Origin of the sequence: Kitasatospora sp. NPDC002551, from assembly GCF_040296005.1 — a bacterium.
Lineage (GTDB): Bacteria > Actinomycetota > Actinomycetes > Streptomycetales > Streptomycetaceae > Kitasatospora.
In genome coordinates this window covers 1-56,412 of sequence record NZ_JBEOWI010000028.1, presented here as the reverse complement: position 1 = coordinate 56,412, position 56,412 = coordinate 1, and the positions used below count along the sequence as shown (strand labels likewise).

The 56,412-nt window shown below is 73.9% G+C and carries 52 protein-coding genes and 2 tRNA genes (1 of these 54 only partly in view); 31 read left to right on the top strand and 23 right to left on the bottom strand.

Going from position 1 to position 56,412, the window contains the following annotated elements:
• The 3 genes from ABT093_RS23170 to ABT093_RS23160 all read left to right on the top strand — a co-directional run.
• Positions 1-611, top strand: the 3' portion of a protein-coding gene (locus ABT093_RS23170; RefSeq protein ID WP_350567302.1) for an endonuclease/exonuclease/phosphatase family protein. 3,166 nt of this gene lie to the left of the window's left edge; the window shows 611 of its 3,777 coding nt (coding positions 3,167-3,777); its start codon lies beyond the left edge, outside the window; the stop codon is at positions 609-611.
• Between the two features lie 91 nt (positions 612-702).
• Positions 703-1,782, top strand: coding sequence for a hypothetical protein (locus ABT093_RS23165; RefSeq protein WP_350567300.1), 1,080 nt, complete (start codon positions 703-705; stop codon positions 1,780-1,782).
• 36 nt (positions 1,783-1,818) lie between these two features.
• Positions 1,819-2,688 carry a DUF3592 domain-containing protein gene (locus ABT093_RS23160; RefSeq protein ID WP_350567298.1) on the top strand — a complete coding sequence of 290 codons (870 nt, stop codon included), beginning with the start codon at positions 1,819-1,821 and terminating at the stop codon, positions 2,686-2,688.
• Positions 2,689-2,736: 48 nt separating this feature from the next.
• On the opposite strand, the gene ABT093_RS23155 is transcribed toward ABT093_RS23160, so the two are convergent.
• From ABT093_RS23155 to ABT093_RS23145, 3 genes are all read right to left on the bottom strand, one after another.
• Positions 2,737-2,820, bottom strand: a tRNA-Leu gene (locus ABT093_RS23155).
• 43 nt (positions 2,821-2,863) lie between these two features.
• Positions 2,864-3,004 (bottom strand): DUF397 domain-containing protein, encoded by a 141-nt coding sequence (locus ABT093_RS23150; protein WP_350567295.1) that lies wholly within the window; start codon positions 3,002-3,004, stop codon positions 2,864-2,866.
• The gene (locus tag ABT093_RS23145) at positions 2,961-3,917 is read right to left on the bottom strand and encodes a helix-turn-helix domain-containing protein (RefSeq protein WP_350567292.1); all 957 of its coding nucleotides are present in this window, start codon (positions 3,915-3,917) and stop codon (positions 2,961-2,963) included. Before ABT093_RS23145 ends, ABT093_RS23150 begins: the two co-directional genes overlap by 44 nt.
• A gap of 166 nt (positions 3,918-4,083) precedes the next feature.
• On the opposite strand from ABT093_RS23145, the gene ABT093_RS23140 reads away from it, so the two are divergent.
• From ABT093_RS23140 to ABT093_RS23125, 4 genes are all read left to right on the top strand, one after another.
• On the top strand, positions 4,084-4,545 hold the full coding sequence (locus ABT093_RS23140; protein WP_350567290.1) for an ATP-binding protein: 462 nt from the start codon (positions 4,084-4,086) through the stop codon (positions 4,543-4,545).
• Between the two features lie 137 nt (positions 4,546-4,682).
• On the top strand, positions 4,683-4,844 hold the full coding sequence (locus tag ABT093_RS23135) for a hypothetical protein (protein WP_350567287.1): 162 nt from the start codon (positions 4,683-4,685) through the stop codon (positions 4,842-4,844).
• Positions 4,841-5,062, top strand: coding sequence for a hypothetical protein (locus ABT093_RS23130; RefSeq protein ID WP_350567284.1), 222 nt, complete (start codon positions 4,841-4,843; stop codon positions 5,060-5,062). Before ABT093_RS23135 ends, ABT093_RS23130 begins: the two co-directional genes overlap by 4 nt.
• Before the next feature lie 93 nt (positions 5,063-5,155).
• Positions 5,156-5,638 (top strand): NUDIX domain-containing protein, encoded by a 483-nt coding sequence (locus ABT093_RS23125; protein ID WP_350567282.1) that lies wholly within the window; start codon positions 5,156-5,158, stop codon positions 5,636-5,638.
• A 79-nt stretch (positions 5,639-5,717) separates the two neighbouring features.
• Here the strand turns inward: ABT093_RS23125 and ABT093_RS23120 are convergent, their stop codons facing one another.
• The 3 genes from ABT093_RS23120 to ABT093_RS23110 form a co-directional block, all read right to left on the bottom strand.
• Complete coding sequence (locus tag ABT093_RS23120) at positions 5,718-6,224, bottom strand: cupin domain-containing protein (protein ID WP_350567279.1); 507 nt, start codon at positions 6,222-6,224, stop codon at positions 5,718-5,720.
• A 191-nt stretch (positions 6,225-6,415) separates the two neighbouring features.
• Positions 6,416-7,789, bottom strand: a complete 1,374-nt coding sequence (gene gltX / locus ABT093_RS23115; protein WP_350567417.1) for a glutamate--tRNA ligase — start codon at positions 7,787-7,789, stop codon at positions 6,416-6,418.
• A gap of 125 nt (positions 7,790-7,914) precedes the next feature.
• On the bottom strand, positions 7,915-9,033 hold the full coding sequence (locus tag ABT093_RS23110) for an FAD-dependent monooxygenase (protein ID WP_350567277.1): 1,119 nt from the start codon (positions 9,031-9,033) through the stop codon (positions 7,915-7,917).
• Positions 9,034-9,232: 199 nt separating this feature from the next.
• On the opposite strand from ABT093_RS23110, the gene ABT093_RS23105 reads away from it, so the two are divergent.
• Positions 9,233-10,162, top strand: a complete 930-nt coding sequence (locus ABT093_RS23105) for a GntR family transcriptional regulator (protein WP_350567274.1) — start codon at positions 9,233-9,235, stop codon at positions 10,160-10,162.
• Here ABT093_RS23105 and ABT093_RS23100 read toward each other — a convergent pair.
• The 3 genes from ABT093_RS23100 to ABT093_RS23090 all read right to left on the bottom strand — a co-directional run bounded on the left by ABT093_RS23100 (position 10,159) and on the right by ABT093_RS23090 (position 14,872).
• Positions 10,159-10,725 carry an SLATT domain-containing protein gene (locus ABT093_RS23100; protein WP_350567271.1) on the bottom strand — a complete coding sequence of 189 codons (567 nt, stop codon included), beginning with the start codon at positions 10,723-10,725 and terminating at the stop codon, positions 10,159-10,161. The genes ABT093_RS23105 and ABT093_RS23100 overlap by 4 nt on opposite strands.
• A 71-nt stretch (positions 10,726-10,796) precedes the next feature.
• On the bottom strand, positions 10,797-13,823 hold the full coding sequence (locus ABT093_RS23095; RefSeq protein WP_350567269.1) for an HD domain-containing protein: 3,027 nt from the start codon (positions 13,821-13,823) through the stop codon (positions 10,797-10,799).
• 86 nt (positions 13,824-13,909) lie between these two features.
• Positions 13,910-14,872: a GlxA family transcriptional regulator gene (locus tag ABT093_RS23090; RefSeq protein WP_350567266.1), complete on the bottom strand. Its 963-nt coding sequence runs from the start codon at positions 14,870-14,872 to the stop codon at positions 13,910-13,912.
• A 71-nt stretch (positions 14,873-14,943) separates the two neighbouring features.
• Here ABT093_RS23090 and ABT093_RS23085 point away from each other — a divergent pair, with 71 nt between their 5' ends.
• A complete protein-coding gene (locus ABT093_RS23085) occupies positions 14,944-15,567 on the top strand; it encodes a cysteine hydrolase family protein (protein WP_350567264.1) in 624 nt (207 codons plus the stop codon).
• Here ABT093_RS23085 and ABT093_RS23080 read toward each other — a convergent pair.
• Entirely contained in the window at positions 15,554-16,387 is an 834-nt protein-coding gene (locus ABT093_RS23080) for an SDR family oxidoreductase (RefSeq protein WP_350567262.1), read from the bottom strand. The genes ABT093_RS23085 and ABT093_RS23080 overlap by 14 nt on opposite strands.
• Positions 16,388-16,489: 102 nt before the next feature.
• Here ABT093_RS23080 and ABT093_RS23075 point away from each other — a divergent pair, with 102 nt between their 5' ends.
• Positions 16,490-17,431 (top strand): sigma-70 family RNA polymerase sigma factor, encoded by a 942-nt coding sequence (locus ABT093_RS23075; protein WP_350567259.1) that lies wholly within the window; start codon positions 16,490-16,492, stop codon positions 17,429-17,431.
• A 75-nt stretch (positions 17,432-17,506) separates the two neighbouring features.
• Here ABT093_RS23075 and ABT093_RS23070 read toward each other — a convergent pair whose 3' ends face one another.
• The 3 genes from ABT093_RS23070 to ABT093_RS23060 all read right to left on the bottom strand — a co-directional run bounded on the left by ABT093_RS23070 (position 17,507) and on the right by ABT093_RS23060 (position 20,062).
• Complete coding sequence (locus tag ABT093_RS23070) at positions 17,507-18,940, bottom strand: trypsin-like serine peptidase (protein ID WP_350567257.1); 1,434 nt, start codon at positions 18,938-18,940, stop codon at positions 17,507-17,509.
• Positions 18,941-19,090: 150 nt separating this feature from the next.
• Complete coding sequence (locus ABT093_RS23065; RefSeq protein ID WP_350567255.1) at positions 19,091-19,444, bottom strand: mycothiol transferase; 354 nt, start codon at positions 19,442-19,444, stop codon at positions 19,091-19,093.
• A gap of 42 nt (positions 19,445-19,486) precedes the next feature.
• Positions 19,487-20,062 (bottom strand): nucleosidase, encoded by a 576-nt coding sequence (locus ABT093_RS23060; RefSeq protein ID WP_350567254.1) that lies wholly within the window; start codon positions 20,060-20,062, stop codon positions 19,487-19,489.
• Between the two features lie 329 nt (positions 20,063-20,391).
• Here ABT093_RS23060 and ABT093_RS23055 point away from each other — a divergent pair, with 329 nt between their 5' ends.
• From ABT093_RS23055 to ABT093_RS23010, 10 genes are all read left to right on the top strand, one after another.
• Positions 20,392-21,771: a GlnX family signal transduction membrane protein gene (locus tag ABT093_RS23055; protein ID WP_350567252.1), complete on the top strand. Its 1,380-nt coding sequence runs from the start codon at positions 20,392-20,394 to the stop codon at positions 21,769-21,771.
• 16 nt (positions 21,772-21,787) lie between these two features.
• Entirely contained in the window at positions 21,788-22,792 is a 1,005-nt protein-coding gene (locus tag ABT093_RS23050) for a glutamate ABC transporter substrate-binding protein (RefSeq protein WP_350567250.1), read from the top strand.
• 115 nt (positions 22,793-22,907) lie between these two features.
• Positions 22,908-24,323 carry a hypothetical protein gene (locus tag ABT093_RS23045; RefSeq protein WP_350567247.1) on the top strand — a complete coding sequence of 472 codons (1,416 nt, stop codon included), beginning with the start codon at positions 22,908-22,910 and terminating at the stop codon, positions 24,321-24,323.
• Positions 24,323-26,947 carry a serine/threonine-protein kinase gene (locus tag ABT093_RS23040; RefSeq protein ID WP_350567244.1) on the top strand — a complete coding sequence of 875 codons (2,625 nt, stop codon included), beginning with the start codon at positions 24,323-24,325 and terminating at the stop codon, positions 26,945-26,947. The genes ABT093_RS23045 and ABT093_RS23040 overlap by 1 nt, the downstream gene beginning before the upstream one ends.
• A 3-nt stretch (positions 26,948-26,950) precedes the next feature.
• Complete coding sequence (locus ABT093_RS23035; protein WP_350567241.1) at positions 26,951-28,297, top strand: PP2C family protein-serine/threonine phosphatase; 1,347 nt, start codon at positions 26,951-26,953, stop codon at positions 28,295-28,297.
• Between the two features lie 151 nt (positions 28,298-28,448).
• Positions 28,449-29,804: a vWA domain-containing protein gene (locus ABT093_RS23030; RefSeq protein ID WP_350567238.1), complete on the top strand. Its 1,356-nt coding sequence runs from the start codon at positions 28,449-28,451 to the stop codon at positions 29,802-29,804.
• Positions 29,805-29,943: 139 nt separating this feature from the next.
• Complete coding sequence (locus tag ABT093_RS23025) at positions 29,944-31,089, top strand: FHA domain-containing protein (protein ID WP_350567235.1); 1,146 nt, start codon at positions 29,944-29,946, stop codon at positions 31,087-31,089.
• 109 nt (positions 31,090-31,198) lie between these two features.
• The gene (locus ABT093_RS23020) at positions 31,199-32,116 is read left to right on the top strand and encodes an ABC transporter ATP-binding protein (RefSeq protein WP_350567232.1); all 918 of its coding nucleotides are present in this window, start codon (positions 31,199-31,201) and stop codon (positions 32,114-32,116) included.
• Complete coding sequence (locus ABT093_RS23015) at positions 32,113-33,261, top strand: ABC transporter permease (protein WP_350567229.1); 1,149 nt, start codon at positions 32,113-32,115, stop codon at positions 33,259-33,261. Before ABT093_RS23020 ends, ABT093_RS23015 begins: the two co-directional genes overlap by 4 nt.
• 101 nt (positions 33,262-33,362) lie before the next feature.
• Positions 33,363-33,767, top strand: coding sequence for a globin (locus tag ABT093_RS23010; protein ID WP_350567226.1), 405 nt, complete (start codon positions 33,363-33,365; stop codon positions 33,765-33,767).
• Positions 33,768-33,823: 56 nt separating this feature from the next.
• On the opposite strand, the gene ABT093_RS23005 is transcribed toward ABT093_RS23010, so the two are convergent.
• The 5 genes from ABT093_RS23005 to ABT093_RS22985 all read right to left on the bottom strand — a co-directional run bounded on the left by ABT093_RS23005 (position 33,824) and on the right by ABT093_RS22985 (position 39,433).
• The gene (locus ABT093_RS23005; RefSeq protein ID WP_350567224.1) at positions 33,824-34,513 is read right to left on the bottom strand and encodes a DUF8185 domain-containing protein; all 690 of its coding nucleotides are present in this window, start codon (positions 34,511-34,513) and stop codon (positions 33,824-33,826) included.
• Between the two features lie 55 nt (positions 34,514-34,568).
• Complete coding sequence (locus ABT093_RS23000; protein WP_350567221.1) at positions 34,569-35,009, bottom strand: acyl-CoA thioesterase; 441 nt, start codon at positions 35,007-35,009, stop codon at positions 34,569-34,571.
• A gap of 113 nt (positions 35,010-35,122) precedes the next feature.
• Positions 35,123-36,787 carry an energy-dependent translational throttle protein EttA gene (ettA, locus tag ABT093_RS22995; RefSeq protein WP_350567219.1) on the bottom strand — a complete coding sequence of 555 codons (1,665 nt, stop codon included), beginning with the start codon at positions 36,785-36,787 and terminating at the stop codon, positions 35,123-35,125.
• 200 nt (positions 36,788-36,987) lie between these two features.
• Positions 36,988-38,478, bottom strand: a complete 1,491-nt coding sequence (locus tag ABT093_RS22990) for a Cys-Gln thioester bond-forming surface protein (protein ID WP_350567216.1) — start codon at positions 38,476-38,478, stop codon at positions 36,988-36,990.
• A 361-nt stretch (positions 38,479-38,839) separates the two neighbouring features.
• Positions 38,840-39,433: a single-stranded DNA-binding protein gene (locus ABT093_RS22985; RefSeq protein ID WP_350567214.1), complete on the bottom strand. Its 594-nt coding sequence runs from the start codon at positions 39,431-39,433 to the stop codon at positions 38,840-38,842.
• Between the two features lie 644 nt (positions 39,434-40,077).
• Here ABT093_RS22985 and ABT093_RS22980 point away from each other — a divergent pair.
• Positions 40,078-40,153, top strand: a tRNA-Arg gene (locus ABT093_RS22980).
• Positions 40,154-40,319: 166 nt separating this feature from the next.
• On the opposite strand, the gene ABT093_RS22975 is transcribed toward ABT093_RS22980, so the two are convergent.
• Positions 40,320-40,958, bottom strand: a complete 639-nt coding sequence (locus ABT093_RS22975; protein ID WP_350567211.1) for a TetR/AcrR family transcriptional regulator — start codon at positions 40,956-40,958, stop codon at positions 40,320-40,322.
• A 124-nt stretch (positions 40,959-41,082) separates the two neighbouring features.
• Between ABT093_RS22975 and ABT093_RS22970 the strand changes: the two genes are divergently transcribed.
• From ABT093_RS22970 to ABT093_RS22960, 3 genes are all read left to right on the top strand, one after another.
• Positions 41,083-41,643, top strand: a complete 561-nt coding sequence (locus ABT093_RS22970) for a GNAT family N-acetyltransferase (protein WP_350567209.1) — start codon at positions 41,083-41,085, stop codon at positions 41,641-41,643.
• Positions 41,644-41,762: 119 nt separating this feature from the next.
• Entirely contained in the window at positions 41,763-42,572 is an 810-nt protein-coding gene (locus ABT093_RS22965) for an enoyl-CoA hydratase/isomerase family protein (RefSeq protein WP_350567206.1), read from the top strand.
• Positions 42,573-42,667: 95 nt separating this feature from the next.
• Positions 42,668-43,255 (top strand): phosphatase PAP2 family protein, encoded by a 588-nt coding sequence (locus ABT093_RS22960; protein WP_350567203.1) that lies wholly within the window; start codon positions 42,668-42,670, stop codon positions 43,253-43,255.
• A 30-nt stretch (positions 43,256-43,285) separates the two neighbouring features.
• On the opposite strand, the gene ABT093_RS22955 is transcribed toward ABT093_RS22960, so the two are convergent.
• Positions 43,286-44,503, bottom strand: a complete 1,218-nt coding sequence (locus ABT093_RS22955; RefSeq protein WP_350567200.1) for an acyl-CoA dehydrogenase family protein — start codon at positions 44,501-44,503, stop codon at positions 43,286-43,288.
• 125 nt (positions 44,504-44,628) lie between these two features.
• Between ABT093_RS22955 and ABT093_RS22950 the strand changes: the two genes are divergently transcribed.
• Together ABT093_RS22950 and ABT093_RS22945 are read left to right on the top strand one after the other, a co-directional pair.
• Entirely contained in the window at positions 44,629-45,255 is a 627-nt protein-coding gene (locus tag ABT093_RS22950) for a TetR family transcriptional regulator (protein ID WP_350567197.1), read from the top strand.
• Positions 45,256-45,357: 102 nt separating this feature from the next.
• On the top strand, positions 45,358-46,812 hold the full coding sequence (locus ABT093_RS22945) for a cellulase family glycosylhydrolase (RefSeq protein ID WP_350567194.1): 1,455 nt from the start codon (positions 45,358-45,360) through the stop codon (positions 46,810-46,812).
• Between the two features lie 48 nt (positions 46,813-46,860).
• Here the strand turns inward: ABT093_RS22945 and ABT093_RS22940 are convergent, their stop codons facing one another.
• Positions 46,861-48,885, bottom strand: a complete 2,025-nt coding sequence (locus ABT093_RS22940) for a M3 family metallopeptidase (protein ID WP_350567192.1) — start codon at positions 48,883-48,885, stop codon at positions 46,861-46,863.
• 237 nt (positions 48,886-49,122) lie between these two features.
• Between ABT093_RS22940 and ABT093_RS22935 the strand changes: the two genes are divergently transcribed.
• Entirely contained in the window at positions 49,123-50,838 is a 1,716-nt protein-coding gene (locus ABT093_RS22935) for a bifunctional 3'-5' exonuclease/DNA polymerase (RefSeq protein ID WP_350567189.1), read from the top strand.
• Positions 50,839-50,842: 4 nt separating this feature from the next.
• Here the strand turns inward: ABT093_RS22935 and dhaM are convergent, their stop codons facing one another.
• On the bottom strand, positions 50,843-51,235 hold the full coding sequence (gene dhaM / locus ABT093_RS22930) for a dihydroxyacetone kinase phosphoryl donor subunit DhaM (RefSeq protein ID WP_350567186.1): 393 nt from the start codon (positions 51,233-51,235) through the stop codon (positions 50,843-50,845).
• Positions 51,236-51,361: 126 nt separating this feature from the next.
• Between dhaM and dhaK the strand changes: the two genes are divergently transcribed.
• Positions 51,362-52,357, top strand: a complete 996-nt coding sequence (dhaK, locus tag ABT093_RS22925) for a dihydroxyacetone kinase subunit DhaK (protein ID WP_350567184.1) — start codon at positions 51,362-51,364, stop codon at positions 52,355-52,357.
• A 31-nt stretch (positions 52,358-52,388) separates the two neighbouring features.
• Positions 52,389-53,033 (top strand): dihydroxyacetone kinase subunit DhaL, encoded by a 645-nt coding sequence (gene dhaL, locus ABT093_RS22920; protein ID WP_350567182.1) that lies wholly within the window; start codon positions 52,389-52,391, stop codon positions 53,031-53,033.
• Between the two features lie 6 nt (positions 53,034-53,039).
• Here the strand turns inward: dhaL and ABT093_RS22915 are convergent, their stop codons facing one another.
• Positions 53,040-54,215, bottom strand: coding sequence for a PP2C family protein-serine/threonine phosphatase (locus ABT093_RS22915; RefSeq protein WP_350567180.1), 1,176 nt, complete (start codon positions 54,213-54,215; stop codon positions 53,040-53,042).
• A gap of 306 nt (positions 54,216-54,521) precedes the next feature.
• Here ABT093_RS22915 and ABT093_RS22910 point away from each other — a divergent pair, with 306 nt between their 5' ends.
• Together ABT093_RS22910 and ABT093_RS22905 are read left to right on the top strand one after the other, a co-directional pair.
• Positions 54,522-54,740 (top strand): heavy-metal-associated domain-containing protein, encoded by a 219-nt coding sequence (locus ABT093_RS22910; protein WP_350567178.1) that lies wholly within the window; start codon positions 54,522-54,524, stop codon positions 54,738-54,740.
• Positions 54,741-54,814: 74 nt separating this feature from the next.
• Positions 54,815-56,412 (top strand): heavy metal translocating P-type ATPase (locus ABT093_RS22905; RefSeq protein ID WP_350567175.1); only part of this gene is annotated, 1,598 nt, incomplete at its 3' end.

The following is a 56,412-nucleotide window of genomic DNA, read 5'->3' as shown; positions in this document are numbered from 1 at the left end:
TCTGGCAGCCGGTCCCGCAGGGCGACGGCACCTGGATCCTGCAGAACTACGTCACCCGTCAGTTCCTCACGGACCTCGGCCCCGGCCTCGGCGTCGTGGGCCTCGACCGGAACGGCTCGGCCGCGCAGCGCTGGTTCCTCCAGGACCCCCAGGAGAGCACCGGGCTCACCGAGATCGTCGCGACGGACGCGGGCGGCTCGGCCCCGGCGCTCTCGGTCGACGATCTGGAGACCGCGCCCTACCCGGTCTACCTGGCCTCGGACTCGCACGGGGACCACCAGCGGTTCAGCACCATCTCCGCGGGACCGGACGGCGACGACAACTGCTTCTACCTCGTCTACGGCCGCCAGTACGTCAACTCCACGGCGGCCCACCCCGGGACTCCGCGGAACGGCGACTTCGTCACGATGGGCGACTACCGCTCCAACGACAACGGCTACCTGTGGTGCAAGACCGACGACGGCCCGAACGGGACGCTGCTGTCCAACTTCTCCAGCCCCTACGAACACCTCGACCTGACCCGCAGCACGCTGGTCAACACGGTCACCATCACCCTCCCCGGAGCCGCCACCGCCCGGCTCCACTGGCTCTTCCGCACGGTCACCCAGTGACCGGCGGCCGGTAGCCGCCGACGGCCCCCTGCGCCCGCGCGGGGGGCCGTTCCCCTGTCGGCCGTCACCCCGGCCGTGCACAATCAGCCGTATGACGATCGCCGCGGGCGCGCCACCCACGCACACCACGCCCGGCGGCCTCGCCCTGGGGTTCCTGACGGGCGGCGTGATCGGGGTGTCGCTGACCGCCTTCATCAGCGGGTGCGCCGTCGGGAAGGCGCCGCTGATCGTCACGGGGCTGGTTCTGCCCGCGGCCTACGGCCTGCTCCGCCACCTCTGCACGCTGCCGCGCCGCGCCCGTGAGAAGGCCGTCGTGCCGCGCACGGCGCTCGCGATGATCGAGAGCCTGGAGGCCCTCGGGGGCGACGCCAGTGACGTGCCGGTGCGGTTCGAACTGACCGTCGCTCCGGACGACGGGCCCGCGTACCGCGTCGAGTTCCGGCAGGGCATCAACCTCGTCGAGCTTCCCGACTACCGGCCGCGCGGGATCGTGGTGGTCGAGTACCAGCCGGAACGGCCGTGGAAGGTGCGGATCGTGAAACGGCCGACGCCGGCGTGGGAGGAACGGGCGGCCGGCGCGTACCTGGACTCGGCGCCCGGTCCGGCCATGACGGACGACGCCCCGCAGGGCTGCGCCGGCGGGGTCCTCACCCTGCTCGGCCTGCTGCTCGGCGCGGCCGCCGTGCTCCTGCTGTTCCGCGCCGACCTGTTCGGCCCCGACGCCGGCGGCGCCGCCCCGGAGCCGTCCGTCACCTCCTCGTCGTCGACGACCACCGTGACGTCGGCAACCGGTACGGTCGCCCTCGGTCCGGGCCGGTCCATGCTCGATCAGGGCGAACTGCGCAAGGCCGTCGAGTCGTTGACGCAGGACGGGGAGCAGCGCCAGGCACTCACCGTCGTCGTGCAGGAGCGCCTGCTGACGGTCGTCTTCTCCCCCACCGGCGTGCGGACCGCCGGGTTCGACCCGCTCGCGCTGCCCTTCGATCGCGTCGCCGCGCTGGTCGAGGAGGCCGGGGCCACCCTCGGCGCCGGCTCCCCGCGGAGCTGGCAGCTGACCGCCGACGGCGTCACCGGCCCGCTCACGCTCAGGGTCATGGTGACCGGCGACCGGGGCACGGGGGTCCTGGAGGCGGACGGCCAGGGCAACGTACTGCGGCGCAACGGCAGTTGACCAGTTGACCGGATCGGATCGGCCGGAGGAGAGCGGATGGGGTGGCACGGGTCGCTGCTGCTGTGGTGTGCGGTGTGGGGCGCGGCGGCCCTGCTCGGGTTCGGCATGTCGCTGGCCGGCCTGACCAAGGCGCAGCGGACGGTCCGGCTCACGGGGCGGATCGAGCGGGTGCGGACACCACGGCACGGCGGGTCGCGGCAGGGCGGGATATCGGTGGTGGTCTCCTACCGCGACCCGGCCTCCGGGCAGGAGGTCACCGTGACGAACGACGGCGAGCGCGGCGAGATGATCACCGCGGCGTGGGAGGGCCGGGAGATCGGGATCAGCCATCCGCGGGGCCGACCGCACGCCTACCGGTTCTCCAACGCCCCCGAGGAGCCCTCGCGCGGGCTGGGCCGGCCGAGCTGCGCGCTCTTCCTGGTCTACGTCGGGCTGGTGGTCCTCGCCGCGGTCGACCGGGGGTGGCCGTGGGCACTGATCGGTTCCGGCGGGCCGCTGGCGGTCCTCGGCGCCGTCCAGCTGCCCGGGGCGGTGCGCGCCAGGAACGACCGCCTCGGCCGGCTGGCCGCGATGGAGACCGTGCCGGGCCGGGTCATCGCGGTCCTCAAGGACGTCAGCGTCGACCAGGACGACGGCCACACCACGACCACGATCACCCCGGTCGTGTCGTTCACCACCCGCGAGGGCACCGCCGTCACGGCCCACTGCACGTCGCACCTCCCGGACCCCGCCGGCGCGTACGGCCGTGACGTCACGGTCCACTGCACGGCTGCCGACCCGGCCGACTTCACGCTGGACCGGGCGGCCGAGCAGCGCTCGGAGAAGTGGGCCGTGACCGTCCACGTCCTGGCGGTCGCCGTGCTCGCGGCGGTAGCCGTGGCGGGCGTGGTGTTCCTCCGGGCCTGAAGAACAGAACGGCCGGTCGATCCGAGGATCGACCGGCCGTTCTCTGTGTGCGCGAGGGGGGAGTTGAACCCCCACGCCCTTTCGGGCACTGGAACCTGAATCCAGCGCGTCTGCCTATTCCGCCACCCGCGCAACTGGGTGATGGGTAAATAGTAGCCCACCCTCGGGGGTGCTCCTAACCAACGGGGAGGGAGCCGTCCCGGAGGGAGGTGAGGAAGGACTGCCAGGAGGCGGAGGGGAAGAGGAGGACCGGCCCGGAGGGGTCCTTGGAGTCACGCACCGGAACGACGCCGGGGGTAGGGGACACGATGGCCACCTCTACGCACTCGCCCCCGTGATCTGCGCTGTAGCTGCTCGTCCGCCACACCGCCGCGCTGAGATCGACGCTCCTCATACCGGTACTCCTCCATCGCATCGGCGATCAGCGCCCGAGAGTCGCTCACCGAGAGTACGTGTCCGCGCAGCAGATCATAGTCACCCCGATGCTCGGCGACGACCGACGGCGAATCGCTGAAGTGCCCGCGATAGAGGCTCTCCGAGTAGAGCCACTCGCTGCCATCCGGCATCTCCATCAGGAACATTGACGTGGCGGGACGCCTGCACGGAACGCTACTGAAGGGCGCCACCTGAATGCTGATGTTGGGGCGCCGGCCAACCTCCAGCAGGTGTTCCATCTGGCGTCGCATCACATCCGGACCGCCGAAGGCACTACGGATCGCGCTCTCATCCAAAACGGCGATGTGCAACGGACCGTCGGGCCCGAGCAGCCGCTTCTGCCGACTCATGCGCGCGGTCACGCGCTCCTGGAGCAACGTCGGATTACCCCTGTCCATCCCGGCCCGGAACAGTGCGTGCGCGTAGTCCGCGCACTGCAACAAACCATTGACTCGAGCGTACTGGTACACCCGGATCGCCAGCGCCTCGCCCTCCAAGTCCACGTACTTCTGGAACCAGTCCGGGTGCTCCACGTCCGCCTGCCAGTCGACCCGCTTCCAGAGCAGGTGGAGCATGCCACCCGTCTGAAGGATCTCGTCGCAGGCCACGACGGTGTCGAGAGGCATGGGCCGGTGGCCGCCCTCGTACCGCGTCACCACGGTGCGGTCGCAGTGCAGGAGTTTCCCCAACGCCTCCTGGGTGAGGCCCGCCCGCTCCCGGGCGAACCGCAACGCCTCGCCGAACAGCTTCGCCGGGCTTGCCGTCGGTCCCGCGTCCGCCTTCCGATGTGACACGTCCGCCACCCCTCTTGTGCGCTGGGCTGCTGCACTACGAATTTGGTCGCCACCGTACCCGGGATCCCCGATCATTGATGTCGGAACGGAGTTATTCGCTTGCACAGCGTGATTCCCGCGCCCATTCGCGCGCCCGTTCCATCCCCCCTCACCCCCGGAGGTCCCCATGCCCTGTCGCCGGCCGCGCGAGTTCGCCACCCGACTCACTCCCCGGACCGAATCCACCCCCCTCGCCCGCGCCATCCTCCGCGCCTATCTCGCCGGGATGCCGCAGGGCCAACGGTACGCCGACATCGGCGAGTTGCTGCTCGGCGAGCTCTTCGCCAATGCCGTCCGGCACAGCGCCGCGCCACCGGACCGGCTCATCGAGATCCGCTTCGCCGTCATCGCCGACCGTCTCCGCCTCGAAGTCCACGACGCCGGCACCGGCCGCCCCACCCTCCAGCCCACCGTCTCCCCCGAAGCCGAACACGGCCGGGGCCTCCTCCTCGTCGAAGAACTCGCCGAACGCTGGGGCTGCTGCCCCCGCGCCGCCGGCATCGGCAAGTTCGTCTGGGCCCTGATCGCCCCCGCCCCCGGCTTCACCGACCTCACCTTCGGCCGGGCCCCGAAGCTCGTCACCGTCTGACACTCCCCCGGCGCACCCCCCTGGAGACCCTCATGCCGTCACAGCCCGGAAAGCCCATCCACCGCCCTCAAGTCGGAGAAGTCGTAGCCGACTTGGCCCGTGAGGGGCCGACCGGGAGGCCGACGGAGGGCATCTACATGGACATCATCAAAAGGAAGGTCTACCTCCGTTGCGAGGTGACTCACCTTGAGTGGACCACCAGGCCCGAGGACGTCCAGCCGCTGGACACGCCGCGCTTCGTCGCGGTCCAGCACCCGAGCCGGCCGCGCACCTCGGGAACGATCGGAGCGGTCACGTGAAGCACCGGAAGCCGCCGCGACTCGGCGTCATCGGACCGGCGGTGCATCTGGCCGTGGTCGTGGCCGGCGCGCTTGTCGCGCTGGCGGTCGGCTGGCCCATCGGGAACGGCCCTCTCGGACCGTGGCTCCTCGTCGTCTTCTTCGTCTTCGCGGCCGGCGCGGTCAGTGCTCTGCCGGTGTCGGACAAGTGGCTGCGCAGACGGGGAGCGGAGCCGTGACAGCCGGCTGCCGAGCGGTCGCCCCCATCCAATCCCCTGCCGTGCTACCGGCTGCCCCGGTAGCACGGCAGGACCAGCACCCGAAAGCGAGCCATGACGGACGAGATTCTTGCCAACCCGCCCGGCCGGCGGATCGGCCACCAGGCCCTCATCCTCAACCCCGCCGGCGCCGTCCTGCTGGTGGCCACCACGTACAAGCGCGGTCTGCTGCTTCCGGGCGGCAGCGCCGAACGGGGCGAGCTGCCGCACCTCGCCGCGCGGCGACACGTCGAGGTGGAGACCGGGCTCATCCTGCCGCTCCGGGATGTCCTCGCCGTCGACTACGTCGAGGCCTCGCGGTACCCCGAGGGACTGAACTTCGTCTACCACGGCGGGACCGTGACGGACGAGCAGGAGACGCGCGTCGGGCACCACCTCCCGCCGCCGGACCAGATCACCGACCTGTGCTGGATCGGCCGGTCCGAGCTGGGATCCGTGATGGCGCCGGACCAGCACCGGCGGGTCGAGCAGGCCTTGACGGCGCGTGACAGCGGTGCGTCCCTGCCCATGCTCCTGAGCGGCATCCGGGCCGCCTGACCGGGGCGCAGGGCCCCCCACCCCGTTCGGGTCCCGGGACCGGTCAGTCGACGGTCACCCCGCCGCGCCGCCGTCCGCGTCACGCACCGGCGGTGGCGGCCGCCTCCAGGGTGGCGCGCCAGAGGGGGCTGTCCACGTAGTGGTTGTCGTACAGCTCGGAGGAGTCCTTGATCTCCTGCGGGCTCGCCTCGCCGCGCATCACCCGGCCGAGCAGGCGCAGGTAGTCGAAGCGCGGCATGCCCGGGGTGAAGACGAACAGGACGTCGGCCCGCGAGCCGGGGGCCGCGGCGAAGGCGTGCGGGGTGTGCGGCGGGACGAGCAGGAGGTCGCCGGCGCCGAGCAACTCCACCTTGTCGTCCAGCAGGACCTGGAGCGAGCCGCCGATCACGAAGAACAGCTCGGAGGCCCGGGTGTGGAAGTGGGCCGGGGCACCGACCGCGCCCTCGGCGAAGGTGGAGCGGTAACTGGTGACCGGGCTGCCGTCGGTGCCGCAGTCGGCGAGCAGGGTCATCACGCTGCTCGGGTCGCTGGTGGTCTCGGCGGTGGCGGCGCGGGTCAGCAGCGGCTTGGCCTGGTTGGTGTTCACGATCGGTCTCCCCGTCTCGGGCGGTCCCGGCTCCCCTGCCGTGACCTTGTGATGATCACTCTAGGCAAGCCAGAGACCCGGGGAGAGGGGCATTTCCGGAGCGGAATCATGGGTCAATTCCCGCCCCGGAAACGCCCGAGGGCCGCACCCCGCAACGGCTGCGGGGTACGGCCCTCGGAGAAGCGCTGCCGTCAGGCGGCCAGCCGCTCCGCCGCCGCGTCCAGGCGGGCCAGGGTCCGCTCGCGGCCCAGCACCTCCAGCGACTCGAACAGCGGCAGGCCCACCGTGCGGCCGGTGACCGCGACCCGGATCGGCGCCTGCGCCTTGCCCAGCTTCAGCCCGTGCTCGGCGGCCACGGCCTCCAGCTCGGCCTTCAGCGCGGCGGCCTCGAAGGACTCCAGCGCGGCGAGCTTCTCGCGGGCGGTGCGCAGCAGGGCCAGCGCGACGTCGGCGTTCTTCATCGCCTTCGCCCAGGACTGCTCGTCCCGGACCGGCTCGGCCAGGAACAGGAAGTCGACCTGCTCGACGATCTCGCCCAGCACCGCGATCCGGGACTGCGCGAGCGGGGCCAGCTCGGCGAAGGCCGCGGCGTCGAAGGCTTCGGCCGGCCACGGGGCGCGGTCGGCGGCCAGGTACGGCGCGCAGGCGGCGGTGAAGGCGTCCACCGACAGGGCGCGGATGTACTCGCCGTTGAACGAGCGCAGCTTCTGCACGTCGAAGAAGGCGGAGGCGGCGTTCACGTCCGACACCCGGAACAGCTGCTCCAGCTCGGCGTACGGACGGATCTCGACGTCGTCCTTCGGGCCCCAGCCCAGCAGCATCAGGTAGTTCACCATCGCCTCGGGCAGGTAGCCCTCGGCGAGGTAGTCCTCCAGCGCGACCTTGTCGCGGCGCTTGGACAGCTTCTGCCGCTTCTCGTTGACGATCACCGGCAGGTGGGCCCAGACCGGCGGGGTGGCGCCGAGCGCCTCCCACAGCAGCTGCTGCTTCGGGGTGTTCGACAGGTGCTCCTCGCCGCGGATGACCTCCGTGACGCCCTGCTCCAGGTCGTCGACCACGTTGGCCAGCAGGAACACCGGGCTGCCGTCGCCGCGGGCGATCACGAAGTCCTCGATCGCGGAGTTCGGGAAGGCCGGCTCGCCGCGGATGAGGTCCACCACGACGGTGGTGCCCTCGTCCGGGGTGCGGAAGCGCAGCGCGCGGCCCTCCGCGTAGTCCAGGCCGCGGTCACGGCAGAAGCCGTCGTAGCCGGTCTGCGCGGAGCCGGAGCGCTCGGCGGCCTGCTCGCGGGTGCAGTCGCAGTAGTAGGCGCGGCCGGCCGCGTACAGCTTCTCGGCGGCGGCACGGTGGCTGTCGGCGTTGGCGGACTGGAAGTACGGGCCCTCGAAGCCCGGGTCGCCCTCGTGGATGCCGATCGCGGCGAGGGCGCTGATGATGCCCTCGGTCCACTCGGGCTTGTTGCGTGCGGCGTCGGTGTCCTCGATCCGCAGGACGAAGACACCGCCCTGCTGTCGTGCCGTCGCCCAGTTGTACAGCGCCGAGCGGGCACCTCCGACGTGGAACATGCCGGTGGGGCTCGGAGCGAAACGGACGCGGACGGGACGGGATACCTCGGTCATGAAACCCAAGGGTATCGGGCCGGGGCGGGGTGCCCGGCACGCGCACCCCGCCCCGCCCCCGGCGCGGGGGCCTACGCGGCGTCCAGGGCGATCGCGTTCTTCGCCCGCTCCACGGACTCCTCGGCCGCCGGGCCGCCCGGGTTCTCGGTGGCGAGGGCCTGGTTGAGGGTGACGAACGGGCGCAGCCGGTGCTCGTAGCGCGCGAAGGCGGCGCCGGGCTCCTCGTCGCCGGCGGCGCGGGCCCGGGCGAGTTCGTCGGCGAGGACGTAGGCGCCGACCAGGGCGAGGCTGGTGCCCTGGCCGGAGAGCGGGGAGGCGCAGTAGCCGGCGTCGCCGAGCAGGACGGTGCGGCCGGCGGACCAGGTGTCGAGGTGGACCTGGGCCATCACGTCGGCGTAGAAGTCGGTCGAGCGGTGCAGCGCCTCCAGCAGGCGGGGCGTCTCCCAGCGCAGCGCGCCCATCCGTTCGGCGACCAGCCTGCGCGCCGCCTCCTGGTCGCGCTCGGCGGGCGCGTCGTGCGCCCAGCCGAAGCAGACCCGCAACTCGCGGTTGCCGCGCACCGGGTAGACGCCGTAGCCGGCGTCGCCGTCGCGCTGCCAGACCTGCCAGTCCTCCAGACCGAGGAAGTTGTCGGCGCCGAAGATCGCCAGGTGGGTGCCGAGCGGGCGCAGGAAGTCCTCCTCGGGGCCGAAGACCAGCCGGCGGACGCGCGAGTGGAGGCCGTCGGCGCCGACCACCACGTCGAAGGTGCGCGGCCGCCCGTGCGCGAAGGAGGCGTGCACGCCGCGCTCGTCCTCGCGCAGCGCGGTGACGCTGTCGCCGTGGACGAACTCGACGCCGTCCGGGGCGTGCCGGTGCAGGATCCCGATGAGGTCGCTGCGCAGCAGTTCGACGTCCTCGCCGTCGAGCCGGCCGCTGCTGAAGGTCGTCTCGGTCGAGCGGTGCACCTCGGCGCCGTCGGCGCCGAGGACGGACATGCCGCGCATCCGGGTGCGGACGGCGTGGACCTGCTCGGTGAGGCCCATCCGGGCGATCACGTCGAGGGCGGTGCCGCGGATGTCGATCGCCTGGCCGCCGGAGCGCGGGGCGGGGGCCAGTTCGACGACGGTCGGGGCGAAGCCGCGGCGGGCCAGCCAGTGGGCGAGGACGGTGCCGGCGATGCCGCCGCCGGAGACGAGGACGTTCTGCACGAGGGCTCCCCCTGGGTGTTCGCACGGCGTGTCCGTACGCCGCGAGCGAGCTGAATGTACGACGTACATACAGCTCCGCGCAAGCCATGAAACCGCAGGTCAGAGCCGTTTCTGAGCTAGTACAGCAGGCCCTGCGCGGTGATCGTCCCTGGTAGCGTCTGCGCTAGTACAGCCACCGCGACGGCGCGAAGGACCGCACATGGCCCCCGAGACGGAACCGCCCTTCCGGCGCATCGCCGCCGACCTCCGGCGCCGGATCGCCGACGGCGAACTCGCCCCCGGTGAGCGCGTCCCCTCGAACCGGCGGCTCGCCCAGGACTGGGGCGTCGCCCTCGCCACCGCCACCAAGGCGCTCACCGTGCTGCGCCTGGAGGGCCTGGTGGAGGCCCGCCCCCGGGTCGGCACCGTGGTCGCCGCGGCTCCGGCCCCGGAGCCCCGGCCCGCGCCCCCGCCGGCCGAGTTCAGCCGCGACCGGCTGATCCGCGCGGCCCTGGAGATCGCCGACGCCGAAGGGCTCGCCGCCCTCTCGATGCGCGCCGTCGCCGCCCGGCTCGGCGTCTCCGCGATGTCCGCGTACCGGTACGTCACCAGCAAGGACGAACTCGTCCTGCTCGTCGCCGACGCCGCCTTCGGCGAGGCCGCCTACCCCGCCGACCCGCCCGCCGGCTGGCGCCCCCGCCTGGAGCTCGGCGCCCGCACCCTGTGGACGCTGTTCCGCCGCCACCCCTGGCTCGCCCACCTCAGCCCCGTCACCCGCCCGTTGATACTCCCCAACCTGCTCACCCACGCCGAGTGGGCACTCGCCGCCCTCGACGGCCACGGCCTCTCCCCCACGGCCGCGCTCGACATCCACGTGCTGCTCTACAGCTACATCGAGGGCATCGCCGTCAACCTCGAACGCGAGACCCAGGCCCAGGCCACCACCGGCCTCACCGGCGACCAGTGGACCGACACCCGCCTCGCAGCCCTCGACGCCCCGGCCGCCGCCACCCGCCTCCCCGTCTTCACCCGCCTGATGGCCGACCTCGGCGACGGCTACGACCTCGACCTCGACGCCCTCTTCGACCTCGGCCTCACCACCCTCCTCGACGGCCTCACCCCCCGCATCGAGGCCGGCGGGACCCGTTAGCGCGAAGGCTGGGAGGGCAGCGCCGGCACCGACCCGGACTCCAGTTGCACGAGGTGGCTCTGGAACTCGGCCACCCACATCATCGTCTCGTTCTCCACCAGGAGCGCGAACTCGTCCACGAACCGCGACAGTTCCTGGGCCGCGACGGCGAACTCCTCATCGGTGGGATTCGCCGCGAACCGCGCCTCGATCCTCGGCCAGAACGCCTGGAACCGCACCAGCTGCCGGTTCAGCGACATCGCCGTCGACACGTACCGCATCCACGCGGACGAGTACCCGCACACCCGGTCCATCGCCACGAAGCAGGCGCCGAGCCCGATCAGCCCGTACCCCCAGATCGACTCCCCCGCCCACCCCATCCCGACCGCCACCACCGGCGTCACCGTCCCGCCGGCGATGCTGACCACGGCCGCCAGCCGCAGGAACTTCGACCAGCGCGCCTTGGCCACCTTCTCCTTGGTGTACCAGTTGATCGACTCGACCGCGTACGCCTCCACCCACAGGTACAACTCCCGCAGCCCGACCCGCAGATCCGCCGCCCCCGACAGATCGGGCAACCGCACGGCCCGCAGATCCCCCGCCACCGTGACCCGCGGATCGACCCGCGCGACGTCCCCGTCCCCCGCAGTTGCCACTACCGCCCCCCGTGTCGTTGCCATTTTCTGATGTCGAAGAACTCCACCGCACTCTCCTCGGACCGAGAGATCGCAGCGAACTTCTTCCAGTCAACCAATCGAGCAAGACCCTCCCGCCGCACGTATTCTTCCAGCTCGGCGACAGACATGGGCCTCCGCGGACCGGGTCGAGCTTCAGCACTGTGGATCCGATGGGAGATCAGCCAGCAGAGCAGCGAAAGCCGATCATTCGAATCCTCCGTCTGCGCGGCCAGGATGTCATCCACCATCTCCTGCCAGGGATGACCGCACAAGAGGTATTTCTTGTTGCCTACAATGAATCCCCTCATGCTCCTGGAAAATCCGTCTTCCACTACACTTTGCGACGGAATCAAAACGACCTCCGAGGGGTTGCTGTACCCTTCGCTCCCCCTGTCGAAGACTTCCAGGAGATTTCGCACAAGGCGCGTGTCCACCCAACGGGGCTCTTCCCCTCTTCTCACCCACCTGACACTGCACATTCTATTCTCGATATCACCGTGCGCCCGACCGACCTCCCAGTCCTCCAGGAACATCTCGTCGATCTCCGCAAATTTTCCTAGGCGTGTGCAAAGAAACGTGATTCCCTCTTTCGGCTGCACACCGCTCAACCTGAAGACCGACTCCGACGTCACTCCGGGCAGCTCCCGGAGAAGGGACTCCACATTGTCGGTCACCGCGCTCTCCAGGGTCTCGATCTCCGGCAGTGCGCGCAGATCATCCATCGAGACACTTCTTCTCGCGCCACCCTCCTCAATGAGGAACAGTGGAACACGCCGAAGCTCCTCCCGAAGCATCGAGAGCGAAACCGCCTGCCCGCGACGCATCAGCGGACCGGCGATGAAAGCCGCTTCCTGCGTCGCCCAGGTGATCGAATGGCCACGCTCCGACTGAAGCAGTTCGATCTCCTCGGAAACATGGTCACAATAGGCCACATAGCAGGCCCGAATGAATCCGTCCCGCTCCGGGGTGGGCTCCAGCGCCGACCGTGCGACATTGGTACGCGGAGAACCGTCTCCGAAGGTGTTGGCCAGCGCGACGAAAGGGCCTACGCCTCGGAATCCTGGCGTCTCGGACTCCACTCGAATTCCAGCAACACAGACGCCCGCCGCAGAGCTTTCCGCAGCCCTTTGGAACATCCACTCCCGGAAATGCTCGTTCCACTGAAGGGCATACGCGATGGACATGTTCTCGATACTGCGCTCGACGATCCTGAGCTTTCCCTGTTCAATGTCCCGAGCACTGGCAGGGTTCGACCGCGCGATCGAGCCGCGCAGCGCCTCTCCGACGGACGAATACCCGACTTCCTGCTCGGCTCCGTCGTTCTCCTGGATCGTGACCTTGCACGCAGGCAGGACCACGAAGTATCGAGCGGTATCGGTCACGCTCTTGAGCTCGGCGCTCGGCCGGAGGGTCAGCCGCACGATGGTGCCGTGCGGGCGGATCTGCTCGGGGACGTCCTGGTTCTTGTCCAGCGTGCGCACCAGGTACTGGCCGTGGACCGAGCGCAGGGACAGCTGCCGGGCCTTCTCCTCCTCGGGGTGGCAGGTGATGATCTCCACCTGGTCGGCCACCATGAAGGTCGAGAGCACACCGATGCCGAAGCGGCTGATGGGGTTGAAGTCGGGGTTCTGCTTGCGGAACTCCGGGTCCTGGTAGCGGCTGGAGCCGGCCCGCAGGAGGTTGTTCTCGATAACGCTCTGGGTCATGCCCGTGCCGTTGTCGCGGATCTCCAGCGTCCGCCCGGCGCTGTCCCAGTGGACCTCGACCCTCCCCAGCTCCGGCGAGCGGGCGCCGTGCTGGAGCCGCACGGCGTCGATCGAGTTCTGGAGGAGTTCCCGCAGCACCACGTTGGTGTCGTTGTAGAGCGTGTGGCCGGTGAGGAGGTCCAGGACCTTCTGGTGGTCGATGGTGAACTGGAAGGGCTCGGTGAGGAAGCCCTCCGCCTCCACGTTGCTCGTGTCGACGGCGCGCCAGGGGAAGAAGTACTTCGAGCCCTCCTTCGCGTTGGAGCGCTGCGCCCAGGTGTGGCTCAGCCGCAGCTGCTCCTCCGCGTACTTCAGGTAGGACGTGAGGCCGAAGAACCCGTTCTCGACGGTGAACCTCGCGTGGACGGCGACGGTGTCCTGCGGCGCGTCCTCGCAGGGCGCGCCGTCCTTGTCCAACCCCTTCATCGCGACGACGGCCCGGACCGCGCCCTGCTTGGCCCACTCGTTCTGGCTGATCGGGTCCATCGGGTTGAAGACCCGGAAGGCCACCGACGGGGTCCGGTCCCGCGTGATGTGCAGGAGGTCGGCCGAGCGGAGCAGGATCGCCGCGAACTGGACGTTGGCCCGCTCGCGCTGCGACGAGCCGTAGTAGCGCTCGATCGGGTACTTCTTCACGTCGTAGAGGTCGTCCAGGTGGTGGCTCTCGCACACCTTGGCGAGGTCCGCCCGGAAGACCGGCTCGACCTGCCGGAGGAGGTCCTGGATCTCCGTGACGACCGTCTCCGTCGCCCCCAGGTTCGGCGAGCAGTCCCCCGTGATCCACTTCCGCACCCGGGCGGCGTGGTGGTGGCGGACGAACTCCTGGTAGAGGAACTTCTCCCGCTCCTCCGGGCTCAGCACGTCCAGCCGGGCCAGGTAGTCCCGGCCGTCGGAGTCCGAGGCCGTGAGGGCCTCCTGACGGAACTGCGGGAAGTCCGACTCCTCCCGCCGCTCGTACTCGCTCTTGGTGACCAGCATGCCCAGGTCGTGGAAGTAGACCGCGAGCACGGCGAGCAGCCAGTCCGCCGGGGTCATCGCCTCCCGAGTCTTCGGGGTGACCAGCCAGTCCAGCTTGCCGAGCATCGCGTCGATGTGCGTGATGTCGTGCTTGGTGTACTCGTCGAAGAAACCGAAGCCGCCGATCTTCCCGAGGAGTTCCCCCAGGTCCCTCCTGGTCTGCGCCAGGCTGAGGCCGCCGAAGGCCGGCAGTTCGCAGGCCTCGCTCGCGCGCCGTTCGGCTTCTGAAGGAAAGGCGTTCAATCCGACTCCCAGGACTTCGATCGCTGCATGGTAGCGCCAAGTCGTCGCGGCATGAGGGAGTTTGACTGATCAACAGTTACCGCCGGTCAGCCGCCGTCCCGCCCCCGGAACGTCCGCCGGTACTCCCTCGGCGGCACCCCCAGGCGGGCCGTGAAGGGCGGGCGCAGGGAGACGGCGGAGGAGAAGCCGCAGCGGGTGGCGACCACGTCGACGGGGAGGTCGGTGTCCTCCAGGAGACGCTGGGCGGTGAGGATGCGCTGGTCGAGCAGCCAGCGCAGCGGGGTGGTGCCGGTGGCGGCGGCGAAGCGGCGGGCGAAGGTGCGTTCGGACATCACGGCCAGGGCGGCCATCCGGCGCACCGTCCAGGCGGTGTCGAGGGCGAGCAGGACCTCGGTGCGCACCCGGGCGAGCGGGTCGTCGGCCGCCGTCGGCCGCGGGACCGGGGAGGGGATGAACTGGGCCTGGCCGCCCGAACGGAACGGCGCCGTGACCATGGCACGGGCGATCGCCGCCGCCGCCCGTTCGCCGTGGGCGGCGCGGACCAGGTGCAGGCAGAGGTCGATGCCGGCCGCCACCCCGGCCGAGGTCCACAGCCCGCCCTCGCCGGTGAACAGCACCTCCGGGTGGACGTCGACCGCCGGGAAGCGCTGGGCGAGCCGGTCGGTGAAGGCCCAGTGGGTGGTGGCGGGGCGGCCGTCGAGGAGGCCGGCCTCGGCGAGCAGGAAGGCGCCCGCGCAGAGCGAGGCGAGGGTGACGCCCCGCGCGTGAGCGGCGCGCAGGGCGGCGACGACGGCGGGGTCGGACGGCTCCTCGGGCCGTTGCATGCCGGGCACGACGACCAGGTCGCAGTCGGCGAGCGCGTCCAGCCCGAAGTCCGGGACGCGCTCCAGCCCCCCGTCGAAGCGCACCCGGGCGCCCTCCGGCCCGCAGATCCGCAGGTCGAACGCCGGCACGCCGGGGCGGCCGGCCCGGTTGGCCCAGACCTCGCCGATCACCGCGTAGTCGAAAGGCCGGACACCGTCGAAGATCACACACCCCACCACCCGCATGGCAGGATCGTATCGATGGGTGGCTCCACTGCCGCTCACGCGGCCGTCCGGTCCCGCCGCAGGATGGACGCATGACGAACACCAGCGCCTTCGACGCCCCGCTCACCATCGACTCCGACGCCGTCCTGGTCGTCATCGACGTCCAGAAGGGCTTCGAGGACACCGCGTTCTGGGGCGAGCGCGACAACCCCGGGGCCGAGCAGCGGATCGGCGAGCTGATCGACGTGTGGCAGGCCACCGGACGCCCGGTGGTGACCGTCCAGCACGCCTCGGCGGCCGGGCCGCTCGCGAAGGGCACGCCGGGCTACGAGCTGAAGGACTTCGTGGCGGCGGTCACGCCCGACCTGCACATCACCAAGACGGTGAACAGCGCGTTCTACGGCACCCCCGACCTGCACGCCTGGCTCCAGGAGCGGGGCGCCCGGCAGGTCGTCATCACCGGGATCATCACCAACGTGTGCAACGAGACCACGGCCCGGATGGCGGGCAACCTCGGCTACGACACGGTCTTCCCGGTCGACGCCATGCACGCCTTCGACCAGACCGGCCCGGACGGCGTGACCGTCCCCGCCGCCGAACTCGCCCGCGCCACGCGGACGGTGCTGCACGCGATGCGCTTCGCCAAGGTGGTCACCACCGAGGCCGTGGTGACGGCGGCGAAGACCGGCGAGCCGGCCACCGTCAGCTGGTCCTGACCCGGCCGGTGGCGCCCGCCCGCGCGCCCGCCGGGAAGGTCTCGGCGAGGAACGCCTCCCAGGTGCGGGCGCCCCGGTCGGCCCCGGGCCCGGCCAGGTTGACGCCCTCGCGGTAGCAGCGGCCGACCTTGCCGGGGGCGCGCAGCGGCAGCATCGGGCGGCGCTTGCCGGCCGCCGCCAGGTAGTCGCGGGTCAGGTCGCCGAGCGAGCGCACGGCGGGGCCGGCGAGGTCCGTGACCGGCCCGGCGGGCGCGTCCAGGGCCAGCTCGACCAGGCGCTCGGCGACGTCCCGGGCGTCCACCGGCTCCCAGCGGATGCCGTTGACCGCCGGGACGACGGGCAGCTTGGCCATCGCGGCGGCCGTCCTGAGCGTCAGGTCGTGGAACTGGGCGGCGCGCAGCGTGGTGAACGGGACGCCCGATTCGGCGACGGCCCGCTCGGCGGCGTGCTTGGCCCGGAAGTAGCCGAGCGGCACCAGGTCGGCGGCGACCACCGAGATGTAGACGAGGTGCCGCACCCCGGCCCGGCGGGCGGCGGCGACCAGGGTGCGGGTGGTGGCCTCGTCGTGCTTGGCGTCGCCGGCCAGGTGCAGCACCACCTCGGCGCCGGCCACGGCCGCGTCCACGCCCTCGCCGGTCATCAGGTCGCCGGGCAGGTACGTGACGCCGTCGGCGGCCGGGCGGGCGTTGCGGGTGAGCACCCGGACCTCCCGGCCCGTCGCGCGCAGCAGCGGCACCACGTGCCGGCCGAGGGTGCCGGTGCCGCCGGTCACCAGGACGGGGGCACCGGTCGGGTTCGCGGGGCTGGTCGGGTTCGTCATGATCGTCTCTCCTTCGCCGGCCGGACGCCGGGCCTCCGGTGGAGCCGCTAGGTTGCGTGCTTCCGGAGCTTTGACTGTCGGCGACGAAGGAATGTGACACGGGTGGACGAGAAAGATCTGGCCGCCGGATCCGCACGGCTTTTCGAGGCGCACCGGCCGCACCTGCGGGCCGTCGCCTACCGGATGCTCGGCTCGCTCGCCGAGGCGGAGGACGCCGTCCAGGACACCTGGCTGCGCTACGACCGCACGGACACCTCCGGGGTGGAGAACCTCGGCGGCTGGCTGACCACGGTGATCGGGCGGCTCTGCCTCACCCGGCTGCGCTCGCGGGCGCAGCGCGCCGAGGAGTCGTTCGAGGCGCGCACCGAGGCGCTGTCCGGGGCGGGCGGCGCCGAGCCTCCCCCGCGGATACCGGACCCGCTGATCGGGCGGGCGGACGCGCCGGACCCGGAGCAGGAGGTGCTGCTCGCCGATTCGGTCGGCCTGGCGCTGATGGTGGTCCTGGAGTCGCTCTCCCCCGCCGAGCGGGTCTCCTTCGTGCTGCACGACCTGTTCGCCGTGCCGTTCGAGGAGATCGCCCCGCTGATCGAGAAGACGACGGCCACCACCCGCCAGCTGGCCAGCCGGGCCCGCCGCAAGGTGCAGGGCCGGGCGCCCGCGCCGGACCGGGACCTCCACCGGCAGCGGGTGGCCGTCGACGCCTTCTTCGCCGCCACCCGCACCGGGGACCTCGACGCGCTGCTCGCCGTCCTCGACCCGGAGGTGGTGCTGCGGGCGGACGGCACCGCCGGCCGGGAGCGGAGGCCGGTGGTGCTCCTGGGCGCCCGGACGGTCGCGGGGCAGGCGGTCATGTTCCGCGGCCTGTCGCCGTACGCGCGCCCGGCGCTGGTCAACGGCGCGGCGGGCGTGGTGGTGATCGGCGCCAACGGCCGGGCGGTCTCCGTCATGGCGTTCACCGTGGTGGACGGCGTGATCGTGGCGATCGACGTGCTCAGCGACCCGGACCGGCTGGCCGCGCTCGACCTGGCCGCGTTCGCGGACTGAGCCGGGAAGGGGCCGGGGCGCCGCCGCCGCCGCGCACCACGAGGGGTGCGCGGGGGCGGCGGCGCCGGAGGGCGGTCAGCCCTTCCTGGAGATGAAGTCGTACGCGCCGGCCGCGACGTCGTCCAGGTACGGTCCGGCCTGGAACTTCGGGTCACCGGTGTGCTTGCCGACCGAGACGTTGCTGACCAGCGCCGGCTTGCCGTCCTTCACCGCCAGCCAGCCGCCGCCGCTGGAACCGCCGGTCATGGTGCAGCCGATGGTGAGCATCGGCGGGCGGGCGGGGTCGTACGACAGCCGGGTCGGCCTGCCGCTCTCGCAGCGGTTCAGCTCCATGCCGTCGAACGGCGGGGCGGCCGGGTAGCCGTACTCGGTGACGCTCAGCTGGTCGCGCGGGGCGTTGAACCAGACCGGCAGCGCGCCGCCGACCGTCTCCTCCAGCGACTTGGCGCCGTCGGCGGGCTGCACCCGGATGACCGCGAAGTCGTAGTGGGTGGCCGGGGAGCCGCCGTCGCCGCCCTCGGCCTTCCACTGCGGGGAGGTGACCGCCTGGGTGGCGCTCCAGACGCCGAACGGCGCGTACTGGGCCTCCTCGGCCCGCTTGCCGCCGCTCAGCGCGCCGGTGCTGTTGAAGGCCGGGATGAAGGAGATGTTGCTGTAGTACTTTCCGCCCTTGCCCTGGTGGACGCAGTGGCCGGCGGTCCACACCAGGTTGCTCCTACCGGGGTGGGCCGGGTCGGCGACGACGGTGGCGGAGCACTGGTAGTGGTTCAGGCCCGCGGCGGCGTCGGCACCGCTGCCCGGCTCGTCGGCGAACAGCTTCCCGTGCACACCGGGCTTGGTGTACGGGTGCGGGAGGGGCTGGGCGTTGACGGTCCTGGGCAGCGGGTCGTTGCCGCTGTCGGCGGGCTGCGCGGGCTGGGCCGGGGCCTGCGACGGCTGGGACGGCTGCGCGGGCTGGGCGGGCGGCTGGGCCGGGGCCTGCGACGGCTGCGCGGGCTGGGCGGGCGGCTGGGCCGGGGCCTGCGAGGCCGGCTGCTGCGTGCCGGACGGCTTCGGCGCCGCGGGCGGCGGCGTCGGGTGGCCCGGCTGGGTCGGCTGGCCCGTCGGCGGCTTGCCGGTCGGGGCGGTCGTCGGCGCGGACGGCGCACCGGGCTGGGTCGGCCCGCCGGGCTGCGCCGGCGGCTGGGTGGGCTGCCCGGGCGCGGCCGTGGGCGGCGCGGGCGGCGCGATCGGCTCCCTGGGCTTGGCCTTGAGCAGCTTGTCCAGCGTCCAGAAACCCTTGGCGGCGGCCGGGAGGGCGTAGTCCTTCGCCCACTTCTCCCAGTCCTCGAACTTCCACTTCTTCAGATCGTCGAGGTTGGCCGGCAATCCGAGGTTCGACCCGGCGGCGGCGCCCGCCGCCGCGGTCACCGCGGAGTCGGCCGAGCTGTTGTCGGGCCCGCAGGCCGCGGTGCCGAGCAGGGTCAGCGCGAGCGCCGAGGCCCCGAGGGCCGTCCTGGCGGTGCGCACGGTGCGACGGCGGCCAACATTTCTGTCAGACGATGACATGAACTTCTGTTCCCCCTGTATGAAAAACACCCGGTGCCGCCGGAGCGGCACCGGGTACTGCGCGGGGGAGTATTCCACCGATCGTCGGCGGGCCGTCAAACCCGCCTCCCGTCAGCGGCCGACCGAACCGTCCAGCTGCTCCCGGAGGATGTCGGCGTGGCCGGCGTGCCGGCCGGTCTCCTCGATCAGGTGCACCAGCAGCCAACGCATCGACGGCGCTTCGGCGTTGGGACGCAGCGAGCGCACGCCGGGGCGGTCGAGCCGGCCGGCCGCCGAGGCGATCACCTCGTCGGCGCGGGCGGTCGCCGCCCGGTACGCGGCGCCCGACTCCGCCACCGTCTCCTCGCCCGGTGAGGGCGCGTCGTCGCCCCACGGCCCGGCGCCGTCCCCCCGGTAGGCCCAGAGGAACCAGTTGAGCTCGACGGCGGTGAGGGGCCCGCTCGCGGCGGTGGCGTCATCGGCCACACCGCCGCCCTCATCAGCCCCGCCGGGCGGTCTGACGCCCCGTCACCAGCCCTGTGCGTGCAGCCAGTCGGCGAGGTGGCGGGCGCAGTCGTCGACGGTCTCCCGCCAGGTGTGGCCGGCGCCGTCGCCCGCCTCGTCGCTGACGTGCTTGACCAGCCGCACCGGCAGGCCGGCCCGGTGGGCGACGGTGGCGACCGCGTAGCCCTCCATGTCGACGAGGTCGGCGTGCTCGGCGAGGCGGTCGCGGGCGGCCGGGTCGGAGACGAAGAGGTCGCCGGTGGCCAGCACCGGGCCGTCGCCCTTGCCGACGACCAGCGGGGCGCCGTAGACGCGGCCGGTCAGGGCCTGGAGGGTCGGGGTGTCGAGGTCGTGCTGGATCACCTGGGTCACCGTGTGGGTACCCTCCCAGCCGGGGCGCAGGGCGCCGGCGGTCCCGAGGTTGACGACCTCGGAGGGGTGCGGGCCCCCGGCGAGGACGGTGGCCAGCGCGGCGGCGGCGTTGACCTTGCCGATGCCGGTGAGCAGCACCGGCAGGTGGTCGCCGAGGTGGGCGGCCTCCTCCCGGACGGCGACGACGAGCAGCGGTCGGTCGGCGGAGATCGTTCCCAGAAGACGCATGCCGCCATCGTACGGAGCGGCCGGCCGTCGCACCGGCGCACGAACCGCCCGTGCCGGGGCACCCGGGCGGGAAAACGGACTCCCGCCCTCCGTGGCGCCCGGGGAACCGCGTAGGGTGCGGTCCGCGTCGACCCGTTCGCCGCCCGGCCCGCGCCCCGCGACGGCCCGGACCGGGGGACCGCCCGCCGGGTGCGGCGTCGGGACGCACAGCTCAAGATCCGCGCAACTCGGGTGTGGCCGCCGGAAGTGACGGCCATACTGCTGGCAACGGCCGGGCCCCGGAGACGGGGGGCGGGCCCTTGGGGAGGGGGAGGCTGGTGGCGACACCGGTGCGTATCGAGAGGCCGGGCCCGCCCGCGCCGCGATCCCGCGGCACGGGGGCGGTGGAGCCGCGGCGCGGCCCGGTCGCCCGGCTGGGGCGGGCCACGCGGACGGCGCCGGGGCGGCTGCGGCTGGCCGGGGCGCTGCTCGCGGTGCTGACCCTCGCGTTCGGCGCGCTGACGGCCGTCCAGCTGAACGCCCGCGCAGCGGCGGCCGAGCGGGTGGTCCGCTCCAGCCAGCCGCTCAGCCAGGCCGCCGCCGACATCAGCCGTTCGCTGGCCGACGCGGACGCCACCGCCGCGACCGGCTTCCTGCTGGCGGGCGCCGAGCCGCGGACGGTCCGGGCGCGCTACGAGGAGGACCTGCGGTACGCCTCCCAGCTGATCTCGGAGGCGGCGGGCCGCACCGACTCCTCCTCGTCCCTGCACGAGCTGATCTCCTCGCTCAACCAGCAGGTGCCGGTGTACGCCGGGCTGGTGGAGACCGCCCGGGCCAACAACCGGCAGGGCTACCCGCTCGGCGGCGCCTACCAGCGGTACGCCTCCGAGCAGATGCGCACCGTCCTGCTGCCGACCGCCGCCCGGCTGTCGGCCGCCCAGGACGAGGTGCTGGCCGACGACCTGGCGGACGCCCGGTCCACCCCGTGGGCCGGGTACGCGCTGGGGGTGGTGGCGCTGCTGGCGCTGGCCTGGGTGCAGCTGACGCTGTTCCGCCGCACCAACCGGGTGTTCAACATCGGGCTGCTGGCCGCCACCGCGGCCGTCCTGGCGGCGGTGCTCTGGCTGACCGTGAGCGCGACCGGCGCCGGCTCGGCGCTCCAGCGCGGCGAGCGCGACGGGGCCGCGCCGCTGCGGGCGCTCAACGCCGCCCGGGTGGACGTGCTGACCGCCCGGCTGGCGGAGAACCTGCACTACGTCTCGCGCGGCTCCAGCACCGCCTACGCCAAGCTGTGGTCGACGACCACCGACCACCTGTACGCCACCGACCCGCAGCGCGGCGGGCCGGCCGGCACCCTGGCCCAGGCCCAGGCCCTGGCCCCGGCGGACGCCCGGGCCACCGTCGACCAGGCGCTGCGCGACTACCAGCAGTGGAACGAACGGCACACCGCGGCCACCGCGCTGGAGAACCAGGGCGACTACCAGGCCGCGCTGGACGCCACCGTGACGGCCGAGGAGGCGAACGCGCCGCGGACGGCCGACGCCGCGTTCAGCGCCGCCGACCGGCAGCTGGCGCACGCCGCCCTGCTGGAGGAGGGCCGGTTCCGGGACGAGGCGCTGGGCGTCGACGGGGACCTGCGCACCGCCGCCGCGGGGGTCGCGGCCCTGGGCCTGGCGGCCGCCGCCGCGGCCCTGGGCGGCCTCGGCCGGCGACTGGCCGAGTACCGGTAGAAGGGGGACGAACGGGATGGGCACGACCACGGAGCGGGGACGGGGCCGCGGCACGGCGCTGCGGGCGGCCCGGACGGCGGCGGCGCTGGCGCTGCTGGCCACCGGCGCGCTGGCGCTCGGCGCGGGAGGACCGCGGCAGGGCGGCGCGGCCGGCGCGCCGGAGCCGCTGCCGCGGGTACCGGTGGCGGCGCAGCAGGACCAGCAGGACCAGGACGCGCAGTCCGGTCGGGCGGACGGCTGCGACCTCTACCGGAGCGTCCCGCCGAGCACCGAGGACGGGCCGGCGGTGAAGGCCATCAAGGCCCGCCGCAGCCTGGTCGTCGGCATCGACCTGAACAGCTACCGGTGGGGCGCGCGCAACCCCAACTCCGGTCGGCTGGAGGGCTTCGACATCGACCTCGCGCGGGCGATCGGCACCGCAATCATGGGCGACCCGGAGAAGGTGGTGTTCAAGGCGGTGCCGACCGCCGACCGGATCAAGTTCATCAAGGAGGGCCGGGTCGACATCATCGTGCGCACCATGTCGATCACCTGCGAGCGGCTGCAGGAGATCGCCTTCTCCCGGCCGTACTTCACCACGAGCCAGCGGGTCCTGGTGCCCAGGACCTCACCGGCGAAGAGCCTCGACGAGGCGCTGAACGGCACCACCGCCTGCGCGGCGACCGGCTCCTCCGCCCTGGAGGAGCTGAAGACCCGTCCGCTCAAGCAGCTCGTGCCGGTGGAGAACAACCTGGACTGCCTGGTGCTGATGCAGCTGGGCAAGGTCGACGCGACGATGACCGACGACGGCCTGGCGGCCGGCCAGGCGGCGCAGGACCAGACCGTCAAGGTGCTGGACGGCGAGGTGCGGCCGGGCGTGATGGGCGTCGCGATGCTCAAGGACAGCACCGACCTGACGGCCCGGGTGAACCAGGTGATCAACGACTACTACGCCAAGGGCGCCTGGCGCGGCGCGTACGACACCTGGCTCAAGCCGTACCTGCTGGACGACGCCGACCGGCACTGGCCGACGGCGCGGTGACGGCCGCACGGGCGGGGGCGGCCGGGGCAGGCGTTAGGGTCGGTGCGGCGGGCCCCGGGGCCGGGAACGGTCCCCGGGGACACGGAACGGAGCAGGTGGAGGAGGGGAGAGGGCGATGGCCGCTTCGGCCGGCCCGGTGCTGAGCCGGGAGGAGGTGGACCGCGCGCTGGCGCGCCTCGGCGCGGAACGCGACGCGGTCGAGTCGGCGCTGCTCTCGCTCCAGGACCACCCGGGCCTGCGCCTGCTCGACGGCGCCGACCTGACCGGGCGGACCCAGGAGCGATGGTCCGTCGTCGGGCAGGGCCTGCCGCTGCTCTGGGCGCTGTTCGACCGCTACTCCGAGGCGCTCGCCTCGGCCCGCGCGGTACGGGCCCGCAGGGCCAGGCCGGGCGGCCCCGAACTCGCCGAGCTCAGCGAGCTGCTGACCGGTGACGCGGTCACCGTGCCCGGCGGCGCGCCGGACGGCCCGCAGCGCCTGGGCGCGCCCGCCCGGCTGGTCGAGCGGGTCAGCCTGGACGGGCTGATGGACCGGATGAACGCCTGGTACGCCACCGTCCTGGAGGTGGTCTCGGCGGCCGACGCGGTCTGGTCGGCGCTGCCCGCCCGGATCGACCTGCTGATCGCCGAACTGCGCCGGGTGCAGACCCTGGCGGCCTCGCTCGGCGTGCGCGCCGGCACCCATCCGCTCGGCGACGACCTGGACGCTCTGGACGCCGACCTGGGCGGGCTGCGGACCGAGGTGCGCGGCGACCCGCTGGCACTGTGGCGCCCGGCCCGCGTCCCCGCGCAGCGCGGCACGGTGCCGGACGGCGGGGCGTCGGCCACGCCGTCCGGGGTGGTGGACACCGAGCGCTTCGACCTGGCCGGGCGGGCGCTGGACGGCGTCCGGCTGGAGCTGGAGAACCTGCTGCGGCTGCGCGACGACGCCGAGGAGCGCCTGCAGGGCGTCGGGGACCTGCTGCAGCGGGCCGACGCCACGCTGGCCGAGGCCCGCCGGGCGCGCGGCGAGGTACTGGCGAAGATCGCCGCCACCGAGGTGCCGGCCGTCCCCGGCCCGGCCTCGGCGCTGCGCGAACGGATCGTGGTGGCGCTGGAGCTGCGGCAGAGCGGGCAGTGGTACCGGCTGGCGCCGCTGCTGGACGCGCTGGAGGAGGCGGCGGCCAAGGAGCTGGCCCGGGCCCGGCAGTCGCTGACCGAGGTCACCCAGCCGCTGGCCGTCCGGGCCGAGCTGCGCGGGCGCCTGGACGCGTACAAGGCGATGGCGGCCCGGCTGCGGGTGGCCGAGGACCCGGAAGTGGTGGAGCGCTACGAGAAGGCGCGCTGGCTGCTGTGGAGCGCGCCGTGCGACCTGCGGGCGGCGGCCGGCGCGGTGGCCCGGTTCCAGCAGGCGCTGCGCCCGGCGCCGGGCGGGCCCGGGGCCGACGGCACCGGGCCGGCGCAGGACGGAACGGAACAGGGCGGGGCGTGGGCCGGCGGGGAGCCGGCCGACGGACGGGCTGCCGAGGGACTGGACCAGGGGGGCCGAGGGTGATGGGCGAGACGTGCGTGCGGCCGGAGTGCGGCGGCGGCGGGACGATCGACGCGGACGGCTACTGCGACGAGTGCGGGCTCGCGCCGCAGGGCACCTCCTCGGTGCGGACCGCCACCGGGCCGGTGCCCGCGGCGGCGGCCCCGGCCGCGGCGGGCGATCCCTGCCCGCGCGACTGCGCCGGGACGATCGACGCCGACGGCTACTGCGACGTGTGCGGGCTCACCCCGCCCGAGGTGCCGGCCCCGCGCTCCGCGAGGTCCGGCTCCGCGAGGTCCGGCACGGCGACGTCCGGTTCCGCGGCGCACACCTCCACCGTGGAGATCGTCTTCGACCCGGACACCGGCTCGCCGCGCAGCGCCTCCTCGCGCTCGCTGTCCGGCCGCTCCCGCTCGCACCGCTCGACCCGCACCGGCAGCGGCCGCTCGGTCTCGGTGCGCAGCAGCCGCGGCAGCGCCACCGCCAACCGGCACCGGCTCGGCGCCGGCCTGGTGACGGTGCCCACCGTCCCGACCGCCGACCCGGCGCAGGCGGTGCTGGCCGACCCGGAGGTGCCGGAGCGCAAGCGCTACTGCTCCAAGTGCGACGCCCCGGTGGGCCGGGGCCGGGGCGGCACGCCCGGCCGCCCGGACGGCTTCTGCACCAAGTGCGGCACCCCGTACTCGTTCACCCCCAAGCTGCGCCGCGGCGACCTGGTCGGCGGGCAGTACGAGGTGGTGGGCTGCCTGGCGCACGGCGGGCTCGGCTGGATCTACCTGGCGGTGGACCGGCGGGTCAACGACAAGTGGGTGGTGCTCAAGGGCCTGCTGGACACCGGGGACGAGGACGCGCTGGCGGTGGCCGTCGCCGAGCGCCGGTTCCTGGCCGAGGTGGACCACCCGAGCATCGTGCGCATCATCAACTTCGCCGAGCACCCGGACCTGCGGACCGGCGCCACCGACGGCTACATCGTGATGGAGTACGTCGGCGGCAAGTCGCTCAAGGACATCGCCAACGGGCGCCGCACCCCCGACGGCCGGCGCGACCCGCTGCCGGTCGAGCAGGCGATCGCCTACGCGCTGGAGGCGCTGCCCGCGCTGGGCTACCTGCACCAGCGCGGCCTGATCTACTGCGACTTCAAGATCGACAACGTGATCCAGAGCGGCGACACCCTCAAGATCATCGACATGGGCGCCGTCCGCCGCTTCGACGACGACGGCCCGATCTACGGCACCATCGGCTACCAGGCGCCGGAGATCGCCACCGACGGCCCCTCCCCCGCCTCCGACCTCTACACGGTGGCCCGCACCCTCGCCGTCCTCAGCTTCGACTTCCAGGGCTACTCCACCACCTACCGGGACACCCTGCCCGGCCCGGAGTCCGTCCCGGCCTTCGCCGCCTACGAGTCCTACTACCGGCTGCTGGTGCGCGCCACCGACCCCGACCCGGCCCGCCGGTTCGCCTCCGCCGAGGAGATGGCCGACCAGCTCACCGGCGTGCTGCGCGAGGTGCTGGCCCTCCAGGACGGCCGGGCCCGGCCCGCGCCCTCCACCCTCTTCGGGCCCGAACTACGCGTCGTCGACACCGCGTTGGTGGCGCCCACGGTGCGGCCCGGCGAACTGCGGCTGACCGCCGTCGACCCGGCCGCCGCCGCGCTCGCGCTGCCCGTCCCCCGGGTCGACCCGGGCGACCCGAACGCCGGCTTCCTCGCCACCCTGCTGGCCACCGACCCGCAGGAGGCGCTGGCCGCGCTGGACGGAGCCCCCACCGACTCGGTCGAGCGCCGGCTGCGGGCGCTGCGCGCACTGCTCGAACTCGGCCGCGGACGGCAGGCCGCCGAGGCGCTCGCGGCGCTGGAACAGGACCACCCGGAGGACTGGCGGGTGGTCTGGTACCGGGGCCTGGCCTCGCTGGTCGCCGCCGGCGACCAGGAGACCGCCGGCGACCCGGCCGCCACCGGCCCCGACGCCGCGTCCGCCGATCCGCAGGGCGGGGCTCCGGGCCCGCGCGAGCAGGCGCTGCGCGCCGCCGCCGAGGCCTTCGACGCCGTCTACGACGCCTTCCCCGGCGAGGCCGCCCCCAAGCTGGCCCTCGGCGTCTGCGCCGAACTCCTCGGCGACGGCGGCGACGCGGCCGAGTTCTACCGTCTGGTGTGGAGCACCGACCAGAGCTACCTGAGCGCCGCCTTCGGGCTGGCCCGGGTCCGGCTCGCCGGGAACGACCGGGCCGGCGCGGTCGCCGTCCTGGAGACCGTCCCGGCCACCTCCAGCCAGTACACCGCCGCCCGGATCGCCGCCGTCCGGGCCCGGCTGCGCGAGCGGCCCGCCACCGACCCGCTCGGCGCCGACCTCGGCGCGAGCTCCGAGCAGCTGACCGCGCTGCGCCTGGACGACCGCCGCCGCGAGGAACTCGCCGTCGAGGTGCTCGGCGCGGCGCTCGGCTGGGTGACCGCGGGGTCGCCCGGCGGAACCGGCCCCGGCCGGACGGGCGGCGAGGTCAGCGTGCTGGGACGGCCCGCGGTGGAAAGGGAACTGCGGTTCGCCCTGGAGCAGTCCTACCGGGTACTCGCCCGGTTGGCCGACCGGGCCGAGACCAGGATCGAGATGGTGGAACGGGCCAACCGGGCCCGTCCCAGGACGTGGGTGTAAGAGATGCCGCAGCAGACCGTGTGCCACAGCTGTGCCGAGCCGATGGACCCGGAGGACGTCTACTGCGGCTCCTGCGGGGCGAGCCGGGACGGCCGCCCGGGCCCCGGCGCCATGCCGGCCGGCTGGTCCGCCGCCCGGGCGGCGGCCGGCGGCGAGGACCATCCGCCGACCCTGCCGAACCGGCCCACCGTCCCCGCCCAGGGCACGCCGAGCGCGGCCGCGTGCGCGCACTGCGGGCTCCACCAGGTGACCCCCGACGGCTACTGCGAGGCCTGCGGCGGCGCCCAGCCGCGCCCGCGCGACCACATGGAGAAGGCGCTGGCCGGGGTCGCCGGGGTCAGCGACCGCGGCCTGCGCCACCACCGCAACGAGGACTCCTTCACCGTCGCCGCCACCTCGCTGCCCGGCGGCGAGCCGGTCGTGGTGGCCGTGGTCTGCGACGGCGTCTCCTCCTCCGACCGGCCCGACGAGGCCTCCGAGACCGCCGTCGACTCCGCCTCCGAGTCGCTGCTCAGCTCGCTGGAGGCGGGCACCGACCCGACCGCGGCGATGCGCCGGGCGATCGCCGACGCGGCCGACGCGGTGGCCGCGCTCGCCACCGACGGCACCCGGCCGAGCCGGCCCGACGTCAACGCGCCCGCCTGCACCTACGTCAGCGCCATCGCGGCGGGCGGCCGGATCACCATCGGCTGGGTCGGCGACACCCGCGCCTACTGGATCCCGGACGACCGGGTCGCCGCCGAGCCGTTCCGGCTCACCCAGGACGACTCCTGGGCCGCCCGGATGGTCGAGGCCGGGCTGATGGGCGAGGCCGAGGCGTACGCGGACCCGCGCGCCCACGCCATCACCGGCTGGCTCGGTGCGGACGCCGAGGAGGTCGTGCCGCACACCCTGGACTTCACCCCGCACGTCCCCGGGGTGCTGCTGATCTGCACCGACGGGCTGTGGAACTACGCGGAGGCCGCCACCGACCTCGCCTACTACGTCCGGCCGGACGCCCGCGCCGAACCGCTGGCCGCCGCGCAGGCCCTGGTGAAGTTCGCGGTCGCGGCCGGCGGCCACGACAACATCACCGTCGCCGTGCTGCCGATCGACCCGCCCCCGGCGGCGGAACCCGAGGAGGACGCCCGGACCGCCACCGCGCTCGACCTGCCGGTGGTCACCGCGGACGCGTCCGCCGGGGCCGAGGAGGAGGAGTACGAGCCGACCCTGCCGGACATCCCGGTGATCGGCTCAGCCGCCGCCCCGCTGCCCCCGGCGCCCCCGCTGCCGCCCACGCCTCCGGTCCCGCCGACGCCCGCCGCCCCGCCGGCCGTCCCGCCCCGCCCGACGGTGCCCCCGGCCCGCTGACCCGTCCGCCCCGTCAGGGCCCGCGCCGTCCCGGGCGCGGGCCCCGCCCCGCTCCGTCCCGCACGCCCCGCGCCCGCCCCCGGGCGGCCGTCCGACCACCGAGCACAGCTGCCCCCGCACCAACCGACCACCCGACGGGAGCCACCGGCCCATGGCAACACTGGCGAAGCCGAACCTGCCCAGGTTCGACGTGGAGATCTTCCAGAACGAGTACCTCGCGGACGGCGCCCGCGAGGTGAACGCCATCGTCACCGTGACCGCGACGGGCGGCGGCACCTCCGGCGGCCGGCCGCTCGGCGTCACCGACGCCGCGACGGGCCGCGACGGGCAGTCCGCCGCCGTGGTGATCCTGGTGGACTGCTCGGGATCGATGGACTACCCGTCGAGCAAGCTGCGCGGCGCCCGCGAGGCCACCGCCGCCGCCATCGACACCGTGCGCGACGGCGTCGCCTTCGCCGTGGTCGCCGGCACCCACGAGGCCCGCGAGGTCTTCCCCGGCGACGGCACCCTCGCCGTCGCCTCGGAGCAGACCCGCGCCCGGGCCAAGGAGTCGCTGCGCCGGCTCACCGCGGCCGGCGGCACCGCCATGGGCAGCTGGCTCACCAAGGCCGACCAGCTCTTCCTCACCCGCCCCGACATCCCGATCCGGCACGCCATCCTGCTGACCGACGGCAACAACGAGCACGAGACGGCCGCCGAGCTGGAGCGCGCGATCGGCCGGGTCACCGGCCACTTCACCGCCGACTGCCGGGGCGTGGGCACCGACTGGAAGGTGGAGGAGCTGCGCCGGATCTCCTCCGCGCTGCTCGGCACCGTCGACATCGTCCCCGAGCCGTCCGGCCTGGCCGAGGACTTCCGCGCGATGATGGCCGGCGCGATGGGCAAGCAGGTCGCCGACGTCGCGCTGCGGATCTGGACGCCCGCCAACGCGGTGGTCCGGTTCGTCAAGCAGGTCGCCCCCGCGCTGGAGGACCTCACCGCCCGCCGCTCCGAGGCCGGGCCGCGGGCCGGCGACTACCCGACCGGCTCGTGGGGCGACGAGAGCCGCGACTACCACGTCTGCGTGGAGGTCCCGGCCGCGGCCGTCGGCAACGAGATGCTGGCCGCCCGGATCAGCCTGGTCCTGCCGCCCTCGGTCGCCGGGGGGACGCCCGAGGTGCTGTCGCAGGGCCTGGTCAAGGCGGTCTGGACGGACGACCTCGCCTCCTCCACCCGGATCAGCCCGCAGGTCGCCCACTACACCGGCCAGGCGGAGCTCGCCGCGGCCGTCCGGGAGGGCATGGAGGCGCACCGCGCCGGGGACGTCCACCGGGCCACCGCCAGGCTCGGGGCCGCCGTGCGGATCGCGCACGCGACCGGCAACGAGGGCACCTTCCGGCTGCTGCAGAAGGTGGTGGACGTGGTGGACCCGAAGGAGGGTACCGTTCGGTTCCGTAAGAACGTGAGCGAGGCCGACTCGATGATCGTCGAGACCCGGTCGACCAAGACCGTCCGTGTGAAGAAGTGACCGCCGAAGCGCCGACCGGGCCGCGAACCGGCCGGGCTCAGCCCCGGCCGGGCTGGAATTGAGGGGGGACCTGATGCCGATCTGCCCGAGGGGCCATGAGTCGCAGGCCGAGGACTGGTGCGACTTCTGCGGTTTTCCGATGACACCGCCGCAGCCGCTGCCGCCACCGCCCGGCACGCTGCCCGGCGCGCCCGGGAACCCGGGGGCGCACGGCGCGCACGGCGCTCCGTACGGTGCCACGCTCCCGCCGGGCGCGATGCCGCCGCCCCCGCCGGCGGCCCCGCAGGGCTTCCCGGACCTCACCGAGGGCCTGGCGGTCTGCCCGATCTGCCGCAGCCCGCAGACCGGGCGGTTCTGCGAGGAGTGCGGCTACGACTACGACCTCTCGGCGCCGCAGCGCGCCCCGCAGCCGTTCCCGGCCGCACCCGCGCCGCCGCCCGGGCCCGCCCCGCTGAACATCCCGGCCGCGTACGGCGGCGGCCCCGAGGCCCAGGGCGCGCCGCACCCCGGCCAGTACCCCGGCCCGGGTCAGCACCCCGGCCCCGGCCAGCACCCGGGCCACCCGGGCGAGGCCCCGTCGGCGCCCGCGCAGCCCGCGCCGCCCGCCGGCTACGGCTACCCGCCGCCGGCGCACGCGCAGCAGCCCGCCGCACCGGTCCCGGCCCCCGTGCCGAACTACACGCAGCAGCCCCCCGCGCCGCTCCCCGGGCACGCGGACCCGTACGCCGACGGCCCGCACGGGGCGCCCCGGACCCGCGAGGACTCCGGCCCGGTCTACGCCCAGCCCGGCCCCGCCCGCCGCGGCGACGAGTTCGGCACCTCGTTCCACCTGGCCCCGCCGGTGCCGCCGCAGGGCCAGCCCGCCGAGCCGGTGCGGACCACCTGGTTCGCGGTGATCGCGGCCGACCGCGCGTACTTCACCGACATGATGGCCCGCAGCGGCCCGGAGGCGTCCGGCCTGTTCTTCCCGCCGTACTGCCCCGAGCGGCGGATCCCGCTGTCCGGGCGGGGCCAGCTGCGGATCGGCCGGCGCAGCCAGCACCGCGGCACGGTGCCGGAGATCGACCTGTCGGTCGCGCCGGAGGACCCGGGCGCCTCGCACCAGCACGCCCTGCTGGCGGAGCAGCCGGACGGCAGCTGGGTGCTGGTCGACCAGGACTCCACCAACGGCACCACGGTGAACGGCGGTGCGGAGGCGATCGCCCCGCACACCGCGATCCCGCTGAACGACGGCGACCGGATCCACATCGGCGCCTGGACCACCATCACGGTGCACCGAGCCTGACCCACCGGCCGACCACCGGCCACCCCGATCGACACCGTTGTAAAACTGATCATCAAATGATGCTCAGACGGCTCCCCCTGACGGCCTGCCGCCCCTACGCTCGGTCGCTATGACTGCTGCAATATCCGCCGACGGAATCCGTCAGCGGTACGGGGACGTGCAGGCCGTCGACGGGGTGTCACTCACCGTCGAGGCCGGCGAATTCTACGGAATCCTCGGGCCCAACGGCGCCGGGAAGACCACCACACTGGAGATCCTGGAGGGAATCCGCAAACCCGACGAGGGCCGGATCGAGCTGCTGGGCCTGGCGCCCTGGCCGCGCAACCCCCGGCTGCTGCCGCGCATCGGCGTCCAGTTCCAGGCCTCCGCCTTCTTCAACAAGCTCACGGCGCGGGAGACCATCCGCACCTTCGGCTCCTTCTACGGCGTCGGCCCCAAGCGCGCCGACGCGATGCTGGAGCGGGTCGGCCTGACCGAGTCGGGCGGGGTGATGACCGACAAGATGTCCGGCGGCCAGGCCCAGCGCCTGTCGATCGCCTGCGCCCTGGTCCACGGCCCGGAGCTGGTCTTCCTGGACGAGCCCACCACCGGCCTCGACCCGCAGGCCCGCCGCAACCTCTGGGACCTGCTGCGCGACATCAACGCCGAGGGCCGCACCGTCGTGCTCACCACCCACTACCTGGACGAGGCCGAGGTGCTCTGCGACCGCGTCTCGGTGATGGACCGGGGCCGGATCCTGCGGACCGGGGCGCCCGCCGCGCTGGTCCGCGAGATCGACGACACCGTCCGGGTCAGCGTGGAGTCCGGCCTGCTGGCCCTGGGCACCGCGCGCGAACTGTTCACCGCCGCCGGGGCGGAGATCTCCTCGCTGGAGGACGACGGCGTCTCGCTGTCGCTGTCCACCCGCCTGCCGGGACCGGTGCTCTCCGTGCTGGCCGAGCAGGGCGCGCTGCGCGGCCTGGAGGTCCGCGGCGCCACCCTGGAGGACGTCTTCCTCCAGCTCACCGGACGGGAGTACCGCGCATGAGCGCCGAGCCCACCACGGCGGCCCCCGAGGCCGCCCCCGCGCCGGGCGGCACTCCCCCGGCGCCCGTCGAGCGCGAGCGGGTCTCCGCCTTCGCCAGCCTCTCCCGGGTGATGCTGGTCGCCTTCGTGCGCGACCGCGCCGCGCTGTTCTTCGTGCTGCTCTTCCCGCTGATGTTCCTGGTGCTGCTCGGCACCCTGCTCAAGGGCGCCTCCAGCCCGCACGCCAAGGTGGAGCAGGTCGGCGCCGTACGAGTGCTGGACTCGGTCCAGGGCGAGGCCCGGGCCGGGCTGGAGCAGGTGCTGACCATCTCCAGGGGCGACGACGAGGCCGCCGCGCTGGAGAAGGTCCGCAAGGGCGACCTGGACGCGATGATCAAGGAGGGCCCGGACGGCCGGGTCGTGGTGCGCTACAGCGCCGCCGACCAGGTCCGGGCCGGCTCCGTCCAGGGCATCGTCAACTCCGTGGTCCAGCAGGCCAACCAGGCCACCAGCGGCAAGCCGCCGGCGTTCGTCCTGGAGAGCAGCCAGGTCGAGGACGAGTCGCTCAAGCCGATCCAGTTCCTCACCCCCGGTCTGCTGGGCTGGGCGGTGGCGACCGGCGCGGTGTTCAGCGCCGCGCTGACCCTGGTCGGCTGGCGGCAGAAGAAGGTGCTGCGGCGGCTGCGGCTCGCCCCGGTGAGCGCCGGGGCGATCATCGGCTCCCGGGTCGCCGTCTCGGTGCTGACCGCGCTCGCGCAGACCGCGATCTTCCTGGGCGTGGCCACCCTGCCGTTCTTCGGGCTGAAGCTCACCGGCGACTGGTGGCTGGTGGTGCCGCTGGTGGTCTGCGCGACCATCGCCTTCATGTCGATCGGCCTGCTGGCCGGCTCGATCGCCAGGACCGAGGAGGCGGCCAACGGCCTCGCGCAGATCATCGTGCTGCCGATGTCCTTCCTGTCCGGCTCGTTCTTCCCGACCGACGACATGCCGAGCTGGCTCAGGGCGTTCTCCGAGGTGCTGCCGCTGAAGCACCTGGTCACCTCGGCGCAGTCGGTGCTCTCCCGGGGCGGCGGCGTGATGGACGCGCTGCCGACCATGGGCGGGCTGCTGCTCTTCGCCGCCGTGCTGACCGGCATCTCCTGGAAGCTGTTCCGCTGGGAGGACTGAGCACCCCGGCGAGCAATCGGTGCCGTGCGGGGTCGTACGTCCGCGGACCTGGTCCCCAGGTCGCGGTGTACGGCCCCGCCGCCGTCTGCGACCATGGTCGGGTGAACGAGATCCGGCGTGGCACGCTCAGCGAGGAGACCTTCTTCGAGCAGGTCGGCGGCGAGCCGACCTTCCGGCGGCTGGTCCACCGGTTCTACCAGGGCGTCGCCGGGGACGAGTTGCTCCGGCCGATGTACCCCGAGGAGGACCTCGGCCCGGCCGAGGAGCGGTTCGCGCTCTTCCTGATGCAGTACTGGGGCGGCCCGCGCACCTACAGCGAGCAGCGCGGCCACCCGCGGCTGCGGATGCGGCACGTGCCGTTCAAGGTGGACCGGGCGGCGCACGACGCCTGGCTGAAGCACATGCGGGTGGCGCTGGACGAACTGGGCCTGCCGCAGGACGCCGAGCGGCAGCTCTGGGAGTACCTCACCTACGCCGCCGCCTCGATGATCAACACCGAGGGCTGACCGGGGCGTTGCCCCCATGGGGCCCCCGCCGAGAGCCCCGTCGCGAGGCCCCGCCGCTAGCCGATCGGGCTGAGGCCGAGGCCCGCGCCGGGCGCGGCCGCCGTGCGGACCGCCACCGACCCGGCCGGGGCGGACAGCCGCAGCCAGCCGCCGGCCCGGTGCACGGTCAGCGGGGCCTGCGGGGCCAGGAAGCCGATCACCTGGGCCGCGTGGGCGGCGCGCAGCGGCAGTTCGGGCAGCGCGCCCACCGGGCGGGACCAGATCTCGTCGGCCAGCGCGTCGAGCACCGCGCGGGTCCGGTGGTGCGCCGGGACGGCCTCGCTGCGCTCGCGGAACTCCCGCACCGCGGCCGCCACTTCCTGGCGCACCCGGGCGGCGGGCGGGGTGCCCACCGGCCGCCAGCCGGTGCGCGGCGGCAGCAGCCCGGCCCAGGCCGGGCCGGTGACCGGGGCGGGCAGCGCGACGGCGTCCGCCGCGGCGTCCACGCCGTCCAGCAGCTGCCCGGCCGAGACCGTCAGGTCCAGCGGGCCGTCCAGGCGGGCCAGTCGCGCGGTGCGCACCACGAGCGCGCCCGAACCGCCCAGCGGCAGCCGCCCGAAGACGGCCAGCACGCCGCCGTCCGGCCGCGGCACGCCCTGCATCCGGACCGCCGCCGCCTTGTCGAAGCGCAGCAGGCGGACCAGGAAGGCGGCCAGGTCTGCGGCCTCACCGGTGTCGGCGAGGGCGAGGGCGGCGGTTCTGTTCAACGCTTCGGCTCACATCCGGGCATCGGGCGTACGGGTACGGCGGGGGCGGGCGCGGTCAGACCGCGACGGCCGGCTCCTCGTCCATGAAGCGCGTCAGGAACTCCCGCTCCACCTGGCTGATCCGGCGCGGCCGGCCCTCGGCGAGGTCGTAGGGCACGACCACGGTGGACGCCCGGACGTAGACGGTCTCGGTGCCGTCCTCGGCGGTGTCCTTGATCTCGTAGGAGACGGTCAGCGAGGCGCCGCCGATCCGGGTCACCCAGGTCTCGACGGTGACCGGCTCGGGCCGGTGCACCAACGGGCGCTTGTAGTCGATCTCGTGGCGGGCCACCACCGAACCGCCGGCGAACTCGCCCGCGCCGGCCTCGGCGGCCTGGGTGAACATGAAGTCGATCCGGGCCTCCTCCAGGTAGCGCAGGAAGACCACGTTGTTGACGTGCCCGAAGGCGTCCATGTCGGACCAGCGCAGCGGGCAGGCGTAGATGTGGCGTGCCACGGGTTCTCCTCGACGTCCGGTGCCCGCCGGCGGTGCGTGCCGGTCGGGCGGCGGCCCGGCGGGCCGGCCCGCACGGGGCGGGCGGCCTGCCGGGCCGTCGTCACGACTGGGTGTCAGCCGCGGGTCAGCTTCTTGTAGGTGGCCCGGTGCGGACGGGCCGCGTCCGCGCCCAGCCGCTCGATCTTGTTCTTCTCGTAGGACTCGAAGTTGCCCTCGAACCAGAACCACTTGCTCTCGCCCTCGTAGGCGAGGATGTGGGTGGCGACCCGGTCCAGGAACCAGCGGTCGTGCGAGATGACCACGGCGCAGCCGGGGAACTCCAGCAGCGCGTTCTCCAGCGAGGAGAGGGTCTCGACGTCGAGGTCGTTGGTGGGCTCGTCGAGGAGCAGCAGGTTGCCGCCCTGCTTCAGGGTGAGCGCCAGGTTGAGGCGGTTGCGCTCACCGCCGGAGAGCACGCCGGCCGGCTTCTGCTGGTCCGGGCCCTTGAAGCCGAACGCCGAGACGTAGGCGCGGGACGGCATCTCGACCTGGCCGACGTTGATCCAGTCCAGACCGTCGGAGACGACCTCCCAGAGGGTCTTCTTCGGGTCGATGTTGGAGCGGGTCTGGTCGACGTAGCTGATCTTGACCGTGTCGCCGACCTTGACCGAGCCGCTGTCCGGGGTCTCCAGGTCCTGGAGCATCTTGAACAGGGTGGTCTTGCCGGCGCCGTTCGGGCCGATGATGCCGACGATGCCGTTGCGCGGCAGGGTGAAGCTGAGGTCGTCGATCAGGACCTTCTCGCCGAAGGCCTTGTTGAGGTTCTCGACCTCGATGACGACGTTGCCCAGGCGCGGGCCCGGCGGGATCTGGATCTCCTCGAAGTCCAGCTTCCGCATCTTGTCGGCCTCGGCGGCCATCTCCTCGTAGCGGGCCAGACGCGCCTTGGACTTGGCCTGGCGGCCCTTGGCGTTGGAGCGGACCCACTCCAGCTCTTCCTTGAGCCGCTTGGCGCGCTTGGCGTCCTTCTGGCCCTCGACCTTGAGACGGGACTGCTTGGTCTCCAGGTAGGTGGAGTAGTTGCCCTCGTACGGGTACGCGCGGCCGCGGTCGAGCTCCAGGATCCACTGGGCGACGTTGTCCAGGAAGTACCGGTCGTGGGTGACGGCGACGACGGTGCCCTTGTACTTCTCCAGGTGCTGCTCCAGCCAGTTCACCGACTCGGCGTCCAGGTGGTTGGTGGGCTCGTCGAGCAGCAGCAGGTCGGGGGCCTCCAGCAGCAGCTTGCAGAGCGCCACGCGGCGCTTCTCGCCACCGGAGAGCTTGGTGACCGGCCAGTCGCCGGGCGGGCAGCCCAGGGCGTCCATGGCCTGCTCCAGCTGGGCGTCCAGGTCCCAGGCCTCGGCGTGGTCCAGCTCCTCCTGGAGCTTGCCCATCTCGTCGAGCAGCGCGTCCGAGTAGTCGGTGGCCATCTGCTCGGCGATCTCGTTGAAGCGGTCGAGCTTGCCCTTGATCTCCTTGACGCCGTCCTGGACGTTCTCCAGGACCGTCTTGGACTCGTCGAGCGGCGGCTCCTGGAGGAGCATGCCGACGGTGAAGCCGGGCGAGAGGAAGGCGTCGCCGTTGGAGGGCTGCTCCAGGCCGGCCATCATCTTCAGCACGGTGGACTTACCGGCGCCGTTGGGGCCCACGACGCCGATCTTCGCTCCGGGGAGGAAGCTGAGCGTCACGTCGTCAAGGATGACCTTGTCGCCGTGCGCCTTGCGCACCTTGCGCATCGTGTAGATGTATTCCGCCACGTGAGATCGCTCCGGCGTCGTCGGGAGTAATTCGGCTTGCAGCCTTCCATTGTGCCGCACCCGACCCGGAGCCCCGAACCGCCGGGTACCCGGCGCAAGAGCCCCGCCGGGGTATCGCGCGCACGGCGCGGCCCGGCCCCCCGCACGCGTGGTGCGGGGGGCCGGGCCGGGTGCTACCGGATCACGGTCCGGGTGGTGCCTCAGGCGGCGTTGCCACCGCGGCGACGGCGCAGCAGGAAGACCGCGGCACCGCCGGCCACGACCAGACCGCCGGCGACGGCGGCGATCACCGGGGTGGCGTCACTGCCACCGGTCTGGGCCAGGCCACCGGTGGTGCCGGGGGCCGTGCTCGGCGGCGCCGGGTGCGCGGCCGGGGTGGTGGCGGTGGCGGTGGCCGACGGGGTGGCGCTCGGGGTGGCCGGCTTGCTGGTGGCGGTGGTCGGGGCCGGGGTGGTCGGCGCCGGGGTCGACGGCTTGGTGGTCGGGGTGGCCGACGGGCTCGGCGTGGTCACGCTGGCGGTCTTGCAGTCCAGGATGCCCTTGAAGTTCTTGGTGAAGCCGTTCGGGCCGGTCACCGTGATGTCGTAGGCGGTGTCCTCGGCGACCTGGACGACCACGGACTCGATCTTGCCCGGCTGGACGGTGACGTCCTTGCCCGGCTTCACCGAGACGGTGGCGGCCTCGTCGCCGCCGTTGGCGACGAAGACCTTGACGCCGTTGGCGACGCACTCGACGACCGCGTTGCTGTCGATCTGCGGGCCCTTGGCGGCCTTCCAGGCCGCCTTGACGGAGTCCTTGACGCCGAGCTTGGTCGACCCGGCCAGGATCATGGTCTGGCTGTGCTCGGCCGGGGTGTAGCCCTTGCTGAGGAAGACCCGGCCGCTGGGCACGACGGTCTCGGCGGAGGCGTCGACGGTGGCGGCGCCGTCCGGGGTGCCCTCGGGGACGTCCAGGAACAGCTGGGTGTCCTTGGCGACCGGGCCGGTCAGGCCGGTGACCGGCTTGCCGTCCTTGTCGACCAGCTTGACCTTGTCGGCGGAGTCGCCGGAGACGGCGAGCTTCACCTCGTTGGCGCTGGAGTTGACGGTGAACGGACCGAGCTTGGCGCCCGGCTTGCCGGACACCGAGTCCGGCGTGAGGCTCAGCGAGGGCTTGGGCTCGGCGGCGATGCCCTTGTTCTTCTCGCTGACCAGGTAGTCGCGCAGCTGCTTGGCCTCGGCGTCGACCGGGATGGCGTTCTTGCCGTCGGAGAACTTCCAGATCGCGGCCTGGGTGCCGGCCGCGGCGTCCTCCTTGGTCAGCTCGCCCTTGACGCCGGCGTCGGTGGCCAGCTTCTTGAGGTCGGTGACCTGCGGGTAGGAGTTCTCCAGGATCCAGCGGATCTTGGAGGCGTCCTCGGCCTTCTCCGGGCGGCCCAGCGAGCTCGACTTCCAGTCGGACTCCTGGTACTCGATCTTCTTGGTGATGTCGACGGGGTGGTCGATGTCGATGCAGTACGTCTTGATCTCGCCGTCGGACGTCCTGAGGGTGAAGAGGCCGCCCTGGATGGAGTGGCTGCCCTCGATGGCGATCTCCTCGCTCATCAGGGTCGGCTGGATCACTGCCGTGACGGCGCCTCCGGGGGCGTCGGCCGCAGCCGCCGCACCGGCCGCGAACAGGCTCGAACCCAGCACCACGCTGGTCGCGAGCATGACAGTAGTGATACGGGGAAGCGTCCGCCCCTGCCTCTGCAACATCTTGGGATCCCTCCGGGCCGGGCCATGCCGATGGGCAGCCCGCCTTGCTTGCCGCGCCCCCTGTGGCGCTGCTTCACGATGTGAACCAGACGCATCCTATGGAGCGCCAGGGGCCCGGAAACCCCTATGCGAAATCAGGACGATACCGTATCTGGATCGTTATCAACCCTCCCAGTGTCTCCACAAGCTGACGGGCAGCCAGAAATTCGGGATCATTCCGCTAACGGGAACGGGATTGCGCGTGCGGGTCGCAACACCCTTCTCGATTCACATATTTGTCGACAGTGTCACCGCCCGCCGGACGCCCCGTCACCCGCTAGGCGTCACCCGCGCTCTCCCCCTCCGCCACCGCCCCGTCGCCCGCCCCGGCCGGCCGCCGGCCGCGCAGGGCGTCCACGATCCACCCGGGCACCGGTTCGCCGAACGGCGCCCCGCCCGCCCCGGCCGCCTCCTCCGGCCCACCCGCGCCGACGGGCGCCCGGCCCCCGGGGCCGCCGGGGGATCCTCCCGGCGGTCCACCCGCGGATCCGCCCTGGAATCCGTTCCGCACCCCCGGTGCCCAGCTGAACCTCGCCGTGCCGCGGCTCAGATCGTGCCCGACCGATCGGGCGTCGATCTCGACCCGGCTCCGCCGCACCTCCCCCTCCGCCCACTCCCGCACCCGCAGCCTCCCGCTCACCACCACCGGGTCCCCCTTCGCCAGCGAGTCGATCAGGTGCCCCGCCAGCGCCCGCCAGGCCGTCACCGTGACCCACTGCGTCTCCCCGTCGACCCAGCCGTCCTTCGTCCGGTCGTAACGCCGCTCGGTCGACGCCAGCCGGAAGTTGGCGACCGGCACCCCGCCGGGGGTCTGGGCGTACGTCACCTCGGTGGCGACATTCCCGATCACCGTCACCTGGGTCTCGTTCACAACACGCTCCGCTCTCTCGGTTGCACCGTACGGAATCGACCGGTGCGCCTTGAGAGTGCGCTTCCCGGAAAATGCGCACCAGGGAGATCCGGAATCCTGTGGACAACTCGGGCCTGTGGAAAGCACTTGTCGCCCGCAGGGGTGAATTTCAGCCTTTGTGTGACCATCACACCCGTCCTCTGCGGGGCCATGACAAGAATCCCCTGGCCGTCGCGCCGCCCCCGGACACCCCCAGGGGTGGCCCTGCGGACCGTCCGCGCACGTCATCCGACCGAACGAACCCGAATACGGCCCCCCACCCGCGTCGATGCCGGCCTCGGCCGCGGCGCTTTCTCCGTGCCGAATCCATAACGGGTGGGCAGACAGCCCCGTAACGAGTGCACAACGTCCGGCGCGGAACACCTCCAGACCGCTGCACTCACGGCCTTCACCTGCGATTATCGGACCGCTCCACCGAGGCCGACACACCAACGGCGGTGTCGCAACACCCGGCCGAGGAACGGGACACCCTTATCCTGTCCCCGACAGGGCAAGGACCCGCCAACCCCCGCATCCAACCCTCAGGCACGGGACGGACAGCGGGCGCCGCGCGCCCACCGCCCGATCCCGCCAGTGGTCGCGCCCATCCGGGCGCAACCCGTCCCGCCCCCATAGCTCAGCGGATAGAGCACCCGCCTTCTAAGCGGTAGGTCGCAGGTTCGAATCCTGCTGGGGGCGCCATGCCACACGGTGCCGCGGCCGACGCCGCGCACTTCGCGCTCCGCGCGCATTTCCCCGCCCGGCACCGAGCGCGCATAACCCGTGACCTTGCGTGTCATGCACTCTCCGAAAAGACCCGGCCGGGAAATTCCGGTGCCGGAAAACACCCCGGACGGACCCGCGGCGGCTACGCCGGCGGACCGCCCGCGTCCCCGCCCGCCACCAGCCGGGCCAGATAGCCCTCCACCAGCTCCGTCTGCCGCTCCGCCGGGAACTCCGCCGGGGCGAACAGCGCCTGCACCACCAGCCCCAGCACGAAGGCCTGGGCCGCCGCCGCGACGTCGGCCGCCGGCGGGCCGGCCGGCAGCTCGCCGAGCCGCCGCGCGGCCCCGACGCACTCCTCCAGCAGGCCGCGCGCCCGCGCGTACCGTGCGGCGTGCGCCCCCGCCAGCTCCGGATCGGCGAGCGCGACGTCCCACGAACCCACCCAGATCCGGTTGCCCGCCCGGCCCGGCGCGTCCAGCGGCAGCACGTCCAGCAGCGCCGCCCGCAGCCGGGCCAGCCCCTCGGGCGGCGGCGGCCCCCCGTCGGCCGGCGCCAGCCGCCGCGGCCGGGCCAGCGAGCGCCGGTCCAGCACGTCCAGCGCGTGCGCGACCAGCGCCTTCTTGCTGGGGAAGTAGTGCGTCAACAGCCCGGTGGAGGCGCCCATCTCGGCGGCCACCGCACGCAGCGTGAGCCCCTCGAAACCCCGGGTGGACAGCACCCGCCAGACCGCCTCGGAAACCTCGGTTCGGCGGGCTTCATGATCTCCACGGGCCGGTGTCATGGGGTTATCTTACGTACCAAACGTTTGTTACGGACGTCGCGCCGCCCACCCACGGACCACCGACCGCCCCCACCGACTACCGACCACCGACCACCGACCGCCCACCGCCGCGAAAGGCCCGCCCATGTTCGCCGTCCCCCTCGCCGAGAACGCCGAGCTCCGCCCGCTGGAGCCCTGGCAGGCGCCCGAGTACCTGGAGCACATCGAGCGCGGCCGCGCCCACATCGACGCCTGGATCGGCTGGGCCGCCCTCGCCACCGACCTGGAGTCGGCCCGCGCCGTCCTGCAGCGCTACGCGGACCGGCAGGCCGCCGACACCGCCCGCCTCTTCGGCATCTGGCTGGACGGCACGCTGATCGGCGGCGTGATGTTCGTGCAGTTCGACGCCAAGGCCGGCAACTGCGAGATCGGCGTCTGGACGGAGCCCGCCGGCCAGGGCCGCGGCCTGATCAGCACCGCCGTCCGGCACCTGATCGACTACGCCTTCACCGTCCGGGGCATGCACCGGATCGAGTGGCACAACCGGCCGGAGAACGTCCGCAGCCGCGCGGTCGCCCAGCGCCTCGGCTTCACCCTGGAGGGCGTCCTGCGGGAGAGCTACCTGCACGGCGGCGTCCACCACGACGGCGAGGTCTGGTCGCTGCTGACCCACGAGTGGAAGCCGCAGGGCGCCCCCGCCTCCTGAGACCCGACGGCACGGCACAGCAGCACGACAGCACGGCGGCGGGGCCGGAGGACCCACCGGCCCCGCGGCCGCCGCGCTCTGGGAGAGTGTGCGCACCCGCTACCCTCCCGGAGGTGCTCATGGCCACCCGACCGCTGCTGCGCGAGCGCGCCGCGCTGCCCACCGAGACCGACGGCCTCAACGCCCGGATCGGCCAGGACGGCGTCGCGGTGCTGGAGTTCGACCGCCCGCACCGGCGCAACGCCGTCACCCTGGCGATCTGGCAGGCGCTGCCCGGCGTGCTGAAGCGGCTCGCCGAGGAGCCGGGCGTACGCGCCCTGCTGGTCACCGGCGCGGGCGGTACCTTCAGCGCCGGCGCGGACATCGACGAACTCGCCGACGTCTACGGCGATCCGGACCGCGCCGACGCCTACCACGCGGTCAACGTCGCCGCCGAGGAGGCGCTGGCGGCCTTCCCGCACCCGACGATCGCCGTGGTGCACGGCGCCTGCGTCGGCGGCGGCTGCCAGCTGGCGCTCGCCTGCGACCTGCGCTTCGTCTCCGAGGACGCCCGGCTCGGCATCACCCCCGCCAAGCTGGGCGTGGTCTACCCGGCGGTGCCGACCCTGCGGCTGGCCCGGCTGGTCGGCCCGGCCCGCGCCAAGTACCTGCTGTTCTCCGGCGAACTGCTGCCCGGCCCGCAGGCGGCCGCCCTCGGTCTGGCCGAACGCGTCCTGCCGGCCGCCGAACTGGACGCGGCGGCCCTGGAGTTCGCCCGCCTGCTGACCACCCGCTCGCCGCAGACCATCGGCGCCGTCAAGGCCGCGCTGGCCGTCCCGCCGGAGCAGGCCGCCGCCGCCCTCGCCCCCTGGGAGCGCCGCTCGCGCGAGGCGCCCGACGTCCGCGAGGGCCTCGCCGCCTTCCTCGAACGCCGTCCGGCCCGGTTCTGAGCCCTGCCCGGGGCCCTCCAGGTCCGCCGCCGATACGATCACGCGATCGAATACGACCGGTCCCCGCCCGGACCCGCCCCTTGGAGCACCACGCGATGACCGCCACCACGCCCGCCACCCCGTGGGCCCGCCGGATCACCGACGGCCTGGAGCCGAAGAACGTCATCATCGCGATGCTGCTGCTGCTCGGCGGGGCGCGCCACGGCTGGACCGGCCTCGGCTGGGCGGCGTTCGCCGCGCTCTTCACCGCCGTGGTCCCGACCCTGCTCATCCGGTTCGGGATGCGCCGGGGCACCGTGGACGACCGGCACGTCGGCAACCGCCGCCGGCGGCTGACGCTCTTCCCGCTCATCATGCTCTCGGTGGCGGCCGGCCTCGCGGTGATGCTCCTCGCGCACGCGCCGCGCGACCTCACCGCGGTGGTGCTGGCGATGTTCGCCTCGCTGGTCCCGATCCTGGTGATCACCGCCTGGTGGAAGGTCTCGGTGCACACCGCCGTGGCGGGCGGCGCGGTGGTCTGCCTGGCCGTCGCGCTCGGGCCCTGGTGGCTGCTGCTGTCCCCGCTGGTCGCGGTGATCGGCTGGTCCCGGGTGGTGCTGCGGGACCACACCGCCGCGCAGACCGTCGTCGGCACGGCGGTGGGCGCCCTCTCGGCCGGACTCACCTTCTGGGCCGCCCGCTGAGGCGTGTCCGACTGCTCCCGCCGGCCCGGGTCAGCGGATCGGCAGCCCGGAGATGGCGCGGGAGATGACCAGCCGCTGGATCTCGCTGGTCCCCTCGAAGACCGAGTAGATCGCGCTGTCCCGGTGCATCCGCTCGACCGGGTACTCCCGGGTGAAGCCGTTGCCTCCGAGGATCTGCATCGCCTGCGCGGTGACCCACTTGGCGGTCTCGCCCGCGTAGAGCTTGGACATCGAGCCCTCGGCGGCGGTGAACGGCTGCCGGGTGGCGGCCATCCAGGAGGCCCGCCAGACCAGCAGCCGGGCCGCGTCGATCCGGGTCCTCATGTCGGCCAGCTGGAAGGCCACGCCCTGGTTGTCGATGATCGGGCGGCCGAACTGCACCCGGGTCTTCGCGTAGTCGAGCGCCACCTCGTAGGCGGCCCGGGCGATGCCGATCGCCTGCGCGCCGACGGCCGGCCGGGAGGCCTCGAAGGTCGCCATCGCGGCGTTCCGCCCGCCCTTGCCGGCGCCCTCGCGGGCCCGTGCCAGGCGCTCGTCCAGCTTCTCCTTGCCGCCGAGCAGGCAGTGGCCGGGCACCCGGACGGAGTCCAGCACCACCTCGGCGGTGTGCGAGGCGCGGATGCCGTGCTTCTTGAACTTCTGCCCCTGGGCGAGGCCGGGCGTGCCCGGCGGCACCACGAAGGACGCCTGCCCGCGCGCGCCGAGCGCCGGGTCGACGGTGGCGACGACCACGTGCACGGCGGCGATCCCGCCGTTGGTGGCCCAGGTCTTGGTGCCGTTCAGCACCCACTCGTCCTTGGCCTCGTCGTACACCGCCCGGGTGCGCAGCGCGGAGACGTCGGAGCCGGCGTCCGGCTCGGAGGAGCAGAACGCGGCCACCTTGACCTCCTCCGGGGTGCCGAACATCTGCGGCGCCCAGGTGCCGATCTGCTCGTCGGTGCCGTTGGCGAGCACCGCGACGGCGGCGAGGGTGGTGCCGACGATGGACAGGCCGATGCCGGCGTCGCCCCAGAACAGCTCCTCCATGGCGATCGGGATGCCCACGCCGGAGGGGTCGAAGTACTGCTGGGCGTAGAAGTCGAGCGAGTAGACGCCGAGCTTGGCGGCCTCCTGGATGATCGGCCAGGGGGTCTCCTCCCGTTCGTCCCACTCGGCGGCGGCGGGGCGGATCACGTCGGCGGCGAAACCGTGCAGCCAGTCGCGGACGGCGAGCTGGTCCGGACCCGGGTCCAGCGAGAAGGTGCTCATGGGTGGGGGCCTCCGAAGAAGAGTGCGACCGACCGGGGTGTTACCACCGGTAACATCGTCGGAGTCTGCTACTGCTTGGTAACCGGTGTCAACGCCCGCACACACACGGAACGAGGGAATCGCGCATGGAACCGGAACCCCGCCGGGAACAGCTGCTCAACGCCGCCGACCGGGTCGTCCAGCGCGAGGGGCCCGGCGCCAGCATGAACGCCATCGCCGCCGAGGCCGGCATCACCAAGCCGATCCTCTACCGGCACTTCGGCGACCGGAACGGCCTGGTCCGGGCCCTGACCGAGCGCCACACCGGCGGGCTGCTGGCCGCCGTCCGGGCCGCGCTCGCCGAACCGCTGGAGCGCCGCGACCGGGTCGAGCACGTGCTGGACACCTACCTCGCCGGGATCGAGGCCCGCCCGCAGGTCTACCGGCTGCTCACCCACCCGGAGCCGGGCGATCCGAGCGGCGCGGGCAACGCGCTGGCCCCGGCGCTCCAGCAGATCGCCGAGGAGATCACCCGGGCCATCGCCGACCAGGTCGACCTCGGCGCCGACCGCGAACTGCTCGCCGAGGCCTGGGGCCGGTCCATCACCGGCATGGTGCTGGCGGCCGGCGACTGGTGGCTGGAGTCCCGGCCCTGCTCGCGCACCCGGATGGTCCAGGCGCTCGCCGACCTGCTCTGGGGCCGACTGGCCGCCGCCGCCGACCTGCCGACCGCGGCCCTGCCCACCGGCCCGGCACCGGAGCAGACCGGCTGAGGGCGGCCCGGCGCCGGAGCGGGCCCCGCCCCCGCAGTCTTGTGGCGGACACGCCCGCCCCGGCATCATCGGGCCCCACCCTCACCCGCACCGGAGGTCCCGATGCGTCCACGCCGCACCGCCGCCGCCCTCCTGCTCACCGCCGCCCTCGCCCTGCCCGCCGCCCCGGCCCGGGCCCACTCCCCGTCCCCCGCACCGGCGTTCCCCACCGGCACCGCCACCGCCCCGGACGGCCGCACCGACCTCACCGACGCCGCCGGCCGCCGCCTCCAGCTGCGCGGCTTCAACCTCGACAAGTACGCCGAGGCCACCGAACAGGACGTCAGGTCCATCGCCGCGCAGGGCTTCACCCTGATCCGGCTGCCGGTCTCCTGGACCAGGCTGGAGCCCACCCGGGGCCGTCTCGACCCCGCCGAGCTGCGGCGGCTGCACCGGCTCCTCGGCTGGGCCGACCGCTACGGCGTGCTCGCCCTGGTCGACTTCCACCAGGACGTCTACGGACCGTGGTTCGGCGGCGGGGACCGCGGCATCCCGCCCTGGGCCACCCGCGACGACGGCCTGCCGTTCGAAGCGGACCCGGACGACTGGTTCGCCGGCTACTTCCAGCCCGCCGTCCAGGCCGCCTTCCGGCACCTCTACGACGACCCCGACCTGCGCGCCTGGCAGGCCGACTTCTACACCCGGCTGGCCCGCGAACTGCGCGGCCACCGCTCACTGCTGGGCTACGACCTGTTCAACGAGCCGTTCGGCCCGGTGGACGGCGACCCGGCCGACCCGGAGGTGCTGGCCCGCTCCGCCGCCGCCCTGGAGCAGGGCCGGCTCGCCGCCATGTACCGCCGGCTGATCACCGCCGTGCGCGAAGTGGACACCCGCGCCTGGCTGTTCGTCGAACCGACCGTGCTGGTCGGCCAGGGCGTCCCCACCCGGCTGCCCGGCTTCGACGACCCGCGCCCGGGCACGCCCCGGCTCGGCTACGCGCCGCACTTCTACGACACCGCCGTCGAGTCCGGGGCCGACTGGGACCCCTCCGGCGGCTTCGTCGAGCGCTACACCGCCGCGATCACCGGCTACCCCGCCGCCCACCGGCTGCCGGTGCTGGTCGGCGAGTGGGGCCCGCCGGACTCCCGCCGGCCCGGCAACGCCCTGCTGGTGCGCCGCCAGGTCGACGCGATGGACGGCTTCGCGGCCGGCTGGGCGCTGTGGTACTGGTGCCGGGGCAACGGCGGCTACTGCGCGCTCGACCCCGCCGGGCGGCCCGCCCCGGGCGAGGAGCCGGCCTTCGGCCCGTACCCGGTCGCGGTCGCCGGCACCGCCGCCCGCACCACCGCGGACGGCTCCCGGCACACCGTCCGCTGGGAGACCGACGGCACCGGCCGGGCCACCGAGATCGCCCTGCCGGCCGCCGGGTTCCCCGCCGGCGCGCGGGTCACCGTCCAGCCGGCCGGCGCCCGTGCCGAGGTCGGGCAGCCGGGCGGCGAGCGGGCCGGCCACGTCCGCGTCCGGCTCCCGCACGCCCGCCCGGGCACCCCGGTCACGGTCACCCTCGAACCGCGCTGACGCCGGGGCCCGGCGGCACCGTACGTGCCGCCGGGCCCCGGCGCGCTGCTACACCAACCCGCGGCGGGCCAGCAGCGGGCCGGTCTCCGGGCCGCGCCCGACCACCGCGCGGAAGGAGTCCAGCGCGTCCCGGGAGTCGCCGCGCGCCAGCAGCTCGCGCCGGAACACCTCGCCGCTCTCCCGCACGCCGCGGCCGTTGCCCTTGAACCACTCCACCGTGTCGGCGTCCAGCACCTCCGACCAGATGTACGCGTAGTAGCCCGCGCTGTACCCGCCCGCGAAGATGTGCCCGAAGTAGGTGGTCCGGTAGCGCGGCGGGACGGCCGCCAGCGCCAGCCCGGCCTTCGCCAGCGCCGCCGCCTCGAACTCCCGGGCGTCCGCGACCTCATGGCCCTCCGGCAGGGTGTGCCAGGCCCAGTCCAGCAGCGCCGCCGCCAGGTACTCGACGGTCCGGAAGCCCTGCCCGAAGGACTCCGCCGCCGCCATCCGCTCGACCAGCTCGGCCGGCAGCGGCTCGCCCGTCTCGTGGTGCCGGGCGTAGTTGGCCAGCACCTCCGGCCACACCATCCACATCTCGTTGACCTGCGAGGGGAACTCCACGAAGTCCCGCGGCACGGCCGTGCCCGCCACGTACGGGTGGCGGACGTCCGAGAACAGCCCGTGCAGCGCGTGCCCGAACTCGTGGAACAGCGTGCGGACCTCGTCCCAGGACAGCAGCACCGGCTCGCCGGGCGCCGGCTTGGCGATGTTCAGGTTGTTGTAGACCACCGGCCGCTGCCCCAGCAGGCCGGACTGGGAGACCAGCTCGTCCATCCAGGCGCCGCCGCGCTTGGACGCCCGGGCGTGGAAGTCGCCGAGGAACAGGCCGAGCGCGGAGCCGTCCGCGTCGAACACCTCGAAGACCCGGGTGTCCGGGTGGTAGCCGACGAGGTCCGGCCGCTCGGTGAAGGTCACCCCGTAGGCCAGGTTCGCGGCGAAGAACACGCCGTCGCGCAGCACCCGCTCCAGCTCGAAGTACGGGCGCAGCGCCGCCGCGTCCACCTGGTACGAGGTCTGCCGGACCTGCTCCGAGTAGTACGCCCAGTCGTGCGCGGCGATCTCCTCGACGCCGTCGGCGGCGGCGACCTTGGCCAGCTCGGCGGCCTCCCGGCGGGCGTTGGCCACGGCCGGCGGCACCAGCCGGGCGAGCAGCGCGTCCACCGCCTCCACGGTGCCGGCCGTCTCGTCGGCCACCACGTAGGCGGCGTGGGTGTCGTGGCCGAGCAGCCGGGCGCGCTCGGCGCGCAGCGCGGCCATCCGGATCGCCAGCGGGCCGTTGGTGTCGGCGGCGCGGTCGAGCGAGGCGGCGAGCAGCCGCTCGCGCACCGAGCGGTCGGTGAGCGAGGCGAGCTCGGTCTGGTTGGAGAAGTTCTTCAGGCTCAGCACGTACGTGCCCGGGTGCCCGAGCGCCCGGCCGTTCTCGGCGGCCGCCGCGATCTCGTCGGCCGAGAGGCCGGCCAGCTGCTCGGCGGAGTCCAGCACCAGCGCCCTGGCCTGCGAGTCGGCGGACACGTTCTGCCGGAACTCCGAGGAGGCGGAGGCCAGTTCGGTGTTGATCGCGCGCAGCCGGGCCTGCTCCCCGGCGCCCAGCCGGGCGCCGGCCCGGACGAACGCGGTGTGACGGCGCTCCAGCAGCCGCAGCGTCTGCGGGTCCAGGTCCAGTTCGGCGCGGCGGGCGTGCAGCTCCTCGATCCGGGCGAACAGCGCGGCGTCCAGGTGGATCGCGTCCCGGTGCGCGGCCAGCCGGGGGCTGACCTCGGCGTCGATCCGGTCGACCTCGGGGGTGGTGTCGGCGGCGGAGTGGTTCTCGAAGACCACCCGGACCCGGTGCAGCAGCCTGCCCGAGCGCTCCAGGGCGAGCAGGGTGTTCTCGACCGTCGGCGGCTGCGGGTCGGCGGTGATCGCGGCGATCTCGGCGAGCTGCTCGGCCATCCCGCGCTCGAAGGCGGGCAGGTAGTGCTCCGGCCGGATCTCGGCGAACGGCGGCAGTTCGTAGGCCAGGGTGCTGGGCCTGAAGAACGGGTTCTCGGTCATTTCGCCGACCTTACGCGCTGTCATCGGCACTGCCTACGGCCCCCACCCGGCAGCCGGGCGCTCCCGCCCCGCCGCGCGCCCGGGGGCCGCCCGGGCACCGTCCGGGCCCGCCGCCGGACGGCGCGGCTCCGCTTGTCGTACCCTCCCGCTACCGTCGACACCGGCCGCCCGTACGCCCCCGTGCGCGCAGCGGACGGCCCCGCCGATGACCGCCCGTACGAGAGGAGGAGCCCCCCCATGGCACCCCGGATCGCCCTCGCCCCCGATCCGCACGGCCCCGGCGGCCGGCTCCAGCCGCTCGACGACGCCGGCGCCCCGCTCGGCCCGCCCGAGGCCGCACCCGACCTCGCCGCCGCCGTCGCCCGGCGGGAGGCCGCCGAGCACCCCCGCTGGGTGTGGGCCGCCGCCGACTCCGGGTACGCGCCGCTGCTCCCCCGGCTGCCCGACCGGCTCGCCCGCTGCCACGACCTGCGGCTGGTCGAGGCGCTGCTGCTCGCCCACGAGGGCCGCTTCGGCGCCCCGCGCTCGCTCGGCGCCGGCTGGGCCCGGCTGCGCGGCCTGCCCGTCCCCGCCGACCTGCCCGAGCCGGGCTCCGCCGAGGCCGGCGACGGCCAGGACACCCTGTTCGCCCCCGACCGGCTCCAGCTGCCGCCCGGCACCGACCCGCTGGCCGCCGTGGTCGCCGTGCACGCCGAGCAGCAGCGCCGGCTCGCCGCGATCGCCGACCCGGCCGCCCGCTCCCGCTTCCGGCTGCTGGTCGCCGCCGAGTCGGCGGGCGCGCTGGCCGCCGCCGAGATGGCCCACGACGGCCTGCCCTGGAGCACCGACGTCCACGACCGGCTGCTCACCGAGCTGCTCGGCCCGCGCCCCACCGTGCCCGGCACCCAGCCGCGGCTGCTCGCCGAACTCGCCGCGGAGCTCCAGCGGGCGCTCGGTGGGCGCCCGTTCAACCCCGACTCGCACAGCCAGGTGCTGCGCGCCTTCGCCGACGCCGGCATCCCGCTCGGCTCCACCCGCTCCTGGGAGCTGAAGACCGTCGACCACCCGGCGGCCCGGCTGCTGGTCCGCTACAAGGAGCTGTCCCGGATCCACGTCGCGCACGGCTGGGCCTGGCAGGACGCCTGGGCGCGCGGCGGCCGGTTCCGCCCCGAGTACGTGGTCGGCGGCGTGGTCTCCGGCCGCTGGGCCAGCCGGGGCGGCGGCGCGCTGCAGATCCCGCGCATCCTGCGCCGCGCCGTGGTCGCCGACCCGGGCTGGCTGCTGGTGGTCGCCGACGCCGCCCAGCTGGAGCCGCGGGTGCTCGCCGCGCTCTCCCAGGACGCCGGCCTCGCCCGCAGCGCCGCCGGCGGCGACCTGTACGAGGCGCTGGCCGCCACCGCCTTCCACGGCGACCGCGACAAGGCCAAGCTGGGCCTGCTCGGCGCCATGTACGGCCAGACCAGCGGCGACATCGGCCCGCTGCTGGCCACCCTGCGCGGCCGCTACCCGGCCGCGATGGGCTACGTCGAGGCGGCGGCCCGCACCGGCGAGGACGGCGGCGTGGTCGCCTCCCGGCTGGGCCGCCCGTGCCCGCCCGCCTCGGCCGACTTCCTGGACCTCACCGAGGCGCCCGAGACGGCGGGCGACGCCGGCGGCCGCTCGGCCCGCGCCCGCGGCCGGTTCACCCGCAACTTCGTCATCCAGGCCAGCGCCGCCGACTGGGCGCTGGCCCTGCTGGCCGCGCTGCGCCGCCGGCTCGCCGAACTCCCGGTGGCCACCGCCGCCGACCGCCCGCACCTGGTGTTCTTCCAGCACGACGAGGTGATGGTGCACACCCCGGCCAACCTGGCCGACGAGGTGGCGGCGGCGGTCGACGCGGCGGCCGACGAGGCCCGCCGGCTGGTCTTCGGCGACACGCCGGTGCGGTTCCCGCTCAGCACCGCCGTGGTGGAGTGCTACGCCGACGCCAAGTGAGCCCTCACAGCTTGCGGAAGCCGCGCGCCTCCTCGGCCGCCGCCACCACCTCGGTGAGCGCCGCGCCGGTCGAGGCGGTCACCGCCGCGGCCACCGCCCCCTCCACGAACGGCGCGTCGACCAGCACCACCCCGGGACGCGGCGCGTCCTCCAGCACGGTCACCGCCGTCAGCACCGAACTCCCGAGGTCCGGCAGCACCGCGACCCCGGCCCCGGCGTCCGCCTCGGCGACGGCCCGCGCGATCAGCTCGTAGCTGGTCCCGAGCCCGCCGTCCTCGGTCCCGGCCGCCACCACCACCCGCACCTCCTCCGAGGCGAGCTCCGCCAGCAGTTCCTTCAACCCGGCGGCCAGCGCCGCACTGTGCGAGACCAGAACGATGCCCACGTGTCCACTCATGGCTCCGACCCTAGATCGGATGCGCCACGCGGGTGAGTCGTCTCCCGCGTGTCGGATTCCGTGCCCGGGACCCCCGTCTGGCGTAGCGTCGGGTCAGCACCGTCTGCCGAGGGGAGCGCGTACGCCGTGAAGAAGCTCATCAACGCCGCGGAGACCGTCCTGGAGGACGCGCTGGCCGGGCTGGCCGCCGCCCATCCGGAGCTGGCGGTCGACATCGCCGCCCGGGTGATCACCCGGGCCGTCCGGCCGGCCGCGCCCAAGGTGGCGCTGGTGTCCGGCGGCGGTTCCGGGCACGAGCCGCTGCACGGCGGCTTCGTCGGCCCCGGCATGCTGGACGCGGCCTGCCCCGGCGAGGTGTTCACCTCCCCCGTCCCCGACCAGATGCTGGCCGCCGCCAAGGCCGTGGACTCCGGCGCCGGCGTGGTGTTCGTCGTCAAGAACTACACCGGCGACGTGATGAACTTCGAGCTCGCCGCGGAGCTGGCCGCCGAGGAGGGCATCGAGGTCCGCACCGTCCTGGTCAACGACGACGTCGCGGTCGAGGACTCGACCTGGACGGCCGGCCGGCGCGGCACCGGCGCGACGGTCCTGGTGGAGAAGATCGCGGGCGCGCTCGCCGAGCGCGGCGCGCCGCTGGACCGGGTGGCCGCCGTCGGCGAGCGGGTGAACGCGGCCTCCCGCTCGTTCGCGATCGCGCTCACCGCGGCGACCGTCCCGGCGGCCGGCAAGCCCGGCTTCGAGCTGGCCGAGGACGAGATCGAGGTGGGCGTCGGCATCCACGGCGAGCCGGGCCGGCGGCGGGAGCGGCTGCGCCCGGCCCGCGAGCTGGTCACCGAGGTGGTGGAGACGATCCTCACCGACCACCACCTGACCGCCGGCGACGAGGTGATCGCCCTGGTCAACGGCCTGGGCGCAACACCGCTGATGGAGCTGTACGTCGTCTTCGGCGAGGTCGCCGCCCGGCTGGCCGAGCACGGCATCACGGTGGCCCGCAGCCTGGTCGGCAACTACGTGACCAGCCTGGACATGGCCGGCTTCTCGCTCACCCTCACCCGGGCGGACGGCGAGTTGCTGGAACTGTGGGACGCCCCGGTGGACACCCCCGCCCTCAAGCGCGCCTGACCGGCGGAACAGCAGAACAGGAGCACCCGAGATGGACGTCGACACCCGCCTCGCCGAGGCCTGGGTCCGCGCGATCGCCGCCGCGGTCGAGCAGGAGCACGGGCGCCTCACCGAGCTGGACTCCGCGATCGGCGACGGCGACCACGGCAGCAACCTGCGGCGCGGCTTCACCGCCGTGCTGGCCGCCCTGGACGCGCCGGACGCCCCGGCCCCCGCCGGGCCCGGAGCACTGCTGACCAAGACCGGCAGCACGCTGATCTCCAAGGTCGGCGGCGCCTCCGGCCCGCTCTACGGCAAGGCGTTCCGGGCGATCGGCGCCGCGCTGCCGCAGCCCGGCGAGGCGCCCGCCGACGCGGCCGGGCTCGGCGAGGCGCTGGCGGCCGGCCTGCGCGCGGTGCGGGAGCTCGGCAAGGCCGAGCCGGGCGACAAGACCATCGTCGACGCCTGGACGCCCGCGCTGGACGCCTACCGGGCGGCGGTGGCCGCCGGCGCCGCCCTGCCGGAGGCCGCGAAGGCCGCGGCCGAGGGCGCCGAGCGGGGCGCCCTGGACACCGTGCCGCTGCAGGCCCGCAAGGGGCGCGCCTCCTACCTGGGCCCGCGCAGCGTCGGCCACCAGGACCCGGGGGCCACCTCCACCGCCCTGCTCTTCCGCGCTCTCGCCGCGGTCACCGGCTGAGGCGGCTCACGCCGTGTCGGTCCGGGTGATCAGCAGCAGCAGCGCGTCGTCCCGCAGCTCGCCGCCGGTGTGCGCCAGCAGGTCGGCGTAGACCCGCCCGACCGCCGCCTCCAGCTCCGCCGCGGAGCGGGCCGCGCCCCGGACCAGCGGGCCGACCCGCTCGGCGAGCGGGTAGAACGCGCCGCTGTGCCGGTGCTTGGCCTCGATCACGCCGTCGGTGCAGAGCACCAGCACGTCGTCGGTGCCGAACGGCTGGTCCCAGGTGCTCGGCTCGCCGGCGGCCAGCCGCCCGAGGCCGAGCGGCACCCACGGGTCCGGCGCGTCCAGGACGTGCGCCAGGCCCTGCGCGTCCACCCGGATCGGCGGGACGTGCCCGTACTGGAGCAGCTGGACCGTGCCGGACCGGCGGAACTCCGCGAACAGCGCCGTGGTGAACTCGCCGTCCGGCACGTGCCGCTCCACGCTGGCCTCGATCCGGGCGGCCACCCCGCGCAGCCCCGCCTCGTCGTACGCGGCCTCCCGGAAGGCGCCGAGCACCACGGCGGCGGTCTGCACCGCGCCGAGCCCCTTGCCCCGCACGTCGCCGACCGCCACCCGGGTGCCGTACGGGGTCTCCAGGACGGAGTAGAGGTCCCCGCCGATCCTGGAGGCGTCGGCGGCGGAGACGTACCGCACGGCGAGGTGCAGCGGCCCGACGACCGGCCCGGGCAGCCGCAGCAGCGCGCGCTGCGCCGCCTCCGCGACGGAGCTGACCGCGGCGTACGCGGCGGCCCGGCGCATCCGGATCCTGGCGACCCAGGCGGAGAACACCGAGAGCACCAGGTAGCTGACCATCGCGCCCCACAGGAAGCGGACGTCGTTGAGGTTGTCGACCTGGTCGTAGTGGCTGAGGCCGAAGACGGCGAGCAGACCGATCGAGCAGACGCCGAGCAGTTCGAGCGGCCGCAGGGTGAGCGCGGCGACGCTCGGGACGACGGTCATCAGCGGCGCGAGGTAGCGGTCCTGGCCGGAGTACAGGTCGGCGATCCCGACCAGCACGATCGCGATCAGCGCCGGGGCGGCCCGCCGCCAGAACGGGATGTCGAGCAGGTCGACGGCGAGCAGCGCGTTGCGCCGCCGGGACGGCGACTGCCCGGCGCCGGTCGGGACGGACGGCGACTGGGCACGGCGGATCGGGAACACATATCGAACATAACGGACGATCAGTACGCCCACCTGCGCACCCCCCGCCCGCCGGCGGCCCCGGAGGCCGCCGGGCGGTGGATTCCGCCCGCGCGACGGCGCGGATCCGGGCGCAGCGTGCCCGGACGCCTACGCTCTGCTCTCGGGGGCGCACCGATGACGCCCGGGCGACCCACGGGCACCATCCGGAATGCGACCCACACCACACGATCCGTACCCCTACATAATACCCCTTAGGGGTATGGTGTGGTTATCAGCCGGGCCCGGGCGTACGCTCGCGGCCGTACCGACCTTCCGGAGGGCACGATGTCCAGCACCATCACCTACACCGTCACCGGCATGAGCTGCGGACACTGCGAGAGCTCGGTCAGCAAGGAGCTCTCCACCCTCAACGGGGTCACCGAGGTGTCCGCGGACGCCAAGGCCGGCACGGTCACCGTCTCCGCGGCCGCCCCGCTGGACGACGACCTGGTGCGCGCCGCCGTCGACGAGGCCGGCTACGAGCTGGTCGGCCGCGCCGCCTGAGAGCCCCCGCCGCGCGGCGGGGGCCCGGCGAACCCCGCCCCCGCCGTGCCCCTCCCCTAGGAGCTGATCAGCACATGAGCACCTCCACCCCGGGCTCCGCCTCCCCGGACACGGCGACCGCCATAGCCGGCCAGGAGGACCCCACCGCGGTCCGCGAGAGCGTCGAACTCCAGATCGGCGGCATGACCTGCGCCGCCTGTGCCGCGCGGATCGAGAAGAAGCTGAACCGGATGGCCGGCGTCGAGGCCACCGTCAACTACGCCACCGAGAAGGCCAGGGTCGCCTTCGCGCCGGACGTCACGGTCGCCGACCTGATCGCCACCGTGGAGAACACCGGCTACACCGCCGAACTCCCCCCGCCACCCGTGCCCGCCGCCCCGGCCGGGGCTCCGGCCGGCGCCGCCCGCCCGCAGGCGGCCGACCCGCTGCTCGACCGGCTGCTCGTCAGCGCCGTGCTCAGCCTGCCGGTGGTCCTCTGGTCGATGATCCCCGTCCTCCAGTTCACCAACTGGCAGTGGCTGGCCTTCGCCCTCACCGGCCCCGTCGTGGTCTACGGCGGCCTGCCCTTCCACCGCGCCGCCTGGACCAACCTCAAGCACGGCGCGGCGACCATGGACACCCTGGTCTCGCTCGGCACCCTGGCCGCCTTCGGCTGGTCCTTCTGGGCCCTGTTCTGGGGCGACGCCGGCACGCCCGGCATGCGGCACGAGTTCTCGGCCTCGGTCGGGGACGCCGACGCCTCGTCCATGCTCTACCTGGAGACGGCCTCCGCCGTCACCGTGCTGATCCTGCTCGGCCGCTACCTGGAGGCCCGCTCCAGGCGCCGCGCCGGAGCCGCCCTGCACGCCCTGCTGGACCTCGGCGCCAAGGACGTCGCCGTGCTGCGGGGCGGCCGCGAGGTCCGGCTGCCGGTCGAGCACCTCACCGTCGGGACGCGCTTCGTGGTGCGCCCCGGCGAGAAGATCGCCACCGACGGCGTGGTCGTCGAGGGCGCCTCCGCCGTCGACGCCTCGATGCTCACCGGCGAGTCCGTGCCCGTCGAGGTCGCCGTCGGCGACACCGTCACCGGCGCCACCGTCAACGCGGGCGGGCGCCTGGTGGTCGAGGCCACCCGGGTCGGCGCCGACACCAAGCTCGCCCGGATGGCCAGGCTGGTCGAGGACGCGCAGAACGGCAAGGCCGCCGCCCAGCGCCTCGCCGACCGGATCTCCGCCGTCTTCGTCCCCGTGGTGATCCTCATCGCGCTCGGCACCCTGGTCGCTTGGCTGCTGACCACCGAGAGCGCCACCGAGGCGTTCACCGCCGCCGTCGCCGTGCTGATCATCGCCTGCCCCTGCGCCCTGGGCCTGGCCACCCCGACCGCCCTGATGGTCGGCACCGGCCGCGGCGCCCAGCTCGGCATCCTCATCAAGGGCCCCGAGGTGCTGGAGAACACCCGCCGGGTGGACACGATCGTCCTCGACAAGACCGGCACCGTCACCACCGGCCGGATGGCGCTGCACGCCGTGCACACCGCCGAGGGCGTCACCGAGGAGGAGGCGCTGCGCCTGGCCGGCGCCGTCGAGCACGCCTCCGAACACCCGATCGCCGCCGCCGTCGCGACCGCCGCCGCCGAGAGGCTCGGCACCCTGCCCGCCGTCGAGGGCTTCGAGAACGTCCCCGGCCTCGGCGT

Excerpts from the sequence above, each read along its gene's own strand:
- ABT093_RS23165 (WP_350567300.1), top strand. The coding sequence starts at position 703 with ATGACGATCGCCGCGGGCGCGCCACCCACGCACACCACGCCCGGCGGC.
- ABT093_RS23160 (WP_350567298.1), top strand. The coding sequence starts at position 1,819 with ATGGGGTGGCACGGGTCGCTGCTGCTGTGGTGTGCGGTGTGGGGCGCG.
- ABT093_RS23140 (WP_350567290.1), top strand. The coding sequence starts at position 4,084 with ATGCCCTGTCGCCGGCCGCGCGAGTTCGCCACCCGACTCACTCCCCGG.
- ABT093_RS23135 (WP_350567287.1), top strand. The coding sequence starts at position 4,683 with ATGGACATCATCAAAAGGAAGGTCTACCTCCGTTGCGAGGTGACTCAC.
- ABT093_RS23125 (WP_350567282.1), top strand. The coding sequence starts at position 5,156 with ATGACGGACGAGATTCTTGCCAACCCGCCCGGCCGGCGGATCGGCCAC.
- gltX (WP_350567417.1), bottom strand. The coding sequence starts at position 7,789 with ATGTTCCACGTCGGAGGTGCCCGCTCGGCGCTGTACAACTGGGCGACG.
- ABT093_RS23105 (WP_350567274.1), top strand. The coding sequence starts at position 9,233 with ATGGCCCCCGAGACGGAACCGCCCTTCCGGCGCATCGCCGCCGACCTC.
- ABT093_RS23090 (WP_350567266.1), bottom strand. The coding sequence starts at position 14,872 with ATGCGGGTGGTGGGGTGTGTGATCTTCGACGGTGTCCGGCCTTTCGAC.
- ABT093_RS23085 (WP_350567264.1), top strand. The coding sequence starts at position 14,944 with ATGACGAACACCAGCGCCTTCGACGCCCCGCTCACCATCGACTCCGAC.
- ABT093_RS23080 (WP_350567262.1), bottom strand. The coding sequence starts at position 16,387 with ATGACGAACCCGACCAGCCCCGCGAACCCGACCGGTGCCCCCGTCCTG.
- ABT093_RS23060 (WP_350567254.1), bottom strand. The coding sequence starts at position 20,062 with ATGCGTCTTCTGGGAACGATCTCCGCCGACCGACCGCTGCTCGTCGTC.
- ABT093_RS23050 (WP_350567250.1), top strand. The coding sequence starts at position 21,788 with ATGGGCACGACCACGGAGCGGGGACGGGGCCGCGGCACGGCGCTGCGG.
- ABT093_RS23045 (WP_350567247.1), top strand. The coding sequence starts at position 22,908 with ATGGCCGCTTCGGCCGGCCCGGTGCTGAGCCGGGAGGAGGTGGACCGC.
- ABT093_RS23040 (WP_350567244.1), top strand. The coding sequence starts at position 24,323 with ATGGGCGAGACGTGCGTGCGGCCGGAGTGCGGCGGCGGCGGGACGATC.
- ABT093_RS23035 (WP_350567241.1), top strand. The coding sequence starts at position 26,951 with ATGCCGCAGCAGACCGTGTGCCACAGCTGTGCCGAGCCGATGGACCCG.
- ABT093_RS23030 (WP_350567238.1), top strand. The coding sequence starts at position 28,449 with ATGGCAACACTGGCGAAGCCGAACCTGCCCAGGTTCGACGTGGAGATC.
- ABT093_RS23025 (WP_350567235.1), top strand. The coding sequence starts at position 29,944 with ATGACACCGCCGCAGCCGCTGCCGCCACCGCCCGGCACGCTGCCCGGC.
- ABT093_RS23020 (WP_350567232.1), top strand. The coding sequence starts at position 31,199 with ATGACTGCTGCAATATCCGCCGACGGAATCCGTCAGCGGTACGGGGAC.
- ABT093_RS23015 (WP_350567229.1), top strand. The coding sequence starts at position 32,113 with ATGAGCGCCGAGCCCACCACGGCGGCCCCCGAGGCCGCCCCCGCGCCG.
- ABT093_RS22990 (WP_350567216.1), bottom strand. The coding sequence starts at position 38,478 with ATGCTCGCGACCAGCGTGGTGCTGGGTTCGAGCCTGTTCGCGGCCGGT.
- ABT093_RS22975 (WP_350567211.1), bottom strand. The coding sequence starts at position 40,958 with ATGACACCGGCCCGTGGAGATCATGAAGCCCGCCGAACCGAGGTTTCC.
- ABT093_RS22970 (WP_350567209.1), top strand. The coding sequence starts at position 41,083 with ATGTTCGCCGTCCCCCTCGCCGAGAACGCCGAGCTCCGCCCGCTGGAG.
- ABT093_RS22965 (WP_350567206.1), top strand. The coding sequence starts at position 41,763 with ATGGCCACCCGACCGCTGCTGCGCGAGCGCGCCGCGCTGCCCACCGAG.
- ABT093_RS22960 (WP_350567203.1), top strand. The coding sequence starts at position 42,668 with ATGACCGCCACCACGCCCGCCACCCCGTGGGCCCGCCGGATCACCGAC.
- ABT093_RS22955 (WP_350567200.1), bottom strand. The coding sequence starts at position 44,503 with ATGAGCACCTTCTCGCTGGACCCGGGTCCGGACCAGCTCGCCGTCCGC.
- ABT093_RS22950 (WP_350567197.1), top strand. The coding sequence starts at position 44,629 with ATGGAACCGGAACCCCGCCGGGAACAGCTGCTCAACGCCGCCGACCGG.
- ABT093_RS22945 (WP_350567194.1), top strand. The coding sequence starts at position 45,358 with ATGCGTCCACGCCGCACCGCCGCCGCCCTCCTGCTCACCGCCGCCCTC.
- ABT093_RS22940 (WP_350567192.1), bottom strand. The coding sequence starts at position 48,885 with ATGACCGAGAACCCGTTCTTCAGGCCCAGCACCCTGGCCTACGAACTG.
- ABT093_RS22935 (WP_350567189.1), top strand. The coding sequence starts at position 49,123 with ATGGCACCCCGGATCGCCCTCGCCCCCGATCCGCACGGCCCCGGCGGC.
- dhaM (WP_350567186.1), bottom strand. The coding sequence starts at position 51,235 with ATGAGTGGACACGTGGGCATCGTTCTGGTCTCGCACAGTGCGGCGCTG.
- dhaL (WP_350567182.1), top strand. The coding sequence starts at position 52,389 with ATGGACGTCGACACCCGCCTCGCCGAGGCCTGGGTCCGCGCGATCGCC.
- ABT093_RS22910 (WP_350567178.1), top strand. The coding sequence starts at position 54,522 with ATGTCCAGCACCATCACCTACACCGTCACCGGCATGAGCTGCGGACAC.